Source organism: Streptomyces sp. NPDC043952, from assembly GCF_056435325.1.
Genome location: NZ_JBWKES010000013.1, coordinates 127914 through 185584, shown reverse-complemented (window position 1 = coordinate 185584; position 57671 = coordinate 127914). Strand labels below are relative to the sequence as shown.

At 73.7% G+C, this 57671-nt stretch carries 43 protein-coding genes and 1 pseudogene (2 of these 44 cut by a window edge); 20 read left to right on the top strand and 24 right to left on the bottom strand.

Features of this window, described 5'->3' with window-relative positions; translation table 11 throughout:
• The 3 genes from AC069R_RS17795 to AC069R_RS17785 all read left to right on the top strand — a co-directional run.
• A protein-coding gene (locus AC069R_RS17795; protein WP_478767711.1) for a purine-cytosine permease family protein crosses the window boundary here: on the top strand, positions 1-1446 show its 3' portion. The gene continues 69 nt to the left of window position 1, outside the view; only the last 1446 of its 1515 coding nucleotides appear in the window; its start codon lies beyond the left edge, outside the window; its stop codon occupies positions 1444-1446.
• Between the two features lie 141 nt (positions 1447-1587).
• The gene (locus AC069R_RS17790; protein ID WP_397987645.1) at positions 1588-1986 is read left to right on the top strand and encodes an SseB family protein; all 399 of its coding nucleotides are present in this window, start codon (positions 1588-1590) and stop codon (positions 1984-1986) included.
• An 80-nt stretch (positions 1987-2066) separates the two neighbouring features.
• Positions 2067-3164 (top strand): hypothetical protein, encoded by a 1098-nt coding sequence (locus AC069R_RS17785; protein WP_478767710.1) that lies wholly within the window; start codon positions 2067-2069, stop codon positions 3162-3164.
• Positions 3165-3201: 37 nt separating this feature from the next.
• Here the strand turns inward: AC069R_RS17785 and AC069R_RS17780 are convergent, their stop codons facing one another.
• Together AC069R_RS17780 and AC069R_RS17775 are read right to left on the bottom strand one after the other, a co-directional pair.
• Entirely contained in the window at positions 3202-3609 is a 408-nt protein-coding gene (locus AC069R_RS17780) for a MarR family winged helix-turn-helix transcriptional regulator (protein WP_478767709.1), read from the bottom strand.
• Between the two features lie 43 nt (positions 3610-3652).
• A complete protein-coding gene (locus AC069R_RS17775; protein ID WP_478767708.1) occupies positions 3653-4009 on the bottom strand; it encodes a VOC family protein in 357 nt (118 codons plus the stop codon).
• Positions 4010-4339: 330 nt separating this feature from the next.
• Between AC069R_RS17775 and crcB the strand changes: the two genes are divergently transcribed.
• The 9 genes from crcB to AC069R_RS17730 all read left to right on the top strand — a co-directional run bounded on the left by crcB (position 4340) and on the right by AC069R_RS17730 (position 13699).
• The gene (gene crcB / locus AC069R_RS17770; RefSeq protein WP_478767707.1) at positions 4340-4804 is read left to right on the top strand and encodes a fluoride efflux transporter CrcB; all 465 of its coding nucleotides are present in this window, start codon (positions 4340-4342) and stop codon (positions 4802-4804) included.
• Complete coding sequence (locus AC069R_RS17765; RefSeq protein ID WP_478767706.1) at positions 4801-5166, top strand: DUF190 domain-containing protein; 366 nt, start codon at positions 4801-4803, stop codon at positions 5164-5166. The genes crcB and AC069R_RS17765 overlap by 4 nt, the downstream gene beginning before the upstream one ends.
• 274 nt (positions 5167-5440) lie before the next feature.
• Positions 5441-6277, top strand: coding sequence for an undecaprenyl-diphosphate phosphatase (locus AC069R_RS17760; protein WP_478767705.1), 837 nt, complete (start codon positions 5441-5443; stop codon positions 6275-6277).
• 202 nt (positions 6278-6479) lie between these two features.
• Complete coding sequence (locus tag AC069R_RS17755) at positions 6480-7157, top strand: FadR/GntR family transcriptional regulator (RefSeq protein ID WP_478767729.1); 678 nt, start codon at positions 6480-6482, stop codon at positions 7155-7157.
• 230 nt (positions 7158-7387) lie between these two features.
• Positions 7388-8386 carry an asparaginase gene (locus AC069R_RS17750; RefSeq protein ID WP_478767704.1) on the top strand — a complete coding sequence of 333 codons (999 nt, stop codon included), beginning with the start codon at positions 7388-7390 and terminating at the stop codon, positions 8384-8386.
• A gap of 55 nt (positions 8387-8441) precedes the next feature.
• On the top strand, positions 8442-9848 hold the full coding sequence (gene aspA, locus AC069R_RS17745; protein WP_478767703.1) for an aspartate ammonia-lyase: 1407 nt from the start codon (positions 8442-8444) through the stop codon (positions 9846-9848).
• 63 nt (positions 9849-9911) lie between these two features.
• Positions 9912-10850 (top strand): glutaminase, encoded by a 939-nt coding sequence (locus AC069R_RS17740; RefSeq protein WP_478767702.1) that lies wholly within the window; start codon positions 9912-9914, stop codon positions 10848-10850.
• A 135-nt stretch (positions 10851-10985) separates the two neighbouring features.
• A complete protein-coding gene (gene mptB / locus AC069R_RS17735; protein ID WP_478767701.1) occupies positions 10986-12392 on the top strand; it encodes a polyprenol phosphomannose-dependent alpha 1,6 mannosyltransferase MptB in 1407 nt (468 codons plus the stop codon).
• A complete protein-coding gene (locus tag AC069R_RS17730; RefSeq protein ID WP_478767700.1) occupies positions 12389-13699 on the top strand; it encodes a glycosyltransferase 87 family protein in 1311 nt (436 codons plus the stop codon). The genes mptB and AC069R_RS17730 overlap by 4 nt, the downstream gene beginning before the upstream one ends.
• Before the next feature lie 128 nt (positions 13700-13827).
• Here AC069R_RS17730 and AC069R_RS17725 read toward each other — a convergent pair.
• From AC069R_RS17725 to AC069R_RS17715, 3 genes and pseudogenes are all read right to left on the bottom strand, one after another.
• Positions 13828-14697 (bottom strand): annotated as a pseudogene (locus AC069R_RS17725) (D-alanyl-D-alanine carboxypeptidase family protein); the annotation flags it as partial.
• A gap of 103 nt (positions 14698-14800) precedes the next feature.
• Positions 14801-15946, bottom strand: a complete 1146-nt coding sequence (rho, locus tag AC069R_RS17720) for a transcription termination factor Rho (protein WP_478767699.1) — start codon at positions 15944-15946, stop codon at positions 14801-14803.
• Between the two features lie 363 nt (positions 15947-16309).
• On the bottom strand, positions 16310-16705 hold the full coding sequence (locus tag AC069R_RS17715; protein WP_478767698.1) for a nuclear transport factor 2 family protein: 396 nt from the start codon (positions 16703-16705) through the stop codon (positions 16310-16312).
• Between the two features lie 74 nt (positions 16706-16779).
• On the opposite strand from AC069R_RS17715, the gene AC069R_RS17710 reads away from it, so the two are divergent.
• Positions 16780-17523, top strand: coding sequence for a class I SAM-dependent methyltransferase (locus AC069R_RS17710; RefSeq protein WP_478767728.1), 744 nt, complete (start codon positions 16780-16782; stop codon positions 17521-17523).
• 14 nt (positions 17524-17537) lie between these two features.
• Here AC069R_RS17710 and AC069R_RS17705 read toward each other — a convergent pair whose 3' ends face one another.
• From AC069R_RS17705 to AC069R_RS17685, 5 genes are all read right to left on the bottom strand, one after another.
• On the bottom strand, positions 17538-18740 hold the full coding sequence (locus tag AC069R_RS17705; protein WP_478767697.1) for a serine hydrolase domain-containing protein: 1203 nt from the start codon (positions 18738-18740) through the stop codon (positions 17538-17540).
• Between the two features lie 96 nt (positions 18741-18836).
• A complete protein-coding gene (locus tag AC069R_RS17700; protein WP_478767696.1) occupies positions 18837-19805 on the bottom strand; it encodes an acetylxylan esterase in 969 nt (322 codons plus the stop codon).
• Positions 19806-19884: 79 nt separating this feature from the next.
• Positions 19885-20538 (bottom strand): Rv1733c family protein, encoded by a 654-nt coding sequence (locus tag AC069R_RS17695; RefSeq protein ID WP_478767695.1) that lies wholly within the window; start codon positions 20536-20538, stop codon positions 19885-19887.
• Between the two features lie 111 nt (positions 20539-20649).
• On the bottom strand, positions 20650-21414 hold the full coding sequence (locus AC069R_RS17690) for a ferredoxin reductase (protein ID WP_478767694.1): 765 nt from the start codon (positions 21412-21414) through the stop codon (positions 20650-20652).
• Entirely contained in the window at positions 21407-22012 is a 606-nt protein-coding gene (locus AC069R_RS17685) for a sulfite oxidase-like oxidoreductase (RefSeq protein ID WP_478767693.1), read from the bottom strand. The genes AC069R_RS17690 and AC069R_RS17685 overlap by 8 nt, the downstream gene beginning before the upstream one ends.
• A gap of 235 nt (positions 22013-22247) precedes the next feature.
• Between AC069R_RS17685 and AC069R_RS17680 the strand changes: the two genes are divergently transcribed.
• Positions 22248-23033, top strand: a complete 786-nt coding sequence (locus AC069R_RS17680) for a GNAT family N-acetyltransferase (RefSeq protein ID WP_478767692.1) — start codon at positions 22248-22250, stop codon at positions 23031-23033.
• Positions 23034-23060: 27 nt separating this feature from the next.
• Here the strand turns inward: AC069R_RS17680 and AC069R_RS17675 are convergent, their stop codons facing one another.
• A complete protein-coding gene (locus tag AC069R_RS17675) occupies positions 23061-23459 on the bottom strand; it encodes a MarR family winged helix-turn-helix transcriptional regulator (protein WP_478767727.1) in 399 nt (132 codons plus the stop codon).
• A 309-nt stretch (positions 23460-23768) separates the two neighbouring features.
• Between AC069R_RS17675 and AC069R_RS17670 the strand changes: the two genes are divergently transcribed.
• Positions 23769-24563, top strand: coding sequence for a putative protein N(5)-glutamine methyltransferase (locus tag AC069R_RS17670; protein ID WP_478767691.1), 795 nt, complete (start codon positions 23769-23771; stop codon positions 24561-24563).
• Positions 24564-24628: 65 nt separating this feature from the next.
• On the opposite strand, the gene AC069R_RS17665 is transcribed toward AC069R_RS17670, so the two are convergent.
• Positions 24629-26704 (bottom strand): SpoIIE family protein phosphatase, encoded by a 2076-nt coding sequence (locus tag AC069R_RS17665; protein ID WP_478767690.1) that lies wholly within the window; start codon positions 26702-26704, stop codon positions 24629-24631.
• A 310-nt stretch (positions 26705-27014) separates the two neighbouring features.
• Here AC069R_RS17665 and AC069R_RS17660 point away from each other — a divergent pair, with 310 nt between their 5' ends.
• Positions 27015-27890, top strand: coding sequence for a hypothetical protein (locus tag AC069R_RS17660; RefSeq protein WP_478767689.1), 876 nt, complete (start codon positions 27015-27017; stop codon positions 27888-27890).
• A 112-nt stretch (positions 27891-28002) separates the two neighbouring features.
• Positions 28003-28377 (top strand): hypothetical protein, encoded by a 375-nt coding sequence (locus AC069R_RS17655; protein ID WP_478767688.1) that lies wholly within the window; start codon positions 28003-28005, stop codon positions 28375-28377.
• A 231-nt stretch (positions 28378-28608) separates the two neighbouring features.
• On the opposite strand, the gene AC069R_RS17650 is transcribed toward AC069R_RS17655, so the two are convergent.
• The 3 genes from AC069R_RS17650 to AC069R_RS17640 all read right to left on the bottom strand — a co-directional run bounded on the left by AC069R_RS17650 (position 28609) and on the right by AC069R_RS17640 (position 31989).
• Complete coding sequence (locus tag AC069R_RS17650) at positions 28609-29403, bottom strand: class I SAM-dependent methyltransferase (RefSeq protein ID WP_478767687.1); 795 nt, start codon at positions 29401-29403, stop codon at positions 28609-28611.
• Complete coding sequence (locus AC069R_RS17645) at positions 29400-31208, bottom strand: CoA transferase (protein WP_478767686.1); 1809 nt, start codon at positions 31206-31208, stop codon at positions 29400-29402. Before AC069R_RS17645 ends, AC069R_RS17650 begins: the two co-directional genes overlap by 4 nt.
• Before the next feature lie 121 nt (positions 31209-31329).
• A complete protein-coding gene (locus AC069R_RS17640) occupies positions 31330-31989 on the bottom strand; it encodes a hypothetical protein (protein ID WP_478767685.1) in 660 nt (219 codons plus the stop codon).
• A 410-nt stretch (positions 31990-32399) separates the two neighbouring features.
• Here AC069R_RS17640 and AC069R_RS17635 point away from each other — a divergent pair, with 410 nt between their 5' ends.
• Both AC069R_RS17635 and AC069R_RS17630 read left to right on the top strand, forming a co-directional pair.
• A complete protein-coding gene (locus tag AC069R_RS17635) occupies positions 32400-34415 on the top strand; it encodes an NADPH-dependent 2,4-dienoyl-CoA reductase (protein WP_478767684.1) in 2016 nt (671 codons plus the stop codon).
• A 31-nt stretch (positions 34416-34446) separates the two neighbouring features.
• On the top strand, positions 34447-35055 hold the full coding sequence (locus tag AC069R_RS17630) for a PadR family transcriptional regulator (protein WP_478767683.1): 609 nt from the start codon (positions 34447-34449) through the stop codon (positions 35053-35055).
• 7 nt (positions 35056-35062) lie between these two features.
• Here AC069R_RS17630 and AC069R_RS17625 read toward each other — a convergent pair whose 3' ends face one another.
• Both AC069R_RS17625 and AC069R_RS17620 read right to left on the bottom strand, forming a co-directional pair.
• Complete coding sequence (locus AC069R_RS17625; RefSeq protein WP_478767682.1) at positions 35063-35629, bottom strand: hypothetical protein; 567 nt, start codon at positions 35627-35629, stop codon at positions 35063-35065.
• A gap of 207 nt (positions 35630-35836) precedes the next feature.
• Entirely contained in the window at positions 35837-36814 is a 978-nt protein-coding gene (locus tag AC069R_RS17620) for a fibronectin type III domain-containing protein (RefSeq protein WP_478767681.1), read from the bottom strand.
• Between the two features lie 461 nt (positions 36815-37275).
• Here AC069R_RS17620 and AC069R_RS17615 point away from each other — a divergent pair, with 461 nt between their 5' ends.
• Positions 37276-38148, top strand: a complete 873-nt coding sequence (locus AC069R_RS17615) for a glycoside hydrolase family 75 protein (protein ID WP_478767726.1) — start codon at positions 37276-37278, stop codon at positions 38146-38148.
• Between the two features lie 28 nt (positions 38149-38176).
• Here AC069R_RS17615 and AC069R_RS17610 read toward each other — a convergent pair whose 3' ends face one another.
• From AC069R_RS17610 to AC069R_RS17580, 7 genes are all read right to left on the bottom strand, one after another.
• Complete coding sequence (locus AC069R_RS17610) at positions 38177-38584, bottom strand: PTS sugar transporter subunit IIA domain-containing protein (protein WP_478767680.1); 408 nt, start codon at positions 38582-38584, stop codon at positions 38177-38179.
• A gap of 1 nt (position 38585) precedes the next feature.
• Complete coding sequence (gene dhaL, locus AC069R_RS17605; RefSeq protein WP_478767679.1) at positions 38586-39185, bottom strand: dihydroxyacetone kinase subunit DhaL; 600 nt, start codon at positions 39183-39185, stop codon at positions 38586-38588.
• A 46-nt stretch (positions 39186-39231) separates the two neighbouring features.
• Positions 39232-40224 carry a dihydroxyacetone kinase subunit DhaK gene (gene dhaK, locus AC069R_RS17600; protein ID WP_478767678.1) on the bottom strand — a complete coding sequence of 331 codons (993 nt, stop codon included), beginning with the start codon at positions 40222-40224 and terminating at the stop codon, positions 39232-39234.
• 205 nt (positions 40225-40429) lie between these two features.
• Positions 40430-56149 (bottom strand): WXG100-like domain-containing protein, encoded by a 15720-nt coding sequence (locus tag AC069R_RS17595; protein ID WP_478767677.1) that lies wholly within the window; start codon positions 56147-56149, stop codon positions 40430-40432.
• Entirely contained in the window at positions 56146-56511 is a 366-nt protein-coding gene (locus AC069R_RS17590; RefSeq protein WP_478767676.1) for a WXG100 family type VII secretion target, read from the bottom strand. Before AC069R_RS17590 ends, AC069R_RS17595 begins: the two co-directional genes overlap by 4 nt.
• A gap of 48 nt (positions 56512-56559) precedes the next feature.
• Positions 56560-57000 (bottom strand): YbaB/EbfC family nucleoid-associated protein, encoded by a 441-nt coding sequence (locus AC069R_RS17585; protein ID WP_478767675.1) that lies wholly within the window; start codon positions 56998-57000, stop codon positions 56560-56562.
• A 187-nt stretch (positions 57001-57187) separates the two neighbouring features.
• Positions 57188-57671, bottom strand: the 3' portion of a protein-coding gene (locus tag AC069R_RS17580) for a hypothetical protein (RefSeq protein ID WP_478767674.1). The gene runs 2690 nt beyond the window's last position; only the last 484 of its 3174 coding nucleotides appear in the window; its start codon lies beyond the right edge, outside the window — the gene reads right to left on this strand; its stop codon occupies positions 57188-57190.

Sequence of the window (57671 nt, the reverse complement as noted above, 5' to 3'; positions counted from 1 at the left end):
ACGCACGGGCTCGACGTGATTGGGGACGCGGACCGCAGGGGCACCCCGCGCATGCTGTTCTGGCCCTGGTTCGGGGCGAACGTCTCCGTGCTCGGGCTCAGCTACGGCGCCTTCGCGTTCGGCTTCGGCATCTCCTTCTGGCAGGCGCTCGTCGCGGGCACCATCGGCATCGTCGTCTCGTTCCTGCTGTGCGGCTTCGTGTCGGTCGCCGGCAAGCGCGGCTCGGCGCCCACCATGGTGCTCAGCCGCGCCGCCTACGGGGTGCGCGGCAACCGGCTGCCGTCGGTGGTCTCCTGGATGCTCACCGTCGGCTGGGAGACCGCGCTCATCTCGCTCGCCACCCTGGCCACCGCGACCGTCTTCACCAGCCTCGGCTGGGGCGGCGGCACCGAGACCAAGGTGGTCGCCCTCATGGTGGTGGCCGCGCTGACCGTCGTCGCCGGTGTCATCGGCTTCGACCTGATCATGCGGCTCCAGGCCGTCATCACCGTGGTCACCGGCGTGCTGACCATCGTCTACGTCGGCCTCGTCGCCCACCAGGTCGACTGGGGTGCCGTCAAGGCGGTGCCGAGCGGCTCCGCGCAGCAGATGATCGGCGCACTGGTGTTCATGATGGCGGGCTTCGGGCTCGGCTGGATCAACGCCGCCGCCGACTACTCCCGCTATCTGCCGCGCGGCTCCTCCAGCCGGGGCGTGATCGGCTGGACCACCTTCGGCGGCTCCCTCGCCCCCGTGCTGCTCCTGGTCTTCGGCGTACTGCTGGCCGGGTCCTCACCGCAGCTGAGCCGGGCCATCGCCGACGACCCGATCGGCGCCCTGACCACGATCCTGCCCACCTGGTTCCTGGTGCCGTTCGCCGTGGTCGCCGTGCTCAGCCTGGTCGGCGGCGCCGTCCTCGACATCTACTCCTCCGGCCTCGCCCTGCTCTCCGCCGGACTGCGCGTGCCCCGCTATCTGGCCGCGCTGTGGGACGGCTGCCTGATGATCGCCGGGTCGGTCTACATCGTGTTCTTCGCCGGTGGCTTCCTCGGCCAGTTCATGGGCTTCCTCACCACGCTCGGCGTGCCCGTCGCCGCCTGGTCCGGCGTCATGCTGGCCGACCTCGCGCTGCGCCGCCGCGACTACGACGACGGCGACCTGTTCCGCCCGCACGGCCGCTACGGCGACGTCCCGCTGGTGCCCCCGCTGCTCACCCTCGCCGCCACGGCCGTCGGCTGGGGCCTGGTGACCAACACCGCCGCGCACTGGCTGGGCTGGCAGGGCTACCTCCTCGGGCCGCTCGGCCTCGGCGGCCGTACCGGCGCGTGGGCGTACGCCAACCTGGGCGTGGTGGTCGCCCTCGTCCTGTCCTTCCTCGGCACCCTGCTCCTCGGCCGGCGCCGGGTGCGCGCCCAGGAGGCCCTGGCCCCGAGCCCCGCACCGGGCGAGGAGGTGCTCAGGGCCTGAGCGGCACCCCGTCCCGCGCTGGTCCGTACCTCTTCCGGTTCGCACGCATGCCCCCGCTCCGCACCGGGTACGCGAGGCGGGAGCCCGACCGGGCAGTCCGTCCGGGCGGCCCGTACCACCACCGCTACCTGGGGATCTGCCATGGAGACACCCGCACACGACGCCCTTCCGACGCCGGCCCAGCAGGCGCTGGACGCCCTGGTCGCCAACGCCGAGGACCAGAGGGCCCTGGACACCCTCGCCCACAGCGACGTGCTCGTCCCCGTGCCGGACGACGCGATCGACGGCGAGGGCGCCGACGCCACGACGGTGGCCCTGCCCATCCTGGAACAGCCCGGCGGTGACCCGGTCGTCCCCGTGTTCACCACGGAGAACGAGATGGCCGAGCTGCTGCCCTTCGTCTCCCGCTACCGCCTCATCCCGCTGGGCGCGCTGGCCTCGCAGTGGCCCGACGAGGAGATCTCCCTGGCGATAGACGGCAGCTCGGAGCACGCGCTCACGCTGACGTCCCAGGGGGTGCGGACGCTGCTGGCCCGCTGAGGGCGGGCCCCCTGAGGGCCGGGGGGTGCGGGGAGCCGCGCAGGTGATCACCGCCCTCCCGCGGGCGTCAGAATACCCTCATGGAATACATCGCCGGCACGGCAGGCGCCCTGCTGCTCCTCGCCGTGCTGAGCAGCATCCTGCGCACCCTCGTCGTCCCGCGGGGCCTCTACTCCGCGCTGGTCTTCCGCCTGTGGTGGCTGCTGCGCAGAGTGCTGCGGCTGACCGCCCCCCGCGGCGACTACGAGGCCATCGACCGTGCCCAGACCTGGCTGGCCCCGCTCATGCTGATCGGCATGCTCGCCAGCTGGCTCGTCGGCGCCCTGTTCGGCTTCGGTCTGCTCCTGTACGCGCTGTCCCCGCTGGCGTGGACCACCGCGTTCCGGGAGGCCGGCTCCAGCCTGTTCACGCTGGGCTTCGCCAGCGGCGCCCGGTGGAAGCTGTCGGTCCTCGACTTCGTCGCGGCGGCCACCGGGCCGGTCCTGATCGCGCTCCAGATCGCCTACCTGCCCACGCTGTACGCCGCCTACAACCGCCGCGAGGTCGAGGTCACCCTCCTCCAGGCGCGGGCCGGCGAGCCCTCCTGGGGCCCGGAGATCCTGGCCCGGCAGTGGCTGGTCGACACCGAGACCGCGCTGCCCGAGCTGTACCGGGCCTGGGAGCGGCTGGCCTCGGACATGGGCGAAAGCCACTCCACCTACCCGGTCCTGCTGACGTTCCGCTCCCCGCGCCCGTACCGCAGCTGGCTGGTGGGGCTGGTCGCCGTGATGGACGCGGCGGCGCTCCAGCTCGCGCTGGACCCGAAGACCGCGCCGCCGGAGGCCCGCCTGGTGCTGCGGGCCGGGTTCAGCGCCCTGCGCGACATCGCCCGCGCGGTGCGCGCCCCCTTCGAGGGCGACCCCTCGCCCAGCGCGCCCATCCGGCTCACCTACGCCGAGTTCGACGCGGCCGTGGCGATGCTGGACTCGGCCGGCTTCCGCGCCGAGCGCACCCCCGAGGAGGCATGGCCCCACTTCCGCGGCTGGCGGGTCAACTACGAAGCCGTCGCCTATGAACTGTGCCGCCGCTGCGACGCCGTACCGGCCCTGTGGACCGGCCCCCGCGACTTCCCGACGACCCCGATCCCGCCGCGCCGCCCGGTGGACCGACGCCCGGACGACCCGCCGCCGGGCGTCTAGACCCGCCGCCGAGGGTCTATCCAAACGAGAGGCGGCCCTAGCGGTCCTGGTGGTCCCGCTCCGGCAACATCCGCTCCAGGACGGCCCGTTGCACCGGCAGCACCTCGGTGTGCAGGGCACGGCCCTTGGTGGTGAGGGCGACCCAGACGCCGCGGCGGTCCTCGGCGCACACCGAGCGCTCCACCAGGCCGTCCTTCTCCAGCCGGCCGATCAGCCGGGACAGGGCGCTCTGGCTGAGATGCACCCGCCCGACCAGGTTCTGCACCCGGCAGTGGTCGCCCTCGCGGGGTGACTCGGCGGCCAGGATGTCCAGCACCTCGAAGTCGCTGGCGCCCAGCCTGTAGGGGTGCAGTGCACGGTCCATCTCGCACATCGTGCGCGCGTGCACGGCGAGGATGTCCCGCCAGCGTTCCCCGAGCCGGGCATCGGCCGTTTTCACTGCCATACCGGCACCGTAGCACCGTTCCAGCCACTCGTTGAGTGTGCAACTACTGTTCGGTGGCGGGATCCTGGAGCAGGCCCACCATGTTGCCGTCGGCGTCCTTCACACTGGCCACGAGCCGTCCGCTGCCGACGTCCCGGACGTCCTGGACGATCTCCGCGCCCGCCGCCACCAGCGCCGCGAGCCGCTCCCGCAGATCGGTGACGTGCCAGAACGGCACCGGACCCGTCAGGCCCTGCGCGTGCCCGTTCGGGTCGAGGCCGATGTCCTGCCCGGCGGCCTTGAACCCGATGTAGTACGGCTCGTCCGCGTACGGCTCGACGCCCAGCAGCGCGCCGAACAGGGCCTTGGCCCGCTCCGGATCCTTGACGGGGTAGATGATCGTCTGCACACCGGCGGTCATGGAAACTCGCTCCTCACAGGGCAATGGATTCGGGGAGGCCCGGCGGGCCTCCGTCGGTGCAGCCACGCTAGGCCGGGGGACCCCGCCACGGCTTCTCCGATCCTGACCGCTTCGACGCCGAGCGGCAGCTCCGTGGCACCTCCGTGACGGCGAGCCCGCCGGCCCGCACGCCGGTGAGGCCGCATCCGCCGGGCCGTCCGCCAGGAGAAGAGTGGGTGAACGCTCCGCCGGACGGGCCCCGGTGCGGGCGGGGCGCCGCCGATCCGGCGGTAGTCTGGTGCCGGCCGTGATCACCCACCGGGGGCCGGCCGAGCAGGAGACGTAGGAACGATGACAACCCCCGAAGCCGGCACCCTCCGCGCCCGCCTCTCACCGCGCCGGCGAACGCAGTGGCACGCCCAGGGCCCCGTCGTCGCGGTGGTCGCCGTCGGCGGCGCCTTCGGCGCCTGCGCCCGCTACGGCCTCAGCCTCGCCTGGCCCGCCCCGCCCGGCGGCTTCCCCTGGGCGACCTTCTGCACCAACCTCATCGGCTGTGCCGTGATGGGCGTGTTCATGGTGTTCATCACCGAGGTGTGGGCCGCGCACCGCCTCGTCCGCCCCTTCTTCGGCACCGGCGTCCTCGGCGGCTTCACTACCTTCTCCACCTACGCGGTCGACATCCGCAGGCTGGTCGGGGCCGGTCGCCCCGGCACCGGCCTCGTCTATCTGGCGGCGACGCCCTGCGCGGCCCTCGCGGCGGTGTGGCTCGCCTCGGCCGCCGTCCGCCGGGTGCTGACCAGGAGGGAGCGGGCATGACCGCGCTCACCGGCCGCGCGCTGCGGCTGACCGTCTGCGTCGGCGAGGACGACACCCGGCACCACAAGCCCCTCTACAGCGAGATCGTGCACCGCGCACACGCCGCCGGGCTCGCGGGCGCCAGCGTCTTCCGGGGCATCGAGGGCTTCGGCGCCTCCTTTCGCATCCACACCTCCCGGCTGCTCTCGCTCGGCGAGGACCTGCCGGTCGCGGTGGTCGTCGTGGACACCGAGGAGCGGGTGCGGGCCTTCCTGCCCCAGCTGGCCGAACTGGTCCACGGGGGCCTGGTCACGCTGGAGCAGTGCGAGGTCGTACGGTACGCCGGCCGCGCACCCGCGCCGGAAGGTGAGGAACCGTTGTGAACCGGCCGCTCGTCGTGGCCGGCGCGGGCCGCTGACCACGCCCCCCGCGTCTTCTCCCACGAGACTCCTCCCGCGAGACCCTGCGGCTCACCCGTGTCGGCTCGGGCCTCTACGCTTCGGTGAGCGTCGTCGCCGGCGTGGCGGGCCGACCCGGCCGCGGCCTTCGCCGGGGTCCCGGCTCGCCGGCGCTCCGCAGGCCCGGCCGCTCGGCACCTCCGGCGCGGCAAGTACTGTCTACAACACTGTCGACCTACTCTCCTCAGAACTGGATCCCATGAGCGCCATCTCTGTCGGTCAGGCCGTCATCCTCGGAGTCGTCGAGGGGGTGACCGAGTTCCTTCCCGTGTCCTCCACCGGCCACCTCAAGATCGCCGAGGGGCTCATGGACATCCCCGTCGACGACAAGTCCGTCGTCGGTTTCTCCGCCGTCATCCAGGTCGGCGCCATCGCCGCCGTGCTCGTGTACTTCTTCAAGGACATCAAGCGGATCGTTTCCGCCTGGTTCCGCGGTCTGGTCAACCGCGAGGAGCGCTACCACCACGACTACAAGTTCGCCTGGTGGGTGATCGCCGCGACCATCCCGATCGTCCTGGTGGGCCTTGCCGCGAAGCCGCTGATCGACGGGCCGCTGGCCTCGCTGTGGGTGGTGGCCGGTTCGCTGATCGTCGGGTCCGGTGTGATGTGGTGCGCGGACCAGATGGGCCGCCACAAGCGCGGCGAGGACGACACGTCCTTCAAGGACGCGATGTGGGTGGGCTGCTCGCAGATCCTCGCCCTCCTCTTCCCCGGCTTCTCCCGCTCCGGCGCCACCATGTCCACCGCGCTCGTCCTGGACCTGGACCGCGTCGCCGCGACCCGCCTCTCCTTCTTCCTGGGCATCCCCGCGCTGACCGGCGCCGGCATCTACGAGCTGAAGGACGCCCTCGGCGCGGGCGTGGGCGCCGCCCCGCTGGCCGTCGGCACCCTCGTCTCGTTCGTCGTGGCCTACGCCTCGATCGCCTGGCTGCTGAAGTTCGTCGCCAAGCACTCCTTCAACGCCTTCGTGATCTACCGCGTCATCATCGGCGTCGGCCTGCTCGGCCTGCTCGGCACCGGTGTGCTCAACGCCTGAGCCGTGGCCTCCCGGCACCTCACGGGGTGCGGCGGCCCGAACGCGGGCGCCGCACCCCGTGCGCGTTCGGTACTGCGCGTTGGTGAAGCCCCCGGCACCGGACCGGCCCGCCTTGACAGAGCGGGCGGACAGCGCGCAGGATCGCCCCGTGAACCTGTCAGACAGCCAGACAGGTGGCGTGGGGCCGCGTCGCGTCAGCGCGATGGAGGCGGTCCTCGGCCACCTCCGCGGCGCCATCGAACGCGGCGACTACGCCATCGGCGACAAGCTGCCCTCCGAGGCCGAGCTGGGCCGCACCCTGGAGGTCTCCCGGCCCGTGCTGCGCGAGGCGCTGCGCGCGCTCCAGGCGATGGGCCTCACGGTCTCCCGGACCGGCAAGGGCACCTTCGTCGTCGCCAACGCCGTGGAGGACCCCACCTTCGGCGACTACGCGGCCAGCGACCTGCTGGAGGTCCGCCGGCACATCGAGATCCCGGTCGCCGGCTACGCGGCCCTGCGCCGCACCCCCGACCACCTGGACCGGCTGGCCCATCTGCTGGACCGCATGGAGCGGGAGACGGACACCACCGCGTGGGTGGCGATGGACACCCTCTTCCACCTCACCGTGGCCGAGGCCGCCCAGAACCCGGTCTTCCGCCGGGTCATCGAGGAGATCCGCGACGCCCTGGCCCGCCAGTCGGCCTTCCTCAACGAACTCGGCGGCCGGCGCGAGCAGTCCAACCGCGAGCACCGCGCGATCGTGGAGGCGCTTACCGACGGCTGCGAACAGGACGCCCTGGCGGCGATGAGCCACCACCTGGACCGCGTCGAACGCACCCTCACCGACATCGTGCGCCCCAGGAAGCCGGACCCGGCCGCGAGCGGCACGCCCGAGGCATGAGCGCCGCCCACCCCTGATCCCCGGCCACCCCCCCACCTCAGCCCCCATGCCAGGCGACACCGGCACCGGATGGCACCACCGTGCTCATCCGCCGCCGGACGCCACGGCACCGGGCGCGGTCCGTACGACGCCCACGCCCGCCCCGTGCGACCCGCACGCCCCCGCCCCCGACCGGCGTGCCGCCGCGTGACCCGCGGACCGGCCGCCCCGACCCCTTGACGCAGGAAGAAATGGACCTCAGCCTCCCCGCCGCCGCGCCCGTCGTGCGCGCACCCGGCCACGCCCCCGTCGCCCACCTCGTCCGCGGCGGCGTGGTCGAGGGCATCCACTACGGCTCCGTCGTCGTCCTCGGCGCCGACGGCACCGTCGACTTCCGGCTCGGCGACATCGAGGCCGCCTTCTACCCCCGTTCGGCCGTCAAGCCCCTCCAGGCCGTCGCCATGGTGCGGGCCGGGCTGCCGCTGGACGGCGCACTGCTGTCGCTGGCCGCCGCGAGCCATTCAGGCGAGGAGCGCCACCTCGACGGCACCCGGCGCATCCTGGAGCTGGGCGGCCTCGCCGAGGACGACCTGCGCAACGTCCCCGACCTGCCCTTCGACCCCGCCGTCCGCGACACCTGGATCCGCGCGGGCCGGACGCCCTCCCGGCTCGCCCAGAACTGCTCCGGCAAGCACGCGGCGATGCTGTGGACCGCGCGGCTCAACGACTGGTCCCTGCCCGACTACCTGGACCCCGCGCACCCCTTGCAGCAGGCGATCCGGGAGACCGTCGAGGACCTCACCGGGCAGCGGGTCGCGCACGTCAGCGTGGACGGCTGCGGCGCCCCCCTGTTCGCCATCTCCCTGCACGGGCTCGCCCGCGCGCTGTCCCGGATCGCCTCGGCGGCCCCCGGCACCGCGGAGGCGAAGGTCGCCGACGCGATGCGCGACCACGCCGAGATGGCGTCCGGCGCGCGCCGCGACGTCGCCGCGCTGATGCGGGCCGTGCCGGGGCTGCTCGCCAAGGACGGCTTCGAGGGCGTCCAGGTCGCCGCGCTGCCGGACGGGCGGGCGGTGGCCGTGAAGATAGCGGACGGCGCGGACCGCGCGCGGATACCGGTCGCGGCGCGGGCACTGGAGCGCGCCGGGGTGGACCCGGCGCTGCTGACCGGCTTCGCGGGGCAGGCGCTGCTCGGCGGTGGCGTCCCGGTGGGGGCCGTACGCGTGGTGGACGAGCTCGATCCCGCCTGAGTTCACCCCCCGCCGACGTTTCCCCTCCCGAAGCTGAGAAAGCAGAGCACCCCTCATGACCACCACCCGGCGCGAACACGACCTCCTCGGCGATCGGGACGTGCCCGCCGACGCCTACTGGGGCATCCACACCCTGCGGGCGACCGAGAACTTCCCCATCACCGGCATGCCGATCTCGGCGTACCCGCATCTGATCGACGCCCTGGCCGCCGTCAAGGAGGCCGCCGCGCTCGCCAACGAGGAACTCGGGCTGCTGGCACCCGAGAAGGCCCGCGCGATCGTCACCGCCTGCCAGGAGATCCGGCGGGGCGAGCTGCACGAGCAGTTCGTCGTGGACGTCATCCAGGGCGGGGCCGGCACCTCGACCAACATGAACGCCAACGAGGTCGTCGCCAACCGGGCGCTGGAACTGCTCGGCCACGCCAAGGGGGAGTACACGTGTGTACACCCCAACGAGGACGTCAACCTGAGCCAGTCGACCAATGACGTCTACCCGACCGCCGTCAAGATAGCGACGGTCTTCGCGGTCCGTGGACTGCTCAAGGCGATGGCGGTACTCCAGGACTCCTTCGCGGGGAAGTCCGTCGAGTTCCGTGACGTGCTCAAGATGGGCCGTACCCAGTTGCAGGACGCGGTGCCGATGACGCTCGGCCAGGAGTTCTCCGCGTTCGCCGTGATGATCGAGGAGGACCGCAGCCGTCTTGCCGAGGCCGTCGAGCTGATCCATGAGATCAACCTGGGCGCCACGGCGATCGGTACCGGAATCAATGCTCCGTCCGGGTACGCCGAGGCCGCCCGCCGGCAGCTGTCCGCGATCACCGGGCTGCCGCTGGTCACCGCCGCCAACCTGGTCGAGGCCACCCAGGACTGCGGGGCCTTCGTGCAGATGTCCGGGGTGCTCAAGCGGATCGCGGTCAAGCTCTCCAAGAGCTGCAACGACCTGCGGCTGCTGTCCTCCGGGCCGCGCGCCGGGCTCGGCGAGATCAACCTGCCGCCGGTGCAGGCCGGTTCGTCGATCATGCCGGGCAAAGTCAACCCGGTCATCCCCGAGGTCGTCAACCAGGTCGCCTTCGAGGTGATCGGCAATGATGTGGCCATCACCATGGCCGCCGAGGCCGGGCAGCTCCAGCTCAACGCCTTCGAGCCGATCATCCTGCACTCCCTGTCGGAGTCGATCACCCACCTGGAGCGGGCCTGCCTGACGCTGGCCGAGCGCTGCGTCGACGGCATCACCGCCAACACCGAGCGGCTGCGCGCGAGCGTGGAGAACTCCATCGGACTGGTCACCGCGCTCAACCCGCACATCGGCTACACGGCCGCCACCGAGATCGCCAAGGAGGCCCTCGCCACCGGCCGCGGGGTCGCCGAACTGGTCCTGGAGAAGGGCCTGCTGCCCGCCGGGACGCTGGCCGCTCTGCTGCGCCCCGAGATCGTCGCGGGCAGCGGGGCACCGGCCGCCTGACCTGCGCCGACGAGGGATTCCGGAGCAGGGGCGAGTGGGCTCCCGGCCCGGCACGGAGGCACAATGGTGATCATGACAACGACGTCGACCCCCACCTTCCTGCCGGTCCTGGAGCGCATAGCCGAGGAGCTGGAACACACGCCGGGCCGCGGCCGCGCCGCCGACTACATACCGGCGCTCGCCGCCTGCGACCCGCGCGCCTTCGGCATGGCCGTCGCCGAGCTGGACGGCACGGTGTACGGGGTGGGGGAGTGGCGGCAGCCGTTCTCCGCGCAGTCCATCACCAAGGTGTTCACGCTCGCCCTGGACCTCGCCCGCGAGGGCGACGAACTCTGGGAGCACGTCGGCCGCGAGCCCTCCGGTAACCCGTTCAACTCCCTGGTCCAGCTGGAGTACGAGGACGGCATCCCGCGCAACCCGTTCATCAACGCGGGCGCCCTCGTCGTCACCGACCGCCTCCAGACCCGTACCGGGGACGCGGCCGGGGAACTGCTCGACTTCCTGCGTGCCGAGAGCGGAAACCCCGCGCTGGACTTCGACCAGGAGGTCGCCGCCTCCGAGACCGCGCACGGCGACCGCAATGCCGCCCTCGCCCACTTCATGGCGTCCTACGGCAACATCGACAACGAGATCACGGTCCTGCTCGACCAGTACTTCCGCCAGTGCTCCATCGCCGCCTCCTGCGCCGACCTCGCCCTCGCCACCGGCTTCCTCGCCCGGCACGGCATCCGCGCCGACGGCAGCAGACTGCTCAGCCGCAGCCAGGCCAAGCAGGTCAACGCGGTGATGCTGACCTGCGGCACGTACGACGCCGCGGGCGACTTCGCCTACCGGGTCGGCCTGCCCGGCAAGAGCGGCGTCGGCGGCGGCATCATCGCCGTCGTACCGGGTCGCTGCACCCTGTGCGTGTGGAGCCCCGGCCTGGACGAACGCGGCAACTCCGTGGCCGGCGTGGCCGCCCTGGACCGCTTCACCACCCTGACCGGGCTGTCCGTCTTCTGAGCGCACCGGCCCCGCGCACCGCCAAACACCGTCCCACCGGACCCACCACGCCCCGGCCACACCTCGGCCCCCGTCCGGTCGGGCCCTCGTCGTCTCGCGGACATCCGGCGTTGACACGCTGAGCCAGTGTTGGCCATGGCATATCCCTTCGATCTGCGCCGCTGCCGGCTGCTCGGGCTGGCCGGCACCGCCTTCCTCGCGCTGGGCGGGGAGACGGCCGGTGCCCTGCCGGTCGCCGACCTCCCCGCACCCGCCTCGGCCCGCGAGGCCACCGGGCTGGTCGCGGTGTACTTCGGCGTCGTGCTGCTGACCGCCGCCTGGGTCCTCCTCGGCCGTCTGGTGCGCGGTCCCCGGCCGCCAGGACCGCGGGCCCTGCTGCTCGTGCTGGCCGTCTGGGCCGCCCCGCTGGTGCTCGCCCCGCCGCTGTTCAGCCGGGACGTCTACAGCTACCTCGCGCAAGGCGCCATGGCCGACGCGCACATGGACGTCTACACCCAGGGCCCCGCGGCCCTCGGCGGTCCGCTCGCCGACCAGGTGGCCCCCATGTGGCAGCACACCGGGGCGCCGTACGGCCCCGCGTTCCTGGGCCCCGCGGCCGTACTGTCCGGGCTCACCCGCGGGGAACTGCCCGCCGGGCTGATCAGCATGCGGCTGCTCGCGCTCCTCGGGGTGGCCCTGATGGCGTTCGCGCTGCCCCGGCTCGCCCGGCACAGCGGCGCCGACCCGGCCGCCGCGCTCTGGCTCGGCGCCCTGAACCCGCTGGTGCTGCTGCACCTGGTCGCGGGCGCCCACAACGACGCGCTGATGCTCGGCCTGCTCGGGCTCGGCCTGGTCGCCGCGCGGGGGCGCAGGCCCGTCGTGGGCGCCGTACTCGTCACCCTCGCCGCGCTGGTCAAGGCGCCCGCCGCGCTCGGCCTGCTCGCCGTGGTGGCCTTCCGGGTCCGCGCCGGGCGCCGCCCGCTGCCCGCCGCCCTGGCCACCGCCGGCGTCTGTGCCGCGACCACGGTCGCCGCCACCGTCACGGCGGGCACCGGCTACGGCTGGATCGGCGCCCTCGGCACCCCCGTCTCCCCGCAGAACTGGGCGCTGACCAGCCTGCTCGGCCGGGCCACCGGCGCCCTGCTCGACCGCCTCGGCAGCGGCCTGGCCCCGCTGGCCGTGCCCGGCTGGCAGCTGCTCGGCCTCCTCGCCACCGCCGTCGCGATCCTGCTCATCTGGCTGCGGCTGCGCCTCAGACCGGTGTACGCGCTCGGCCTGAGCCTGCTCGCCGTCGCCGTGTTCGGCCCGGCGATCCGCCCCTGGTACGTGCTGTGGGGCCTGTTCCTGATCGCCGCCGCCGCGCCCAGCACCTCGGTACGGCACCGGGTCGCCGCCCTCGCCGGGGTGCTCGCCCTCGCCGTCCTGCCCGGCGGCGGACCCGCCGACGCGGGCCAGGTGGTGCTCGCCGTCTGCGGCGGACTGCTCGGCGTGGTCGTCCTGTGGCAGGCCCACCAAGCGGTCCGGGCACCCATCACGGCCCCCGCCCAGGGGGGCGTCGCATGACGGGCCCGCGCACCGGGCGGGGCAGGCTGCTGCTGGTCCTCGCCCTCGCCGCCGCCGTGACCGCGTTCACCGCGACCGTGCCGCTGCTGCGCGGCTTCTTCGACCTGCGCGTCTACTACGGCACCGTGCACACCTGGGTGCACCACGGCGGCCTGATCTACGACTACCGGGTGCCGGGCACGCGGTACGGCTTCACCTATCCGCCGTTCGCCGCCGTCCTCATGCTGCCCCTGGCCCCGCTCGGCCGGAACGCCGCGATCGCCGCCTCCCTGGTGGTCAACACGGTCGGGCTCGGCGTCGTCCTGCTGGTGCTGGCCGGCGACCGCTGGCGGCGCCACGGCTGGTACCGCTGGTCGCTGGCCCTGTGCGCGCTCGCGCTGTTCGAACCCCTGCGGGACACCTTCAGCTTCGGCCAGGTCAACGTCGTCCTCCTGGCCCTCGTGCTCACCGACGCCCGGCTGCCGGCCGGCGGCCGGGGGCGCTGGGCGGGCGCCGGGATCGGGCTCGCGGCGGCCGTCAAGCTGACGCCGGCCCTGTTCATCGGGATGCTGCTGCTCGCCGGGCGCCGCCGGGCCGCCGCGCAGGCGACCGCCGTCGCCGCCGCCGCGACCGCGCTCGCCGCCCTGGTGGACCCCGCCGCCTCCCGGTTCTACTGGACGCGGGCGCTGTGGGACACCGGCCGGGTGGGCCGCCTGGACTACGTCTCCAACCAGTCGCTCCAGGGCGTGCTGGCCCGGCTCGGCGAGACCGGCCGCCCGCTGTGGGCACTCGCTGCGCTGGCCACGCTGTGCGTCTGGGCGTGGCGGACCCGCCGGGCCGCGCGGGCCGGTGACTGGAGAGCGGCCTTCGCCCTCACCGGGGCGGCCGCCTGCCTGGTCAGCCCGATCACCTGGGTGCACCACCTGGTGTGGCTGCTGCCCTCCTTCGCGGTCCTGCTGCGCGCCGGACACCGCCGGGTGGCGGGCGCGCTGTACGCGGTGCTGTGCACCAGCGTGGTCTGGCTCTGGGTCGACGACGCCTCGGGCCTCGACGGCTTCCTGGGCGGCAACCTCTACACCTGGATCACCCTGGGCCTGCTGCTCGGCCTGCCGGTCCGTCAGCCGCGCGGGGCCCTGCCCTTGCCCCGTGCCCGCAGCGCCAGTGCCATCGCGGCCGCGCCCAGCACGGCGAGTCCCGCCCCGACGGCGGTGCCCGACCAGTCGTCGTCGTCCGGCGCCCCGGACGTGGCCGCCGCCACCGGCGCGGCCGACGCGGTCGGCCGGGGCCTGGGGCGCAGTGCGTCCAGCGAGCCCACCGGATCCACCTGACCGGCCGCCGCGAAGCCCCAGTCGAGCAGCGCGCGCGCCTCCTCGTACACCTCGAACCCGTCGCCGGTCTGCGGGTTCATCACGGTCACCTCCAGCGTGCGCCCGCCCCGCCGGGCCGCGGCCACCAGGGTGTTGCCCGCGTTGGAGGTGTAGCCGTTCTTGACGCCGATCAGGCCCGGATAGGGCGCCACGCCGTCGGCGCCGGTGAGCAGCCGGTTGGTGTTCTCGATGGCGTACGGCGCCCCGTCGCCGGGGAACTCGGCCTGGGCGGTGGAGCAGTACCGGGCGAAGTCGGGATTGCGCAGCCCCTCGCGGCCGAAGACGGCGAGGTCGTAGGCGGAGGACACCTGGCCGGGCGTGTCGTAGCCGTCCGGGGAGAGCACATGGGTGTCCAGGGCGCCCAGGGCGCGGGCGTTGGTCTGCATCCGCTTGGCGGTGGTCCCCCAGCCGCCGTTCAGGGCGGCCAGCACGTGCACCGCGTCGTTGCCGGAGCTGAGGAAGACCCCCCGCCACAGGTCCGCCACCCGGTAGCTGTGTCCCTCCTCGACCCCGACCAGGCTGCTGCCCTCGGCGACGTCGGCCAGCTCCTGGTAGCGCACGGTGTGCTGCATCCCGCTGGGCAGTTTCGGCAGCACGGTGAGGGCGAACAGGGTCTTCAGGGTGCTGGCCGGCGGCAGCGGGCGGTGCGCCTCGCTCGCGGCCAGCACCTGCCCGCTGCCCGCGTCGGCGACCAGCCAGGACAGCGCGGAGACGTCCGGCAGACCGGGGGCGCCCCGGTGCGGGCGTACCTGCACGCCGGAGCGGTAGAGCAGGGCCGGGGCCGGGGTGGCCGCGCGGGGCGCGGGCGGCGCGGGCTCGCCGCTGCGGGGCAGCGCGGCGCTCCGGTGCCGCGCGGCGGCCGGTGCGGCGCCGGCCAGGGCCGGGGTGAACGCCAGCAGGCCCGCCACACACAGGGAACAGGCGGGGACGACCGCCCGATATCTGAATCTGGTGATCATATGATCAACGTACGAACGGGGGTGGTGTGCGCGCGTCGGCCGCGCCGTCCGGCCCAGCGGAGCAACCCGGATGCCAGCGGAGCAACCCGGATGCCGTACCCGGTCAGCCCGCGGGCAGCGTCGGCAGGACCTGCCGCAGGAAGGCCGCGTTGCCGGGGGTGCGCCGCATCCGCTCCAGCAGCGTCTCCAGGCCCGCAGGGGAGCCCTCGCGCGAGCGCAGGGCGCGGCGCAGCCGGTGGGCGGCGGCCAACTCGGCCGGAGTGAGCAGCAGTTCCTCGCGCCGGGTGCCGGAGCCGTCCAGGTCCACGGCGGGGAAGACGCGCCGTCCGGCCAGCTCCCGGTCGAGGCGCAGCTCCATGTTGCCCGTGCCCTTCAGCTCCTCGAAGAAGTAGCCGTCGGCGCGCGATCCGGTGTCGATCAGGGCGGTGGCCAGGATGGTGAGCGAGCCGCCCTCCTCGGCCTCGCGGGCGGCGCCGAAGAACCGCTTGGGGCCGATCAGCGCGCCCGCGTCGACACCGCCGCTGAGGGTACGGCCGCCCGCGCCGGAGGCGTTGTTGTGCGCCCGGCACAGCCGGGTCAGCGAGTCCAGCAGCAGTACGACGTCCTCGCCCGCCTCGACCAGCCGCTTGGCGCGTTCGACGACGAGTTCGGCGAGGGCGATGTGCTCCTTGGCGGTGCGGTCGAAGGTGGAGGCGTACACCTCGCCGTGCAGCGCCCGGCGCATCTCGGTGACCTCCTCGGGGCGCTCGTCCAGCAGCAGGACCATCAGCCGGCACTCGGGGTGGTTCCCGGCGACGGCCGCGGCCAGTTGCCTCAGCAGTACCGTCTTGCCGCTTTTCGGCGGGGCTACGATGAGGCCGCGCTGGCCCTTGCCGACCGGCGCGAACAGATCGGCGACCCGGCCGGCGAGGCCCGCGTCCGGGTGTTCCAGGCGCAGGCGCCGGCGCGGGTGCACCGGGGTGAGGTCACGGAAGGCGCGGCGGGCGGTGCCGCCGGGCGCGCGGCCCTCGACCCGTGCGACCTCGGTCAGCGCGCGCTGAGCGCCCCGGACGCCTTCGACCAGGTCGCCCTCGCGCAGCCCGTACCTGCGGACCAGCGCGGCCGGCACCTGCGGGTCGGCAGGGGTGGGGAGGAGGCCGGCGCGCCGCAGGTGCCCCTTTCCGTGCGCGTCGAGGTCGAGAACGCCGGTGACGAGCCGGGCGGCCGGAGCCTGGAGCTGGACCGGAGGGTATTCGAGTGTGGTGGTCATGGAGGGGTGTCCTTTCGCGGACGGAAAGCGGAGAAAGAGCGTGGGAGGGGGAACGGCCGCGAGCGGGAGGCGGATACGACCTGCCTCCGGGCGGCGGCGCCGACGACACCCCGGACACGACGGCGTAAGCCCTGGTCACGAGGTGGTGCGGAGAAGAAGCCCTGGGGCCGCGCGAACGGCTCGGCCGACGGGCTGGAGAGAAGACGGCGACATCGGTGCCGGTACGAGGGGCACGCACATGCGCTGTTCTGTTCGCACTATACCGGTGCGGTCGGTGGCGTCAACAGGTCCGGGTGCGGGGGTATTCCCGAGGAAGGGGGGCGGCCTCCTGGTGCGCCCTGGCGCGGGCCGCCCCCCCCGGTGTCACGAACGCGCCCGCGCCTCCTCGGCGATCTGTTCGAACCGGGCCCCCATCGCCTCGGAGAGGGCCCGCGCGCCCGACAGCGGGCGGACCATGACCATGAGGTCGTCGATCAGCCCCTCCTCGTCCACGTGCAGGAAGTCGCAGCCGGTCAGCTCGCGCTCGCCCACGCGGGCGGTGAACACCAGCGCGTGGTCGGGGGAGTCCGGGGAACCGAACGCGCGGACGTAGCGGAAGTCCTCGAAGACCTGCGAGACCGCGCGCAGGATCGCGGCGGTGACGGCCTTGCCCGTATACGGTGTGAAGACGACGGGACTGGTGAAGACGACGTCCTCGGCCAGCAGCGCCTCCACGGCGTCCAGGTCCCCGGCCTCGACTGCCGAACGGAACGCGTGCATCGGATCACCCCTGTAGGTTGGGTCGGTGCGGATGAAACTGATCAATGGGTACGAGAGTTGACGGGCTGACGGACATGTTCGGACCCGAAGGCCCCACGCTGCGCGAACTCGCCGTCCAGGCGCTGTCGTCCGTCGAGCACGGCTACGACCTGCTCGCGCCGAAGTTCGACCACACGCCCTTCCGCACCCCCGGCCGGGTGCTCGACGCCGTGGCGCGGGCGCTCGTCCCGCTGGGCCCGTTCGAGGACGGGCTCGACCTGTGCTGCGGCACCGGCGCCGGTACGCGGGTGCTGGCCGGGCTGTGCCGCCGCAGCGCCGTCGGCGTCGACTTCAGCGCGGGCATGCTGGACGTCGCCCGGCACCGGGCCGGCCGCGCGGGCGGGCCCGCGCTCGGCTGGGTGCGCGCCGACGCGCGGGCGCTGCCGTTCACCGCCGCCTTCGACCTCGTCGTCAGCTTCGGCGCGTTCGGCCACTTCCTGCCCCGCGAGCTGCCGGGCCTGTTCGCCCAGGTGCACGCGGCGCTGCGGCCCGGCGGCCGCTTCGCCTTCCCGCTGGGCGCCCCCGTCCCGGCGAACCACCGCGCGTTCTGGATGCTGCTCGGCTTCGACGCGGTGATGCGGGTGCGCAACGCCCTGTGGCGGCCGCCGTTCGTCATGTACTACCGGACCTTCCGACTGGGGCCCGTGCTCACGGAGTTGGCGCGTGCCGGGTTCACGACCGGGCTGCGGCCCCTGCCCGAGTTCGGGCGGCGCGCCGACGGCAGCCCGCGCGCCCGGCTGGTGATCGCCACCAAGGGCCTTACGGAGCAGGGGAGTTGATTCCGGTCCGCTGATCACAGGGCGCTGTACAGGGCGTCGATCAGGGCCATCTTCCGGGGGTCGTCCATGATGCGCGGGCCCATCCGGTTCATCACGTAGCCCAGCGACACCCCGGCCTCCGGATCGGCGAGCCCGCACGAACCGCCGAAGCCGTCATGGCCGAACGCCCGCGGATTGGGCCCGTACGCGCCCCGCGGCCCGCTCAGCCACAGGCCGAGCCCGGCCTCGCTCTCGCCCCCGAGCCCCGCGCCGAGCACCAGATCGACACAGGCGCCCTGCCCCTCGCGCGCCCGCTCGGCCGCCGCGGGCGTCAGGATCCGCCGCCCGCCGAAGGAGCCGCGCCCGGCGAAGACGCCGTACAGCGCCGCGACCGCCCGCGCGGTGCCGTGCCCGTTGGCCGCCGGGACCTGGGCCGCCCGCCACTCGGGCGAGTTCGCCTGCGCCGGACCGATCACCGGGTTGGCCATCGCCGCCAGCATGACCTGGGTCAGGTTCCCGAAGGCGGGTGCGGGTTCGCCGTCCGGGGCGGCCGGGGTACGGGTCAGTTCGGCGGCCCGCCCGTACTCCCTGACCGGCAGTCCCACGCCGAAGTCGATGCCGAGCGGCCCGGTCACCTCGCGCTCCAGGAAGGCCCCCGGCTTCAGCCCGGTGATCCGCCGGACGACCTCGCCGACCAGGAAGCCGTACGTCAGCGCGTGGTACCCGGACCGGGTGCCCGGCTCCCACCAGGGCTCCATGGCCGCGAGCCGCGCGGTGGTCAGCTCCCAGTCGTACAGGTCCCGCAGGCCCTGCGGCTCGCGCAGCCCGCACAGCCCCGCGCGGTGCGACAGCAGATGCCGCACCAGCACCTTCCCCTTGCCACCCGCCGCGAACTCGGGCCAGTACCGGGCCACCGGCGCGTCCAGGTCGAGCAGCCCCCGGTCGGCGAGCAGATGCGCGCACAGCGCCACCGGGCCCTTGGTGGTCGACCACACGTTCACCAGCGTGTCCCGCTCCCAGGTCCGGGTGCGGGCCGCGTCCGCCCAGCCGCCCCACAGGTCCACCACGGTCCGCCCGCCGAGGGTGACCGCCACCGCCGCACCCAGCTCGCACCGCGTACGGAAGTTCTTCTCGAACGCCTCGCGCACGGCCGTGAACCGGGGGTCGCAGAAGCCGTGGACACCCCCGGCGGCCTCCGGTGGCGGCGGGGACTGCCGGGTGTCGTGCGTGGCGGACATGGGCCCTCCGTGGTCGCGGGAAGGCCCGGCCCGTGTCGGCCCCGGACCGGGCACCCCGAACATACCGACCGGTCGGGGTTCGAGGAAGAGGCGGTCTCAGGCGTACGAGCGCAGCCAGCGCATCTTCACCGCGTCGCGGAAGGGCCCGCCGCCCTCGTGGTCGTTGAACTCGTACACCTCGATCGTCTTGTCCGGGTGCGCCCAGGAGTTGAACGCCGCGAACACCGTCGACGGCGGGCAGGTCTCGTCCTCCAGCCCCGTCGAGAACAGGGCCGGCATCCGGCCGCGGGCCGCGAAGTGCACCCCGTCGAAGTAGGAGAGGGTGCGCAGCACCCCCGGCGCCCGCCCCCGGTGGGTCTTCAGGAACAGGCCGACCTCGCGGTAGGGGTGGCGGTCGGTCAGCGTGATCGCGCGCGGGAAGTCGCACAGGAACGGCACGTCCGGCGCCACCGCGGCCAGGTCCGTCACCAGCGCGCCGACGGCGAGGGTGATGCCGCCGCCCTGGCTGTGGCCGAGCGCCACCGTGCGCGCCGCGTCGGCCAGCGGATGGGCGCGGGCCGCCTCGACCGCCCGCACCGCGTCCGTGAACACCCGCCGGTAGTAGTGGTTCTCGGGCGCGTCGATGCCACGGGTGAGGAAGCCGGGGTGGGCGGGCCCCGAGCCCACCGGGTCCGCGGTGCCGCCCCCGCCGCCCCAGCCGCTGCCCTGCCCTCGGGTGTCCATCACGAAGTGCGCCCGGCCCGTCGACGCCCACAGCAGATCCTCGTGCGCCAGCCCCCGCCCGCCGCCGTACCCGATGAACTGCACGACGAGCGGCAGGGGTTCGGTGGCGCCCGCGGGCAGCCGCAGCCAGCCCTTGACCGGGTGCCCGCCGAACCCCGCGAACGTCACGTCGTACACCTCGACCGTGGCCAGTCCGGACTCCACCGGCTCGAAACGGACGTCCAGTTCGTGTGCGCGTGCCTCGCTCAGGGTGGCGGCCCAGAAGGCGTCGAAGTCGTCGGGGGCGGCGGACTCGCCACGGTAGGCGCGGAGTTCGGACAGGGGCAGGTCGAACAGGGCCATCGGCCGCCGCCTTCGCCGGGAGAACGCGGAGCCCACCGTACGAGGACGGCGCCCCGGCCGGCCATGGCGGCGGGCTCGTTCACCTCCTCGGCTGGGTCCACCGCGGCCCGGTGCGGGCCCACTCCCGCTCCCACTCGGCGAGCCGGTGGCGCAGCGCGACCCGGCGGGCGACGGTGTGCCCGAGGAACACCAGGCCCCCGGCACAGGCCGCCGCGCACACCCCGACGGTCACCGCGTGCTGGAGGACCGCCGTGCCGGACGCCGGTGCGGTGACGACCCGGCCCCGCGAGTCGACCCACACGGAGACCGTCCCGCCCGCCGGGGTCCCGGCCGGCACCCGCGCCATGGCGGTCCTGGGTGTCCGGCCGGGCTCGGTCCAGCGGACCGCGGCGCGGTGCGGATGCCCGCGCCCGGCCCGGACGGCGGACGGGTCGCCGACCACCGTGGCCCGCACCTGATGGCGCGCGGCCCGCTGCGGCGCCGCGGCCGCCGCGCCCCGGTCCTGGGCGTACAGGCCCGCGGCCGCCCCGACCAGCGGCGCCACCACGAACAGCAGCACGGCGACGACCAGCGCCGCCCACGCCTCGACGACATCGCAGCGGCGCCGCAGCGGATTGCTCCGCCAGCGCCAGCCACGCACCCGCACCCGGTTCCGCATGTCCGCCTCCTCGCCGAAGCCGACCGGCCGCCCGCCCGCGCCGCCACCCGCTCCGGTGCGCGCACGAGCGTCCACACCCGTCTCGTACCCCGTACGGCGCACCCGGCCCACCCGGTGAACCGCGAGTTCAGGCCCACTTGAGGCACATTCGAGCCATATGTCCCGCGAACGTGTCGGCGGCGCGGCTCAGCCGAAGCGTTCGACGCGGATCCGGTCGGCCGGCTGACCGGCGCGCACCAGCAGCCGGGAGACGTGCTCGGCGAACCCGTTGGAGCCGCACACGTACGCCTCCCACCCGCCCGGCGGCCGCTCGGCCAGCAGCGGCGCCAGATGCGCGGCCGTCACCCGGCCCACCGGCACCCCCGCGGGGGCGCCGCGCGTGAACACCGGGGTGGTCTTCGCGCCCAGCTCGGCCGCGTAGATCAGCTCCTCGGGGCTGCGCGCCGACACCAGCATCCGCAGTGGCACGCGCAGGCCGCGCGCCCGGTGGTGCCGGACCATCGACATCAGCGGTACGACCCCGGAGCCGGCGCCGAGCAGCAGCGCGGGCCGGTCCCCCGGCCAGGCGAAGAAGCCGCTGAGCGGGCCGCGCACCTCGATCGTGTCACCGGGCCTGGCCACCGTGTGGAACCAGCCGGAGACCTCGCCGCCCGGCACCCGGTCCAGGGTCAGCTCGATGTGTCCGCTGTCGTCGGGCGCGGAGGCGATCGAGTAGTGGCGCTGCGCCGTGTAGCCGTCCTCGGCGGTCAGCCGCAGCATCAGGTGCTGGCCGGGCAGGTGCCCCGGCCAGGCGGGCACCGCGAGCCGGAAGGTGGCCGCGTGCGGGGTCTCGTGGCGGATCTCCGTCAGGGTGGCCGTCTGCCATGTCGACTCGGCCCGCTCGCTCACGGCGATCCGGCCGGGCACCGCGAACCGGGGCGCGCCGCCGGGCGTGGTCGTCGTCTCAGTCACCGGAGTACCGCTGCTCCTGCCAGGGGTTGCCGCGCGCGTGGTAGCCGTTGCTCTCCCAGAAGCCCGGCTCGTCGTGGTCGAGAAGCGTGATGCCCGCGATCCACTTGGCGCTCTTCCAGAAGTACAGGTGGGGCACCACCAGGCGCGCCGGGCCGCCGTGCTCGGCCGGCAGCGGCTCGCCGCCGTACTCCCAGACGATCCAGGCCCGGCCGCCGGTGAGGTCGGCCAGCGGCAGGTTCGCGGTGTAGCCGGTGTGGGAGCGGGCGAGCGCGTGGGTGGCGGCCGGGGCGGGCCGCACCACGTCGAGGAAGGCGTCGAGCGAGACCCCGCCGAACCGCACCCCGAACTTCGACCACCCGGTGACGCAGTGGATGTCGCCCTCGTACGCCGACGCGGGCAGCGCGTGCGCCGCGTCCCAGTCCCAGGTGTACGGCCGTTCGACCAGTCCGTCGATCCGGAAGGTCCAGTCGGCGGGTGCGAGGTCGGGGGTGACCTCGGCGGACAGGACCGGCCAGTCCTCGCGCGCGTCGTACTGGCCGGGCGGCAGCCCCGGATGGTGCTCGCGCGCGCGGCCCGTGAAGCCTCGCGTGACGTTCATGCTTCAACCGTACGCTGTCCCGGCGGGTGTTCCGTGCCTGGTCACCGGCCCGGTGCCCGGACGCGGGGCCCGATCGTTGCGGGCGTATGAACACTGCCGGGGTGCGGGAATACCGGCCGCGGGCCGCGCCTTGGCGATCGGTACCGGCCATGGCGCGCCGGTCACCGGCACGAGAGAAGCGAGGGATGAGAATGCGCAAGGCGTACGGCTCCGGCACGGTGATCGAGGTGGCCGCGTGAGCGTCGTCGGCCCCCGGCCCCACCCGGACGTCCCGCTCCCCGCGGACGCCCCGCCGGCCCCCTCCGATGTCCGGCACGTCCTCGACAACCCCGCCCACGCCTCCCTCACCGGCCCGCACGCCCACTTCGCCGAGCGGCGCGGCCGGGTGCTGCGCTACCCGGTCGACGTCTCACCGTGGCTGGCGCTGCCCGACGAACCGGAGGCGCGGGACTGGGCCGACCTCGCCGCGCTGGCCGGACCCGGCGCCGAGATCCCGCTGTTCGGCTACTGCGGACAGGTCCCCGCGGACTGGGAGATCACCTTTCACGTGGACGGCGTCCAGCTCGTGGACGACGGCCTGGCCGCGGCGCCGGACGCGGAGGCGGTCCGGCTCGGCCCGGCCGACGTGCCCGAGATGCTGGACCTGGTGGCGCGCACCAAGCCGGGGCCGTTCCTGCCGCGCACCGTCGAGATGGGCACCTACCTCGGCATCCGCCGCGAGGGCGCGCTGGTCGCGATGGCGGGGGAGCGGCTGCGTCCGCCGGGCTGGACCGAGATCAGCGCGGTGTGCACCGACGCCGGTGTGCGCGGACAGGGCCTGGCCGGCCGGCTGGTCCGTGCCGTCGCGCACGGCATCCGGGAGCGTGGCGACACGCCGTTTCTGCACACCGGCGCCAAGAACACCAACGCCATCCGGCTCTACGAGTCCCTCGGCTTCCGGCTGCGCCGGACCACGTCCTTCCTGGCGGCGCGGGTGCCGGAGCCGCTGGTGGACGGGCGGGCCGCGGTGCCGGTGGGGTGACCGCCGCCCGCCCCGCCGCGGGGGAGTTCAGTCGGTGCCGATGCCGCCGGCGCTCGCGTTGTAGCGCTCCAGATAGGCCGCGAAGCGCACCAGGTCGTCGTCGGCCCAGTCCGCGAGCCGTTCCTGGAAGGCGGCCCGGCGGCGCCGGGTGACCTGGGCGAGGATCTCCTGCCCGGCACCGGTCAGCTGGAGCACCTGGACCCGCTGGTCCGCCGGGTCCGGGCGGCGCTCGATCAGGCCCGCGCGCTCCAGCGCGGCCACCTGGCGGCTCACCGTGGACTTGTCCAGGGCGTAGTGCGCCGCGAGATCGGTGGCCCGGCAGCCGCCGCTCTCCTCCAGGTGGCCGAGCAGGGTGTACGACACCAGGGACAGCTCGGGGTGCATCCGGCCCGCCGAGGCGCGGGCCCGGCGGGCGAAGACCGTCATCTCGCGCTGGATCGCCTCGACGGCCGACTCGGCTGGGCGCACGGGACCTCCCTCCTGCGGTGCTTCCCGGTGCTCCGGATTCCGGTTGCAGAGTACAACTCGCGACGTCAGGGGGCCGAACCCGGCCGGGCCCGGTGGGGTATGGTGACCGTCCGGTCGCGCAGGTCCGCGGCCCCGAGTGCGAGGAGGTGGGACCCATATCCGCTGTGTCAGCCGGGGTGCTCCCCCCTCGTGACGGCGCGGTGCACCGGCAGCGGTGACCGCGGGAGCGCCCTGTGGTCTCGCGCTCCCGAAAGGCATCCGTCATCCATGCCCCCTCGCTCCTCTCATCCCTCCCTTTCCCCCGCGGCCGTCGTCCGCGCGCTGCGTGCCGCCGGGTGCGTGTTCGCCGAGGACGAGGCCGAGTTGATACTCGGCACCGCCCGTGACGCCGCCGAACTCGCCGCCATGGTGGACCGGCGCACCGCCGGGCTGCCGCTCGAACACGTCCTCGGCTGGGCCCACTTCCACGGGCTGCGCATCGCCGTCGAGCCCGGCGTGTTCGTGCCCCGCCGCCGTACCGAGTTCCTGGTGGACCAGGCGCTGGCCGAAGTACCGGACGCGTCCGTCGTGGTGGACCTGTGCTGCGGCTCCGGCGCGCTCGGCGCGGCCCTCGCCGCCGCGCTGGACGGGGCGCGGGTGCACGCCGCCGACATCGACCCGGCCGCCGTCCGCTGCGCGAGCCGCAACCTCGCCCCCCACGGCGGCCACGCCCACCGGGGCGACCTCTACGACGCCCTGCCCACCGCCCTGCGCGGCCGGGTCGATCTCCTGACGGCCAACGTGCCCTACGTCCCCACCCCCGACCTCCCGCTGCTCCCCGCCGAGGCCCGCGACCACGAGCCGCCCACCGCCCTCGACGGCGGCCCCGACGGCCTCGCCGTCCTGCGCCGCGTCGCCGCCGGGGCCCCCGGCTGGCTCGCCCCCGGCGGCCGGCTGCTGTCCGAGACCAGCGAACGCCAGGCCCCCGCCGCGCTCGCCGCCTTCACCGAGGCGGGCCTGAGCGCACGCGTGGCGGTCTCGGGGGAGTGGTCGGCGCATGTGGTCATCGGGGAACGGGGCTGACGCCGGGAACACCGCGGCCTCGTACGGGACTTACCCCCCGGACACCACAGCCTCCTGATTGGCCATCAGCACTCCTTCGCCCGTGCGATGAGCAGCGCCACGTCGTCGTGGTTGTCCGGATGGTGGAGCGTGCGCAGGAGGTGGTCGCAGGTCTCCTCCAGCGGCCGGGTGGGGTCGGTCAGCAGGGACAGCATGACGTCCAGGCGTTCGTCCAGGGTGTGGTGGCGGGTCTCCACCAGGCCGTCGGTGTAGAGGACCAGTTCGTCGCCGGGGGCGAAGTCCACGGTGACGGTGGAGAAGGAGACACCGCCGACGCCGAGCGGGACGCCGGTGGGCAGGTCGAGGAGTTCCGGGGGGTGGCCGGGGCGGACGCGGGCCGGGGGCAGATGCCCGGCGTTGGCGATGCGGCACTGCCGCAGCCGCGGGTCGTGGACGGCGTAGACGCAGGTCGCGATGGAGTGGTCCAGGGCCGAGGTGGTCTTGTCCAGGTGCGCCAGAAGCACCGCGGGGTCCAGGCCGAGCGCGGTGAGCGTGGCGGTCGCGGTGCGCAGCCGGCCCATCGTCGCCGCCGCCCCGATCCCGCTGCCCATGACATCGCCGACCACCAGCGCGGTCCGCCCGCCCTCCAGCGGGATGACGTCGAACCAGTCCCCGCCGACCTCGCTGGTGGCACCCGCCGGCTGGTAGCGCGAGGCCACCTGGAGCCCGGTGGTCACCGGCGGCTCGCTCGGCAGCAGGCTGCGCTGGAGGGTGAGCGCGGTGTTGCGGGCGTTCTGGTACCAGCGGGCGTTGTCGATCTGCACCGCCGCGCGTGCCGCCAGCTCCCGCGCGAGCAGCACGTCGTCCGCGTCGAACGGCCGCGTGTTGACGGTCCGTTTGAGGTCGAGCGCGCCCAGCACCTCGCCGCGCGCGATGAGCGGCACCGCGAGGTACGAGTGCAGCCCCGCCCGCCCCAGCAGCACGGCCGCCTCCGGGGAGCGGGCGATGCGCGGCAGGTCCTCGTCCTTCACCCGCGGCACCAGCACCGCCTCGCCCGTGCGCACGCACTCGGTGACCAGCCGGTCCGGCGCGTACCGGGCGATCTCGCCGGGCGTGTCCGCGGCCCGTACGGCGTCCGAGCCGTCCTCCGGGCGCAGCGCCAGGGCCCGGAGCACCGCCGGGTCCGCCGGGCCGAGGGTGCTGGGCCGGCCCTCCACCACCGCCTCCAGCAGGTCCACGGCGGCCACATCGGCCAGCTCGGGCACCGCGACCTCGGCCAACTCCCAGGTCGTACGGTCCAGTTCGAGGGTCGTACCGATCCGCTTCCCGGCGTCGGCGATCACCGCGAGCCGGCGCCGCGCCACCTCCGCCTCCACGGCGGCCCGGTGCTGCTCGGTGATGTCGGCCACCGAGCACGCCACGCCCAGCACATGGCCCGCCGCGTCGTCCAGCCGGTACAGCGAGACCGCCCAGGTGTGGTCCGCGTCCGGGTCGGCGGGCGTACGGCCGACGAGGGTGTGGTCGATCAGCGGCGCGCCCGTCTCCAGCACCCGGCGGGCGCCGGCCTCCATGCCGGCGACGTCCAGTCCGGGCAGCACCTCGGCCATGCGGTGACCCAGATGCTCGGCGGCCGGCCGCCCGTTGATCCGCTCCAGGGCGGGGTTGACCGACACGAACCGCAGCTCCGTGTCGAGCACGGCGAGACCGGCCGGGGACTGCTTCACCATCCGCTCGGACAGCGCCACGTCCTGTTCGAGGCGCCGCACGGTCGAGCGGTCGGCGGCGAGACCGAGGGCGTACACCTCGCCGCGGGCGTCCAGCAGCCGCATGTTGCGGAACTCCACCAGACGGGTGGTGCCGTCCTTGTGCCGGATCGGAAAGCCGCCGGCCCAGCTCTGCCCGGTGGCCATGACGTCGGCGAAGAGTTTGCCGACCAGTTGCATGTGCCGCTCGTTCACCATCAGCCGGGCGGCGTGCTGGCCGAGCGCCTCCGCCGCCGTGTAGCCGAACAGTTCCTCGGCCTGGGGGCTCCACAGCACGATCCGGCCCTCGGTGTCCAGGACCACCGAGGCCACCGCGAGCACGTCGAGGAGGCCGCCCGGCGGCACGGGACCGCGGGCCGGCTCGCCGCCCTCCGTCGCCGCAGCCCCGGCTGCACTCATGCCACGCACCGCCTTCGCCCGTCCGGACGGCACGCCGTCCCCCGTGCCGGTTCCCCACGTCCTGTCGCGCTCACATCCGACTCTCCGCCGCCGTCGCCGTCAACCTCCACCATCTCTCAACCCGGCGGCGGGCGTCCGCCCGAGCGACGCCGGCCGGGGCACCGGGACCGCTCGCGGGACCGTACCGCGCGGCCGGGGGCGCCGGGAGAGTTCATGCCCATGTTGCTGCATTGGCCTGTACATGACCGATCGCGCCACGCCAGACTGTGCGCCGTTCGAGTGTCCCCACCGCCCGTTCGAGGAGATGGTCATGCCCGCGTCCGCCCGGTTACGCCGCAATGGAGCCCTCGCCGCGCTCGTCGCCCTCGCCGCCGCCCTGTCCCTCGCCGTGCCGTCGTCCGCCGCCGCGGCCGGCACCTGGAACGAGACCGGCTCGGACCGCGCCGACCCGCTGACCGAGAGCCAGGGGCTGGCCTCGATCGAGGTCCCGGCGGGCAGCCCCAACCGCTACACCGGCATCGGCACCATCCCGCTGAGCGACTCCCTGCGGGGCTGGAACCACGTCGGCGATCCCGACGCGTCGTACGAGGGCTACTACGTCGAGCCCTACCAGGAGGACTCCGGCGGGGCGAAGATGTACCGCGTGCAGGCGCCCGACGGCTCCTGGTCGGAGTACGTGCACCAGCTCAGCCCCGGCGAGGCGCTGAACAACTCCTGGGATGCGATCACGCCCGACGGGCAGTGGATGCTGTCCGGCGAGTGGGGCACGATGAACCGGCTGCTGGTCTTCCCGACGCCGGGCGAGAACCGCGGCACCTCGCCCTCGGCGAACCTCCCGCTGGCCGCCACGGTGCACCTGGACCACGCCGTCAGCGATGTGCAGGGCTGCGACTTCTCCGGCCCCACCACCCTGCTCTGCTCCTCCGACGACTCCGACGGGAGCCTGTTCGGCATCACCAAGCCGCTGCTCCAGATCGACCTGTCGGCCCCGCCGGACGGCTCCGCGGACGTCACCGGCCATGTCACGGCCCTGCGCCAGTTGCCGCTGCGCAGCGCGTGCTCCGGCACCTTCGAGGTGGAGGGCATCGACTACGACCGGCGCAGCGGCACCCTGCGGGTGATCGTGGTCTCGCCGGGCGTCTGCGTGCTCACCGACAGCAAGACGTACAAGTTCACCCTCGGCTGATCCCGCGCAGCGCGTGCGGGTGACGGGGGGCGGTGTTTTGCTGGGCGGGGGGATGGACGCGGTGCGGCGGGGTACTCCGGGCAGCGCAGCGCGGCCAGGAAAGGAGCGATCAATGGCGCACGAGGACCAGTCGCATCCGGAAACCGTCATGGTGGAGATCAGCGGATGCTCCAAGGACGACGCGCGTCTCGTCTTCGAGGCGCTCAATACGTGCTTCGCGTCCGACCGGGGCGAGGACGAGGTGCCCCAGCAGCTCCACGAGACCCGCCCGATGGTGTGGCTCGGCAGTTACGAGGTCGCGGACACCGAGCGCAAGGGCTGTCCGCCGGTCCACCTCCGCTCGTCCGTCCAGGCGGACGTCCAGGGCGGCTACTGGGCCGTGGACCGCTTCCGCCACACCCTGGACTCCATGTTCACCGTCGAGGAGACCAGCGCGGCCTCCGGCGACCAGGAGCGCGATCTGCACCTGCGCCTGGAAAGCCGCTGACCCGAGGCGCCACCGCCACGACGACACGACACCGCTACGACGACGCCCCGACCGGTCCCGCACCGGCCGGGGCGTACTGCGCCAGGCCGGCAGGCCATCGGCGAGGCCGTCCTGCAAGGAACCGTGCTCCGTAGCCGTCACCGCCTCCTTCGCTCCCCGGGCCGGTGCCCATGGCAGGTGGCGAGCAGGTGACACCTCGGCCAGGAGTGGGGAGCCATCCGGGTCCGGCCCCTACCGCAGGGGGGTGATGACGGCCTCCAGGTAGGCGTGCCGGATGCGGACCCCCGGCCCGTCCGGAAAGGTGCGGTTGCCGAAGGCGCGCAGGAGCCCCGTACGCAGCGCGGTCGCCGTGCCGGAGGCGTCGGCGGGGTCCGGTGCCGCAGGGCCGAAGCAGCGCAGGAACGTCTCGCTCCAGGCTTCACAGGACGTGCTGCGCAGATCGAGGTGGCGGGCGGCGGTGGTCACGCGTGCGGTGGGAAAGAGCGACCGCAGCTTCCCCGCCGTGCCCCAGGTGCCGACCGCCCGCGTCAGGTCGGGGCTTGCGGGGAGGTGGCGGTGAAGGACGGCGAACACCTCGTCGATGACACTGCCGGGAGACCAGTTGGCGAGGGCGATGCGGCCGCTGGGGCGGCAGACCCGGACCAGCTCGCAGGCGGTGGCGCCCGCGTCCGGCGCGAACATGGCCCCGTAGGCGGACAGGACGGCGTCGAAGGACCGGTCGGGGAAGGGGAGGCGCTGCGCGTCGCCCACGCACACCTCGATGGGGAGGTGCTCGGTGGTGGAGCGGTGGCGCGCCAGGGCCACCATCTGCGGGTCGAGATCGACGGCGGTCACCGCGCAGCCGCGCCTCGCCGCCGCCAGCGCCGCGTTTCCGGTGGCGCAGGCGACGTCGAGGACCCGCTCGCCGGCGCGCGGCCCGGCCGCGGCGCACAGCGCCTCGCTGATGGGCTGCAGGCGGGCGGCGAGGGTCTGGTACCGCTCGGCGGCCCAGTCGGTGGTGCCCGGCGCGGAGGGAAGGGATGTCATGAGAACTCCCACGGAGGGGTGACGTGGACGCCGCCGTCGTACATCAGAAGGCTCGCGAGGGCGGGGTCGGTGAGGATGTCGTGGATCGAGCGAACCCGGCCGCACGGGGCGCCTGAGGCGTTGAGGGTTTTCTCCCAGTTCGCCGCCGAGTCCCCGGCGAGGGCGCGTACGAACGCCTGCCGGTCGGCGTCCGGTGGCAGACCGAGGGCGGACCGGGCCCGAGGGGTGTCGACCAGGGCGAGATGCCCCTCCCCGGTGGGCAGCGGGTGAAAGAGGGGCCCGGCTGGTGGGCGCTTCGCCCCGTTCAGCAGGAGCCGGGCGGCGGACAGCAGCGAGGTCTCCACGGCGGTGGGCACACCGGTCGTCTCGCGGAGCAGCAGGGCGGCCAGGACCGCCTCGGCACACACCAGTCCGCCCAGCGTGTCCAGCAGCGTCGCCACGCTGCAGGCCGGTGGCTCGTCGTCGGGGCGCTGGGCATAAGCGAGCCCGGAGTGGGCCTGCGCGGACCAGTCGCTGGCGACCGGGGGCAGAAGGGGACCCCGGAAGGGGGCCCAGCCGGAGGCATGGGCGCAGACCAGCCGAGGGTGGGTGCGCCAGAGGGTCTCCGGTTCCAGGCCCAGGCGTTCGGCCCGGCCGACGGGCCAGTTGTGCAGGAAGACATCGGCCGTGTCGAGCAGTTCGCGCAGCGCGCCGCGCCCCGCGGGTGTGGTGACGTCCAGGCGGACGGGGTGCTTGCCCCGGTGCAGCGCGCCAAAGCCCGCGAAACACCCGTCGACCACCGGCTCGATTCCCCGCGCGGGGTCGCCGTCGGGCATCTCGACCAGCACGACGCGGGCTCCGAGCATGGCCAGGACCCGGCCCGCGTAGGGGCCTTGGAGGAACCGGGTGCATTCCACCACGGTCAGTCCGGACAGCGGCAGGTCGTAGGGGAGGGACGTCCGGGCCGGTTCCCGTACGGCTGCGGGGCCGGTCCGGCTCGTCCAGGGGCGCGCGCAGGGCCGGTAGCGGTCCGGTGGCTGCAACTCGACCAGGGCCACCTCGCACGCGTGGGCGGCGTCCCGCAGTTCGGCGAGCGAGTGGGCCGTGACCGCCCGGTGCAACGCCTCCGGCATCGTGCACCGGGCCGTCCACTGGCGGGCCGCGTGCTCGCGCCACGCCCGGCCGATCGCGACGCCGTCCGCGCCCAGCCGCTGCCACAGCGCTCCCCAGCGGTGGGCGCGGAAGGTCTCGATCTCCACCCAGCGCCCGTCGCGGGTGCGGAAGGGCGGCGGTAGCCCCGCGTCGGGGCGGGGCGGCAGAGCCGAGCGGTCCGCGCCGTCCGGGTGACCGGTGTGCTCCGGGGGATGCGTGCCGATCGCGCGGGGTGCGTAGGTGCCGGGGGCGGCCCCGGCGATCGCGAGGTAGTGCCCCAGCGTGAGCAGCAGCGCCGCGGTCGGGTCCACGCGGACGCGCTCCGTGTTCAGACCACGGGTGCGGGCGAACAGACCGGCGAGCACTCCCTGGCCGGTCACCACGGCGCGCACGACGGCGGTGTGATCCAGACCGAGCCTGCGCGGGCCCTCGCCCTCGCGCAGCCCGTACAGGTGCATCAGCCCGCACGCGGCCTGGGCGGTCTCCTCGTGGGACGCACCGGGCACGCTGTCGCTGATCGCTTTGCCGGTGTGCGGGGCTCCGGCGGGCTCGACGGTGAGCGGTCCCGCACCGCCGGGGGCGGAGGCGAGCCGCCAGCAGCCCGTCGCTGTCGGGCGGGGGTTGAAGCCGAGTTCGAGGATGTGGTGTTCGGCTTTCGGGCCGAGACCGGACACCCGCATAATCGCATCGCCTTTCCGCGCAGGGGGTCGGGTGGTCTGGTGGATCGGGGGGCGCCGGCGGGGCCGGGGGACCGGCTCACGCGGGCGCCTCCCACCGGTTGGCGCGGGCCCCGGACTACCGCTCGGGGCCGGCCGGTTCGATCTCGTCAGCGCCGTGGGCCCGGCAGACCCCCAGGGGCTCGCAGGCCACGACGTACCAGGGAGCCGGGTAGGGGTCCTCGGGGGCCAGGCAGACGACAACGTGCGTCACCGTCCCGGCGTGGGGCTCACCGAGAAGGGCCACGGTCGTGCCCGGTGGCAGCGCCAGCCGCGCGACGCGGGCGAGGGACACCGGGCAGCGCACCGGTCCCTCGGCCTGTGCCAGGACGTGTTGTGCCAGTGGGTCGTAGTGGTCGAGGCCGGCCCGCCGCAGCACCAGGGCGTGGGCGAGTACGGCGGTCTCCGGAGGCGGGAGGCCGCCACCGCCGCGCTTCCACTGGGCGAACAGTGTCCGCTCGACGCGCTCCCTGCTCCAGATGCCGGCCCGGCTGTCTTCGCGGACGGCTGGAGGGAGAGCCGGAAGGGCGGGTGCGGAGCGGAAGCGGTCCGCCGTCTGGCGAGTGCTCCGGGAGACGCGGCCCCGTGCCTTAGGCGCGGGGGAGGAGACCGGTGTGGCGGGGGCCGCGCCGTCATGTCGGCGGCTCGTGTGCCGCCCGTCCCGCGTCCGCTGCCCGAGTGGGGCGTCCGGGGCCACCGCGCCGCGCGGCCACCGACAACACTCGCTGTCCGAACTCACCTGTTTCGACCTCCTGGTGACAGGACCTGACGGGTCCTCGTCGGGGATGCGCCGTCGCCCGAGGCGGCAGCTCGTGCCGGGGGAGGCGCGGAAGAAGCGCGGGGTCCGACCAGTGCACCAACGCGGGGCCGGGCCGGAAAGGAGGCGGAGCCGTGAACATTGTTGAAACAGGCCCGATGTTGCACGCCCGGCTGAACGGCGCGGCGGGGCGTGCTCGGCGCCCGGTGCCGGGGCCCGCGCGGCTCCGGCACCGGGCGCCCCGTCCGGCCGGGCCGTTGCACGGGGCTGGCCACCCGTCCTGGAGGCGCGGGCGGCAGTGGTGCCGGGCACATGTTCTGCAACTTGTTGCACAAAAGGGTTCGCGTGCTCTACAACAAGAGGCGAACGCATCTGCGCACGGAGGGCCTGACATGAGCCGTTACCCCCACTTGCTGACCCCGCTGGACCTGGGGTTCACCACGTTGCCCAACCGGGTGCTCATGGGGTCCATGCACGTGGGCCTGGAGGAGGCCGAGCGGGGGTTCGAGCGGATGGCGGCCTTCTACGCCGCCCGTGCGCGCGGCGGCGTCGGGCTCATCGTCACCGGGGGCATCGCGCCGAACGAGGAGGGCCGGTCCTTCGAGGGCGGGGCCATGCTCACCACCGAGGCGGAGGCCGAGCGGCACCGGATCGTCACCGAGGCCGTGCACGGCGCGGGCGGCCGTATCGCGATGCAGATCCTGCACTTCGGGCGGTACGCCTACCACCGCGGCCTCGTCGCCCCGAGCCCCGTCCAGGCGCCGATCAACCCCTTCGTGCCCCGCGAGCTGTCCGACGCCGACGTCGAGCGGACCGTCGAGGACTATGTGCGCGCTGCCCGCCTCGCCCGGCACGCCGGATACGACGGCGTCGAGATCATGGGCTCCGAGGGCTACCTGATCAACGAGTTCATCGCCGCCCGCACCAACCACCGCACCGACCGCTGGGGCGGCTCCTACGAGAACCGGATGCGCTTCCCGGTCGAGATCGTGCGCCGGGTCCGCGAGGCCGTCGGCGCGGACTTCATCATCGTCTACCGGCTGTCCATGCTGGACCTCGTCCCCGGCGGCTCCTCGCACGCCGAGGTGGTCACCCTCGCCAGGGCCGTCGAGGCCGCGGGCGCCACGATCATCAACACCGGCATCGGCTGGCACGAGGCCCGCATCCCCACCATCGCCACCTCCGTGCCGCGCGGCGCCTACACCTGGGTCACCAAGAAGCTGATGGGCGAGGTGGCGATCCCGCTGGTGACCACCAACCGCATCAACACCCCCGAACTGGCCGAGGAGTTGCTGGCCGGCGGCTACGCCGACATGGTCTCCATGGCCCGGCCCATGCTCGCCGACCCCGACTTCGTCGCCAAGGCCGCCGCCGGCACCCCCGAGGCCATCAACACCTGCATCGGCTGCAACCAGGCGTGCCTGGACCACACCTTCGGCGGCAAGCTCACCTCCTGCCTGGTCAACCCGCGCGCCTGCCACGAGACCGAGCTGGTGCTCGCCCCGACCCGCACGAAGAAGCGCGTCGCCGTGGTCGGCGCCGGACCCGCCGGCCTCGCCTGCGCCGCCGGCGCCGCCGAACGCGGCCACCAGGTCACCCTGTTCGACGCCGCGAGCGAAATCGGCGGACAGCTCAACGTCGCCCGCAAGGTCCCCGGCAAGCAGGAGTTCGACGAGACGCTGCGCTACTTCCGCCACCAGCTCGACGCCCACGGGGTCGACGTACGGCTCGGCATCCGGGTGAGCGCCGCGGACCTGGCCGGCTATGACGAGGTGGTCGTCGCCACCGGCGTCACCCCCCGCACCCCCGACATCCCCGGCGTCGACCACCCCCGCGTGCTCGGCTACCTGGACGTGCTGCGCGACGGCGCCCCCGTGGGCGAGCGCGTCGCCGTCCTGGGCGCCGGCGGCATCGGCTTCGACGTCGCCGAGTTCCTCACCGACGCCGGCGACAAGGCGAGCGAGGATCCGCGGACCTACTTCCGCAACTGGGGTGTCGACATGGAGTACACCGCGCCCGGCGGCCTCACCGAGCCGAGCCGCCCACGCCCGCCCCGCCAGGTGCACCTGCTCCAGCGCAAGACCACCAAGGTCGGCGCCGGGCTCGGCAAGACCACCGGCTGGATCCACCGCACCGAGCTGAAGCACCGCGGCGTCACCATGGTTCCGGGCGTGCGCTACGACCGCATCGACGACGCGGGACTGCACATCACCGTCGGCGGGGAGAGCACGGTGCTGGAGGTCGACACCGTCGTCCTGTGCACCGGTCAGGAGCCGCGCCGCGACCTGTACGACGCGCTGGTCGCCGCCGGGCGCAGCGCCCATCTGATCGGCGGCGCGGACGTGGCGGCCGAGCTGGACGCCAAGCGTGCCATCAAGCAGGGCACCGAGGTGGCGGCGGCGCTGTAGGACCCGTACCGGGCGTCCCTAGGATGGGCCCATGTCACTCCCGCACGCGATCCTCACCGCCCTGCTGGAAAAGCCGTCGTCGGGGCTGGAGCTGACGCGCCGGTTCGACAAGTCGATCGGCTACTTCTGGTCCGCGACGCACCAGCAGATCTACCGCGAGCTGGGGAAGCTGGAGGGCGAGGGGCTCATCCGGGCGCTGCCGGCCGCGCAGCCCTCCCGCGGGCAGAAGAAGAGTTACGAGGTCCTGCCCGCGGGCCGCGCCGAGCTGGCCCGCTGGGCCGCCGCCGGCCAGGACCCCAAGCCGCCGCGGGACCCGCTGCTGCTGCGGCTGCGCGCCGCCGCGGTGGTCGGCACGGCCGGCATCGAGGCGGATCTGCGCCGCCATCTGGCGTCGCATGAGCGGCAGTTGGCCGAGTACGAGGAGATCGAGCGGCGCGACTTCCCGCCGGACCGGGACGCCCCCGAGGACCGGCTGCGGCACCTGGTGCTGCGGGCGGGCATCGACCTGGAGACCTTCTGGACCCGGTGGCTCGCCCACGCCCTCGCGGAGCTGGCGCGACTGCCGGAATCCGGGTTGCCGGAAGCCGAGCCGCCCGCGGCCGGGCCGGGCGGGTCCGCCCCCCGTTCCGCAGAAGGCTGAGCCGCCCTCAGCGCCGGTACGGCTTCGTACGGCGGCGCAGATACCAGCCGGCCGTGACGACTCCCGCGCTCACCAGCGCCGCGCCGGCCCCGAGCGTCAGCGGGCCGTAGTCGCGGGCGGCGCCGCCGAGTCCGCCGTTCACCCCCCGGTTCGGCGCCGGCCGGGTCGTCGTCGTGGTCGTCCCCGGCCTGGAGGTCGCCGCGAGCGTCGGCGCGGACCCGGCGGACACGATCACCGACTGGCTGCCCGCCGTGCTGCCGCTGGAGCAGACCACCACCACGGTGTACGTCCCCGGACTCACCTTGGACCAGGCCGCGGACTGGCTGATCGTGGTGCCCGACAGCGCCACCTGCCGGCCCTGCGCGAAGTTCGCCTGGCTGCTGGTGAGCAGGGCCGCGGTGCCCCAGCTGCCGTTGATCTGGGTGCACGCGCTGGTGACCACGGAGACGCTGGATCCCGTGGTGCTGACGGAGATGCCGGAGACCGCGGCCGAGGGCGCCGCGAGCGCGGCCGGGAGCACGGCGGCGGCCGCCAGGGTCGGAGCGAAGCGGAGCACGGATATGGAGTTGCGCATCGGGGCCTCCGGCGGCACGGCCGGCGGTACGTCCCATGCGCCGCCCTGGGTCGGGGAACATCCGTGCTGCCTGGTCAGCAGCCAACGCGGCCCCGGCGGCCCGCGCACCCGGACGGCACCCGGCCGGGTGACGGAAACCCACACCCGGAGCAGGGCGGGCCCCCGCCGGGATGCGCCGGGCGGCGACCTGTGGCCGGGGCGCGCGGCTCAGCGGCCCGTGGTCACCGTGCGCTGTGCCGACCAGCCGCCCCAGGTGCCGTCCGGCAGCCGGGCCCGCAGCCGCACCCGGTGCTCCTCCCCGGTGGTGCGGCCCAGGTAGAAGCTGTAGCGCGCCCGGCCGCGCGGCGGGGTGCCGCCCCACTCCAGCGAGGTGGTCGTGGTGCCGTCCAGCAGGATCGAGTACTCGGTGATCACCCCGCCGGCGTCCGGTGGGTCCCAGGCCAGGTCCAGGTAGTAGGCGCCGGCCGTGCGATGGGTGGCGGCGGTGAAACCGGTCGGCGCGGTGGCCCGGCCGTCGTCGGTGCCCGGCGTGGTCAGCCGCACCGGCGCGCTGGCGGGGGAGAGGTTGTCGGCCGCGTCCCGCGCCCGCACCGTGAACACGTACCGGGTGCCGGGCCGCAGCCCGGTGACCACCGTCGAGGTCTGTGCCCCGCCGACGCTGTGGATCCGCACCCCGCCCTGCGCGATGTCGTACGACACCACGCCCCGGTCGTCCCGTGAGGCGCCCCAGGCGAGCTGGACCTCGCGGCTGCCGACGGTGTGCCCGGTGGGCGTGCCGGGGCGGGTCGGCGCCGTATGGTCGGCCGCGATCCGGGCGGGGGTGCGGGCCCGTACCGTCCGGCTCGGCGGTCCGAGGCGCCCCGCCTTGTCGCGGGCGCGCACGGTGAAGGCGTAACCGGTGGACGGGCTGAGCCCGATGACGTCCACCATGCGCTCGGTGCCCGGCACGTCGGCCGCCCTGGTGCCGCCCCGGTAGACCTCGTAGGAGCGGATGCCGGGGCTGTCGTCGGGCACCGCGTTCCACATGACGTGCACGGTGGTGGCGCTGCCCGCCTGGGCGGTGACCCCGGTCGGGGCGCCCGGCATCCGGCCCTCGTCGCCGCTGTCGGCCCGGCTCGGGGCGCAGGACGCGAGGAGCAGCAGGGCTCCGGCGACCAGCACGAGAGGAAGGGGAACGCGTCGCACGGTTCTGCCTCCACAGCTGTTCGGCATTCGATGATCGGTTCGGCACCGACGGCCCCGGCAATGGTTCGGACCAATATGGCCCGGCCGGTGCGCCCAGGACAAGGGGCCGTTGCGCCGCGCACGCGGAAGGTACGTATGCTGAATCCCCCTACGGCTGAACTCCGTGTGAGGACAGGGGAGTTCATGCCGGTGGCGCGGAGACGCTGTCGTCGCCGAACCCGCGCCCGCGCGGGTGGCCGGAGGGCCCGGACCGGGGTCGGTCGGGCCCCCGGCCCCTGTTGTCAGGTGAACACACTCCCGTTTATGCGCTTTGTGCACCAAATGCCGAAATTATTCCCTCACGGGTTGTCAGAAGCGTGCTCCATCCGGCCGCTTCGGGGTGGCCCCGGCGGGCGGGCATCCGGGCCGCGGATCACAGTGGCCTCGACATGTCCCCGAGGAGAGGGTTCCTCATCGTGCGTGTGCGTGTCCCGACGTTGACACTGGCCGCGGCCGGCGTCGCCCTGATCGCCCCCGCCACGCTGCCCGGCGCCGCCGCGGCCCTTCCGCCCGAGGCCCGGAGCACGGCCCATGGCGAGGACGCCACCGCCGCTCCGGGTGCCGGACAGCGCCCCGGACCGGCGCCGATCGCCAGCAGAGACGTTCCTGCCGCCGTGCGACCCGAGCGGGGCGCCACCGCCCCCAGCCGGGGCCGGGCCACCGTCACCCCGCCCCGCACGCGGGGCCGGACCGCCCAGGACCGCGCCGAGGGCGCCGTGACCGCCGCCGATCTGCTGGCCAAGGTCGGCACCTGCGCCGAGATCTCCCACGGCCGCTACCGCACCGACGCGGACAGCCCCGCGACCGTGCCCGTCTGCGGCGCCTCGGGCGCGGTCTTCTGGAAGGCCGACCTCGACATCGACTGCGACGGCCAGACGACGGCCCACTGCAACGGCCAGGCCGACCCGCTGTACTCGCCCGGCACCGCCTACGTGCAGTCCGACGGACGGCCGCTGAACGCGGAGACCCTGCCCTACATCGTCGTACCGGCCGCGAGCAGCCGCTGGAGCCCCGCCGGGAGCGGGGTGCGGGGCGGTTCCGTCGCCGCCGTCGTCTACCGGGACCGGGTGCAGTACGCGGTCGTCGGCGACACCGGCCCCAGCGACCTCATCGGCGAGGCCTCCTACGCCACCGCGCGGGGCCTCGGCATCCCCGCCGGACCCAGCGACGGCGGGGTGCCCTCCGGGGTCACCTACATCGTCTTCAAGGACTCCAAGGTGGACCCCATCGAGGACCACCAGGCGGCGGTGACCACGGGGGAGCGGCTGGCCCGGCAGTTCGTGACCGACAACTGACCAGCCGCACCGGCCCGCTGACGAGCCGTCACACCTTGCGGTAGTCGTACGCCTCCGTCGCCGCCGCCACCACCGCGGCCAGGTCGGCGCCCGTGGCCGCCGTCACCACCGCGGCCACCGCCCCCTCCAGGAACGGGGCGTCCACCAGCCGGGTGTCCTCGGGCAGTTCGTCCTCGGCGAGCAGCGCCTTCACCGTCAGTACGGCGCTGCCGAGGTCGGTGAGGACCGCGACCCCGGCGCCCCGGTCCACCGAGGCGGCCGCGGCGGAGATCAGCTCGGCACTGGTGCCGAGCCCGCCGCCCTCCGTACCGCCCGCCGGGGCCACCGGCACCGAGGCGGCGCCGCCCGCGAGCCCCTTGGCCAGCGCGGCGACCGAGGCGGCCACCTCCGCGCTGTGCGACACCAGCACGATCCCGACCAGCTTCTCCTCGCTCACGTCAGCCCTCCGCCGTCTCGGCCAGCGCGGCCATCAGCAGCGCCGACGACGTCGCCCCCGGATCCTGGTGCCCGATGCTGCGCTCGCCCAGGTAACTCGCCCGGCCCTTGCGGGCCAGCAGCGGCACGGTCTCCTCCGCGCCCCGCTCGGCGGCGGTCCGGGCGGCGGCGAAACCCTCGCCGAGCGCGTCCATGGCCGGCAGCAGGGCATCGACCATGGTCTTGTCGCCCGCCGCCGCCCCGCCGAGCTTCATCACCCCCTGCACCCCCGCCCGCAGCGCCTCGGCCAACTGCTCCTCGGTGACCTCCGGGGCCTCCCCGAGCGCCTTGCCGGTCCGGCGCAGCAAGGTGCCGTACAGCGGCCCCGAGGCGCCGCCGACCGTCGAGATCAACACGCGCCCGGCGAGCATCAGCACGGCGCCCGGCGTGCCCGGCGTCTCCTTGTCCAGCTCCGCCTGCACGGCCGTGAACCCGCGCCGCATGTTGCTGCCGTGATCGGCGTCCCCGATGGCCGCGTCGAGGGCGGTGAGCCGTTCCGCCTCGCGGTCGACGGACGCGGCGGTCGCCGTCATCCAACGGCGGAAGAAGTCGGCGTCGAGCACTGGACCTCCCAAGCGTAGTAAGGGCGTTGAGACCTGTACCGCCGTATCACATCCCCCAGCGCAATGCCGGGGTGCGCACCGGCGCGTCCCACAACCCGAGCAGCTCCTCGTCGGCCTGGCACAGCGTCACCGAGGCGCCCGCCATGTCCAGGGAGGTGACGTAGTTGCCGACCAGGGTGCGCACCACCGCGACCCCGCGCTCGGCCAGCACCCGCTGCACCTCCGCGTTGAAGCCGTACAGCTCCAGCAGCGGGGTGGCACCCATGCCGTTGACCAGCACGAGCACCGGGTTATGCGGGGGCATGTCGTCCAGGATCGCGTGCACCGCGAAGTCGGCGATCTCCCCGGAGGTCATCATCGGCCGCCGCTCCCGCCCCGGCTCGCCATGGATGCCGATGCCCAACTCCAGCTCGCCGTCCGGGAGATCGAAGGTGGGGCTGCCCTTCGCCGGGGTGGTGACGGCGCTCAGCGCCACACCGAAGCTGCGGGAGTTCTCGTTCACCCGCCGGGCGATCGCCTCCACCTGCTCCAGCGGCCGGCCCTCGGCCGCGGCGGCGCCCGCGATCTTCTCCACGAACAGCGTCGCCCCGGTGCCGCGCCGGCCGGCCGTGAAGAGGCTGTCGGTGACCGCCACGTCGTCGTTCACCAGCACCTTGGCGACCTGTATGCCCTCGTCCTCGGCCAGCTCCGCCGCCATGTCGAAGTTGAGCACGTCGCCGGTGTAGTTCTTCACGACGAACAGCACCCCGGCGCCGCTGTCCACGGCGGCCGCCGCGCGCACCATCTGGTCCGGCACCGGCGAGGTGAACACCTCACCCGGACAGGCGGCGGACAGCATGCCGGGACCGACGAACCCGCCGTGCAGCGGCTCGTGCCCCGACCCGCCGCCGGAGACCAGGGCGACCTGACCCTGCACCGGGGCGTCCCGACGGATGATCACCCGGTGCTCCACGTCCACCGTCAGATCCGGATACGCGGCGGCCATCCCGCGCAGCGCGTCCGCCACGACGGTCTCCGGCACGTTGATCAACATCTTCATGCCCGTCTCCCAGAAAGCTCGGCAGCTGGTCCCGGACCGGCGTTCGCCCTGCTCAGGCCGGGTGGGACCGGTTAGGTGGTCGGAGCCTTGCACCTCAGTATCGGCCTTGTGGCCGGGAAGGTCATGTGCGCTGCCGCATTCTGCCCGGCCGCGCACCGCCCGAACCCGCCCCGGTGGGGCGCGTCGTGGCGCCGGCCGGGCGCGCTCACCGTGCGTCACCCGCCCCCGGCCGGGGCAGCTCGACCACGATGAACGCCTGCCGGCGCGCGGCCGCCGCGTCCGCTTCCGCGGGTGCCCCGAGGGGCGGTGCGTTGCCCTCGGAACGGGTGGTGACCTCGATGTCCGCCAGGCGCGTGACGGCCTCCCCACCGGCCTGGAGCCGCGCCAGGTGGACGGCGAGCGCCGAGCGGAACACCTCCGCCACCCCGTCCGCGCGCGCCTGCCCCCGCCGCAGCGCCTCACCGAAGTGCGGGAGGCCGCCGCGCATCCCGTTGGCGTGGCCGACCACCACGACCCGCGGCGGCGGGAAGCCCGCACGCGTGTTCGCCACCGAGGCCCACGCCACCTCGGCGGCCAGCCGGTGCACGGTCTCCCGCTGCGCGCCGGTCAGCTCCGCCGAGCCGTCCGCGAACCCGACCCCGCCGATGGTGAGGCGTTCGCTGCGGTACGACGCCGGGGGCGGGGCGGCGGGCTGGGGAGCCGGGGCGGGTGCGGGCTCCGGTGCCGTCGAACGGTGGTCTTCCGGGGGCTGTGCCGTCGGCCGGGGTGCCTGGTGCGCTCGGGGTGCTCGGGGTGCTCGGGGTGCCGCCTCGGCGGGGGCCGGGGCGGACCGGCGCGGGGTCGTGGTGGTGCCGGTGGGGGTGTCCTCCGGGTGGGGGTCGTGCACCGCGACCGTCGTACGGCGGCCCTGTGCCCGGTCGCCGCCCGGCGTGGCGCGCTCGGTGGTGACCTCGACCGGGAAGTCGGCCGCGGTCAGCCGCCGCTGCGAGCTGCCGTGCTGGTAGTTGATGAGATACCAGTCGAGCCGGTCCCGCAGCTCCCCGTGCACGGCCTCGGCCCGCTGCCGCGCGGCCTCGGGCAGCACCCCGCCGAGCGTGGGGCGGCGGGCGTTGCCGCGCCCGGTCACGGTGATCCGGGGCAGCGGCAGACCGTTGTGGTGGTTCCACAGCCCGGTGCGGGTCGCCAGCTCGGCCACGTAGTTGAGCTTGCGGCCCTCGTCCCGGCTGAGCTGCCGGGAGCCCTCGCGGAACTCGATGTCCACCCGAGGCAGCCGGTGGCCGTGCACGATGACCGAGGTCAGCGGGTTGGCCTCGGCCGACGGATCGGAGGTCAGCAGGTCCGCGCTGACCTCGTGCATGGTCTCGCCGGGCCGCTGGGAGAACATCCGGAAGTGCCACAGGTCGCTGCCCTTGGTCAGCTCGGCCGCCTGCTTCATCCGCGCCTCGGCCACCTTGACCGCCTTGTCGTACGCGGTGTCGGCCGCCGCGCGCTCGGGGCTGCCCTCGGCGGTCGTGTCGCGGGCCTCCCGCGCGTCCACCGCCTTGGCGAGTGCGTCCGCGAGGGCCAGATGCCGCTCCAGCCGCTTGACCCGCGCCTCGTCCGCCGTGTCCGCGCGGGCGCCGTCCAGCTCGTCGGCGATGGCCTCGTGCAGCCGGTGGAAGCCGTCCGGGGTGGCCTGGCGGAGGTTGTGCGCCACGGCCGACTTCACGATGGCGGCGACATGGGCGCGGCGGGCGAAGTTCTCCAGGGTGATCTGGTGCCCGCCGTCCTCGCTGGCCAGCACGACGGCGGCGAAGTGGTAGCCGAAGTGGCTGCTCGCCGGCTCGCTCGGCTTGGCGTAGTTGTGCGCCAGGCTGGGCAGGCCGTCCTCGTCGAGGGCGTTGATCGAATGGACGAGATACGCCTCGCCGACCTTCGCCCAGGCGTGCTCGTTGATGCCGATCTCGCGCGCGGCGGCCGACAGGTTGTCGCGGCGCGGATTGTCCAGCGGGTCGTAACTCAGCGCGCTGCCGTACGACTTGCCCGGCGTGGGGCCGTCGCTCTCGGCGATGAACCGGTCGTCCCGGCGCACCTGCCGCGCCGCCCACGAGGGATCCAGCGTGCCGGGCTTCTGGCCGTCGGCCACCAGGCTGAGGGACTCGGCGAGGTGGTGGATGCCGGTGACCTCGGTGCGGCCCAGCGCGTTGATCGGCGCCTTGGCGAGGCCGGTGCCGTCGGGGCTCCGGAAGATCACGTGCGAGGCGGCGACGTTGCCCGAGACCATCTGGGCGAAGTCCCGGCAGATCTCCTCCTCCGACTTTCCGGACCGGGTGAGGAACCGCGGGGTGACACGCACCAGTTCGCGGTGCCCGCCCTGGCCGTCCCCCACCCGCAGCCTCATCTCTCCGGGCTCCAGCCGCACCAGGCTGCCCGCGAGGGCCAGTTGGTGGTTGGCCGACTCGATCGCCTTCGGGGAGGCGAACACCTGCTGTCCGTAACCGCCCTGACGGTGCGCCAGGGAGAGATCCCCGGAGACGTGGAGCGGCGGATGGTCGCTCACCAGGGTCTGCCGACGCCCCTGCGTCGGCACGATCAGCCGCGGTAGGTGACCGGAGTCGTCCGGGCCGTAGGCGAAGCCGGTCTGCCGCATGCCGGTCGGCTCCTCGAACAGCACCGTGCCGGGCTCGGCGCCGGTCACCTCGTAGTCGCTGGTCGTCAGCGGGCGGGCGCGCAGCCGGTCCAGCAGGTTCGCCGGGGCCGGCGGCGAGGCGTGGCCGCCGGGGTGCGGGAGCAGCTTGGCCGCGTAGTCGGGGCCGCCCGGATCGTGCTCCGGGTCGGGGGAGTCGAAGTCGAACAGGTCCAGCGGTCCGCGCGCACCGCCCAGGTGCAGCGACCAGCCGCCGTCGCCGCCGCTCAGGTCGAGGCGTTCGGTGCCGGTGCGCCAGTCGAGCGTGGGGCGCACCTCGGCGTCGGTCGACCACACCGCCGTCCCGGCCCGGTCCGCCACCAGTTGCGCGAGGCCCTGGTCCTGCGCGTGCGGCACCAGCAGCAGGATGTCCTGGCCGGGGTCGCGCAGCGGGTCGCGGGCGACGAGCTCGGCGAACTCCGCCGGGCCGGACACCCGGACCGTACGGCCGTCCACCAGCAGCGACAGGCCGTCCCGCGGTGTGCCCAGGGCGGTGACCACGTACGGCCGGCGCCACGGCGCCGGGTGCTCGGTCGCCGCCCCGTCCGGCCCGGACACCGTGTAGCTCGACAGGTCCGGCGGCACCGCCCGCGTCCCCGTCCAGTCGCGGCCGGTGGTCTGCCCGGAGGCGTCCACCAGCGCGGTGTGGTGGTCCAGGGCGCCGTGCTCGGTGGCCAGGTAGTGCGCGCCGAGCGCGGCGGCGTCACGGGTCGACTCGGGTCCGGCGTGCGCGGTGAGGGCCAGCAGATACCGGTAGTCGTCCGCGCTCGGCGGGCCCTCCAGATGGAGCACCTGTTCGGCCAGCAGCTCCAGATGCGGCCGGTGCTCCGCGTCCGGCACGGGGTGCGCCAGGTCCAGCGACTGGAGGGTGAGCAGGGCGTCGTGGGCACGGTCGTACGACTGCGGGTCGAGCGTCTCGCCGTACAGCCCGTCCAGCCACGCGTACTCCAGCCGGCGCTCCTGCGTGTACTCCTGGAGGATGTCCGACCAGTCCGGCTCGTCCTCGTCGCCGTGCTCCACCGGGCCCTCGGACCGCGGCATCCGCGGGTCCTGGGACAGCTGCTCCCCGGCGGAGTCCGCGTCGGGGTCGGTCACCGGGTCCACCCACACATGCCGCCGGGTCACCGGCTCGGCGGCGTCACGGGCCTGCTGCCAGCGCGGGTCCCGCTCCGGGGGGACGGTGTGCGACGGCTCCCCGCCGGTGTGCGCGACGGACTCGGGTACGTCGCCGACGAGCGCCCCGAGCAGCTGGAGGTGGCGGCCGCGCAGCCCGCCCTGGGCGAGGCCGTGCGGCGCCGGCTGGTGGAAGTCGCCCAGCAGACTGCCCGCCACCTGTGCCCGGCCCGGCCCCCCGGTGTCCTCGCGGTACTCGTCGCGCAGCCCGAGCTGATGGCCCAACTCGTGGGCATACGCGACCGGTTCGGCGTCCGGCCACCAGGTGCGCTGATCCATCGGACGCTCCCGGCCCGCGAGATCGACCACCAGATGGGGGTCGGCGTCCACGGGGACGCGCTCCACCGTCACATGCAGCACACTGCCGTTGGGCAGGCGGTGACCGGGGCGGTTGTAGAACTCCTCGGTGCCCCGCACGAGTTGGTGCCAGGCGGTGTCCGGGTCGTGGCCCGAGCCGTCCCGGAAGGCGATCCGCACGGTGAGATCGGTGACGGGGGTGTCGCCGACCCGGAAGGCACGGGCGTCGAAGGCGGAGCGGACCACGAAGCGCAGGGCGCGGTTCAGGGGGCGGCGCGGAATGGTGCTCGCCGGGGCCTCGGGGGCCTTCGGTGCCTTGGGCGCGACCTCGTCGGTGCGCGGTGGCTTGGCCTCCGGCGGTGCGGTGGCGGTCGTCGGGTGCGCCGGGGTGCGGCTCGCGTCGTAGTGGTTGCGGCCGTTGTAGTAGACGTCGACCGTGTGGTTGCCGTTCTGCGGTCCGACCGTGCGCAGATGGGCCGTGCCGTCGCCGGTCGACTGGAAGGTGCGCAGGCGGATGCCGAGGGTGTGGGCGACGAGTGCGGGGAACATCTCGCCCTCGTCGGTGTTCCAGGCGTCGTTGCCCGGCACCCAGTTCCGCACGGCCCGGATCAGCGCCTGGTGTTCGGCCGGGGTGAGCGGCTGGTGCAGCGCGGTGTCCACGACGGCGCCCACCAGGCGGTCGTGGCTGTCCACGTAGTCGAGGCTGAGCGGGCCGGAGCGGCCGGTGACGTACGCGAACTGGGCGCGCGGGGCGAGGGCGTCGTCGCGCAGCCTCCAGCGGCCCTGCGCGTCCGTCGTCTCGGGCACCTCGGCGGCCGCACGGTCGGCCGCGTCCCGCTGGGTGAGCCCGTGGGGCGGGCCCATCAGCTCCTGGGCGCGCGTGTCGACGTAGAGGGTGCGCAGTGCCTGCGGGCTGAGCCAGTCGGGCGAGGTGAGGTGGTCGACGCCGGCGTCGTGCAGGCGCTGCCGCAACTGCTCGAAGGATTCGCTCCGGAGCGTCTGCCGCAGCTGGTTCTCCTGGCCCCGGCGGTACAACTCCGTGACGTCGAACGGCAGATCCTCCGGACGGGAGGACCGCACCCGGTCCAGCACCATCTGGTGCAGGTTGCGGGCGGCCCGGCCCAGCGGGCTGTCGGCGCCGACCCGGCCGTGCTGGGTGCGGAGCTGGTGTACGACGGCTCCGTGCTGGGCGCGCGCGTGCTCGGTCGTGCCCCCGTGCAGGGCGCTCGGCCAGTGCTCGGGCGGGGTGCTCGCGAGGGCGGAGTACAGCAGGCAGCGGCCGTCACCGGGGACGGGGACGCGGGGCTGGGGCGGGGTGTCGGGGGTGTGGTCCTCGGCGGCCTCGTGTGACGCGGCCGGCTTGTGGGTTTCGAGGGGCTTGTGGTTCTCGGCCGGCTCGTGGTTCTCGGTCGGTTGGTGCGTGGCGTCCTGCTGCTCGGCCTTCTCGGGCGTCTTCGCCGGCTTCGTGTCCGTGGTCGTGGACGTCGGCGCGGTGGTACTCGTACTCGTATTCGTGCTGGTGTCTTCGGTCTTCTTCGCCGTCCAGTAGTAGACGTGCCCGTCCGTGTGCGCCGTGTTCCCGTACGTGCCGTTCTCGTCGTACTTCTGTGTGCTCAGCCGCACCGGCTGGCGCATCAGCACCTGGGGGCCCTTGAGCGTGGCCTTGCCCGGCTCGGTGGCGGTCGTGCCGTGGGGGAGGGCCGGGGGTGGGAGGGTGCGGGTCGGGACGCCGGGGGCGCGGGTGACCGGGGAGCCGCTCTCGAAGGTCTGGTCGCGGTCCAGCTTCAGGGCGTTGGTGGGCATCGGCACGACGACGCTCGGGTTCTTGGTGGTCACGGGCACGGCCAGCGGCGTCAGGCTCGCGTTGAGGCCGTTGCTCGCGCTCGTGGCTGACTCGTGCTCGGTGGCCACGGTGATCTCGTCGCTGCCGTCGTCCCGGACGGAGATCTCCTCCGCGTCCCCGGTCGGCTCCAGCCGGACCTGGAGGCCAGTCCTGCCGTCGCTGCCGAGCGGCACCGTGCGGTAGCCGTTCGCGGGGTCCTTGAGCTGGTGGAAGACGGTGGGCAGGGTGCCCGCGCCCAGCGCCCGGCGCAGCGAGACCTGCTGTTCCAGCGGCAGGCGCTGCTCGCCGACCAGGGGATGGTCGGCGTCCAGACGGGGATCGGACACGAAGGAGCCGAGCAGCTTGGTCGCCGCCTCGGGCGTCATCGTCCCGGCCCAGTGCCCGATCGTGGTGGCGGCGGAGCCCAGGCCCCGGGAAATGGCCGCGCCCGTCTTGCCCAGCACCCCGTCGCCCCAGGGCCGGGGCGTGGTCAGCACCGTCCGCGCCTGGTCGTACAGACCGGCGTGGTTGTCGAAGCCCACCAGGTCGTGGGCGGAGTCCAGGGACGCCTGCCAGCGCTCCCGGTCCGCCGTGGAGACGAGGGGCCGCATCTCGACGGTGCCACCGCCGTCGAGCACCTGCGGCTGCGCTTCCAGCGGTGGCTGCTGCGTCTGCTGGTCGTGCTGCGTCTGCGGTTTCTGCCGTTCGGCGGTGGTCTGTTCGGCGGTCTTCGTCAGGGACTTGGGCACGTCGACGTGGACCCGCCAGTCCGGTTCCACGGGGCGCGGTTTGACGAGGTTGACGAAGCGGCCGTACTCGGTGCGCCGGGTCACGGTGACCTCGAAGCGCATACGGTTGCCGAACCGCACCGTGTCGCCGAACTTCGACGTCTTGTGCTCGACCTTGGTGGTGACCCCGGTCTCGGCGCTCTTGCTCCGGCTGCCCTCCGCGCCCCCGGACGGCGCCCAAGCCACGTTGCCGAGACCGGACTTGTTCTCCTCGGCCTTGACGGCGGCGGCGTCCTCGCCGGGCTTGGGCTTGACGACCGGGGCGTAGGAGATACGGAAGTTGCCGTCGGCGCCCAGCGACCAGTTGTGCCCCGCGCTGCCCTTGACGGTCTCGGCGAGGCCGACCTTGCGGGTGGTGTCCCCGGTGGAGTGGTCGCCCTCGTCGGCCCACTCGTCGCGCGGTACGCCCCGCACCAGGACCTCGGTGATCACGCGCTGGGTGCGGGACTCGTGCACGTGGTAGTCGAGGATGCCCCGGCCCACCAGGTCCTCGTAGTTGGCCGACAGGTTCTCCGGCGAGAAGGTGTCGGCGAACGGCAGCGCGCTCTCGGGTACGTCGGACACCTGGTCGAGGCCGCGGATCTGCCGGTCGATCTCGCCGAGGATCTCGTCGGAGCGCGGGATCTCGGCGGTGGCCCCGCCCAGCAACCCCTGCGAGAGCAGCGGGGCTTGGCGGGTGCCGGTGGTGTCCGGTGCCTTCGCGGGGTCGTCGCCGAGGTGCCGTACGTCGTCGTCGGAGAGCAGGACCAGCACCCGGTGCCTGCTGGGCTGCGGGTCCCCGAGGGTGGTGTTCCCCTTGGCGTCGGTGACCCGGCCCTGGACGGTGACGTCGGCGTCGGCCTCGTACAGGTGCCAGGTCCCCTTGTACGCGGCCTTGCGCGAAGTCGTCATCTTCTGCTTGACGTTCTCGCCGCTGTTCACGCCGGCGCCGCCCTTGCCCTTGAAGCCGCCGCGCACCTGGAGGGCGGCGTCGGGGCTGTCCTTGGACGGGAAACGGGCGGCGTCGAAGCCGAGACCGGCCTTGAACCCGCGGGTGTTCTTGTCCGCGACCGCCGTGGACACGCTGGACTTGGTCTCGATCTCCAGCTTGCCCTCGCCGGGCAGCGTCTCGCGGAAGCGGAACGCGCTCAGCCTCGTCCGCGTCGAGAGCCCGACGGTGTCGCGGTTGCGGCCCGAACCGACCTGCTCGTCACCGCTGTTGGCCCAGCCGCCGTGCGAGGCGGAGACCAGGGACCGCAGATGGTCCTCGTCGGTGAGCCCGTCCAGGGCGTCCTTCAGCTCGGGCACACGGGTGTCCGTCGAGCCCCCGGCCTTCTTCTGGAAGGCGCTGGTCAGGGACTGCCGCGCGGTGTTCCGGAAGTCATCGGAGGCGGTGACATGGCGGATCGCGTGGCGCTGCGGCAGCACCTCCGCCTTCGGAATGGTGGTCGGCGGCGGGTTCTCGGTGGCCGGCTCCCGCGTGCGCGCGACCTCGACGGTGAGCCGGCCGTCGGGCCGTACCTGCTTGATGTGCTGCATGTGCGGGGACGGCGCGACCGTGGACAGGTGCGTGGTCGGCTGCTCGGGGTCTTCCACGCCGAGCATGACGTGGTACGTCACCGGGTGGGCGTAGGTGTCGGTGTCGGCCTCCAGGGAGAACTGCCGTTTCACCTCGGTCTCGGCGCCCATGGTGATCCCGTGCGAGGGGTTGTGGGCGGTGATGTCGAGGCTGCCGATGGTGAAACCGCGGGTCACGTCCGGATGGTCGAGTGAACTGCGCACGTTCCCGGCGAGGTTGACGACGTGCTTGGTGCTGCGGGTGACGGACTTGTCGGCCCCGGTGGTCCGGGTCTGCACGGCCTTCGTGGTCGACTTCCCGGAGCCCTGGTGGTCGCCCTTGCCGGGCTCGGCCTTGATGAGGATCTCGTGCGTGGTGCCCGAACGCCCCGGCAGGTGAGGGCTCTTGAGGGTGATCCGGTAGGTGCCGTCCAGCAGCTTCGACCCGGCGCCGCGCAGCCGGGAGGGCGCGAGCTGCTGTCGCAGCGCGCGCAGGTTCTCCCACGCCTCGGGCGTGACGCGCGGATGCGTCCCGGTGCCCGTGCCGGGGCGGATCGCCGCCGGGGGCGGCAGCACACCCGGATGGTTTTGGTGCATCTCCCGCACGATGTGGTCCTCCAGCTCCGTCGAGCCGGGGACGTCGAGGATCGTGGTGCGCGGGGCGGCGACCGGGTCGGTGAGCCGGGCGGGCTCCAGCTGCGGACGGCCGCCGGTCGTGACCTGCGGCAGCTCGTGCGGGACGGCGCGCAGCACCTCGCCGTGCTGCGGATCGATGGTGAGGACCACATCGCCGGGCGCGGGCGCCGGCTGCCGCTCGGACGGCGGCGGGCTGTGGTCGCCGATCTTCGTGGCGGTGGTGGAGTGCAGGCCGTCGGGCCCCGGCCGGAAGTGGTGCCGGATGAGCTGGACCCGCAGCCGTACCCCCGTGGCCACCAGGTCGGCCTTGCCGGCGTGCTCGTGGCTGGACTCGGTGCCGATGGCGTTCTTGCCCTTGACGCCGTGGGCGAGGTTGCTGGAACCGGTGTAACCGGCCGTGCCGGTCAGCCAGGTGGACTCCTTGCCGCCGTCCGTGGCCTTCCACACCTCGCCGGTGGCGCCGCCGCTGAGCCCCAGGGACCAGGAGCTGTTCTCGGTACGGCTCTGACCGTGTTCGCCCGTCGACTTCGCACCCAGCGTCGTCTTGTCGTCCACGGTGTGCAGGGCCTGGGAGTCGTCCGGTTCGACCGTCAGCAGCAGATGGGCCTTGCCGCCGTCGCTCAAGGTCAGCGGCTTGGACAGCAGGCCGGGGCCCGAGGCGTGCTCGAACTCGTTGACGACGTTGGACGGTTGGAAGAAGTCCTCGATGTCCTGGTGCGCGGTGCCGTCGGGGCGCGCCTCGCGCGGCAGCGCCCGGTAGACGGCGTCGCGGGCGGTGTCGAGGCCGGTGATCGACACCGGGTGCCCGGAGGCGGGGCGGTTGGCGCGGTTCCTGGCCTGGTCGGAGTCCCAGCCCTGCCAGGTGCGCGGGCGGTCCTTGTCCAGCTCCAGCGGTCGGGGCACATCGGCACGGACCTGCCCCTTGATCTCGTCGTCCGCGCCGGGGGCGTGCAGCGGGGTGCCCTGGTGGTCGGTGACCTTCACCTGGTAGGTGAAGTCGGAGGTGTAGCTGTCGGTCTTGCCGGTGAAGGCGAACTGGTTCGCCGTCTGGGTGGCGGACTTGACCGTGGTCTCGCGGCCGTGGGTGGCGCCGCCCAGTTTGCCGGATGGCGTGATGAGGGCGGACAGCTGGGGGTTGACGGGCCGTACGACGGTCGGCCCGAACTCAAGCCCCGCCTCGGAGGAGGTCATCTCCGTCTTGCGCGGGTCTCTCTCGTGCGTCGACTCCACGGGCACGTCGAAGCCGTCGCCGTCGTTGTCCTTCGCCGCGTCCTTCGTCGGGTCCAGCTGCCAGGCGGAGGCGGTCGCCTTGACCTCGACCTCGTACGGCTTGCCGTCCACGTGCACGGTGAACCGCCAGCCGCCGTTGACCATCTGCCCGTGCTGCTTGCGGAAGTTGGCGGGGTCGAGGGCCGCGTCCAGACGCTGGGTGACGGAGGTGTCCCCGGCGTGGCCGCCGAGCAGGGTCTCCACGCGGGCGCGTACGGCGTCCGGGCCCGGATCCTCGGTGATCTTCTTCCCGGCGAGCCCCTGGACGTGCCGTCCGTCGAGGACGGGGTCGGGCTGCTTCTCCTGCGGCTTCGGCTTCTCCTGCGGCTTTTGGGTCCAGGTGAGTTCGGCGTTCTCCTGACCCGGGCGGAAACGGAGCAACGGCTCGCCGTCCGGGCCGTGATGGGCGCCGACGATCTTGTCGAAGACGGACTTGCTGAACGGGGAGGGCGGGTCCCAGAACATATGGGCGCCGTGCATGACGGCGATGTCCTTCGCCCGCATCTCCTTGATCAGCGCCTCGTGCTCCTCCGGCGGGATGCGGGTGCCGCCCGGCGTGGAGATGTCGAACAGGTCGTGGTCGCCGGTGATGGGCCGCCTCGTACCGTCCTCGCCGACACCGTGCACCACGCCGTCGACCACGACGAACTTGTTCTTCTTGGCCAACAGCTCCATCTTCGCCGCGAGTTCGCGGTATTCGGTGGAGCGCTGGTTGTAGCGGGAGAGGACCTTGTCCCAGTCCCCGTCGGGAACGGTCGCCTTGTCGGGCGTCCTGGGCTTGAAGTAGCCGACGAGTCCGATGTTCTTCGGGTCGGCGCCGAGGTGGACGTCCGCCTCGCTGATCGTCTTCGCCTTGATGTCCTGCGGTTTGGCCATGGCTCCGGCGTCGAGCCACTTCGGTGCGGTGGGGTTGGTGGGGCGGACGTCGATGACGAGGTTCTTCTCGCGGGCGATCTGCCGGAAGCCCTTGAAGTTCTTCTCCGGAATGCCGTAAGTGTGCCGCGCCGTGTACGAGTTGACCTCACCGCTCTTGAGCGGCTTGGTCCACGTCAGTTCGGCGTGCTTGTTCTCGGGCCGGAACCGCAGCAGCGGCTCGCCGCCGGGGCCCTGGTGCGAGCCGACGATCTTGTCGAAGACGGTCTTGCTGAAGGGGGAGGGCGGGTCCCAGAACATATGGGCGCCGTGCATGACGGCGATGTCCTTGGCCTGCATCTCCTTGACGAGTTCGTCGTGCTGGGGATGCGGGATGCGGGTGCCGCCCGGCGTGGAGATGTCGAACAGGTCGTGGTCGCCGGTGATGGGCCGCTGCTTGCCCTCGCCGTCGATGCCGTAGACCACACCGTCCTTGACGGCGAACTTGTGCTCCGCCTCGTACACCGCCATCTTCGCCGCGAGTTCGCGGTATTCGGTGGAGCGCTGGTTGTAGCGGGAGAGGACCTTGTCCCAGTCCCCGTCGGGAACGGTCGCCTTGTCGGGCGTCCTGGGCTTGAAGTAGCCGACGAGTCCGATGTTCTTCGGGTCGGCGCCGAGGTGGACGTCCGCCTCGTTGATGGTCTTCGCCTTGATGGCCTGGGGCTTGGCCATGGCTCCGGCGTCGAGCCACTTCGGTGCGGTGGGGTTGGTGGGGCGGACGTCGATGACGAGGTTCTTCTCGCGGGCGATCTGCCGGAAGCCCTTGAAGTTCTTCTCCGGCATGCCGTACGTCTCCCGCGCCGTGTGCGCGTCGACCTCGCCCGGCTTGGGCTCGGGCTGCCGGGTCGGGTCGGACACCGGGTCCACCCAGGCGTGCTGCCGGGGCACCGCCGGCGCCGCCGAGCGCGCCCGCTGCCAGGCCGAACCGTCCCCCGTGTCCTCGTGCCGGGGGCGCTGCCCCCCGCCCTGCCGTGCGAGCAGGTCGTCATGGCCCGTCGTCAGCGCGCCCAGGAGCTGGAGATGGCGGTCGCGCAGCCCGCCGTGCGGCAGACCCTCGTGCTCCGGCGCCTGGTGGACGTCGCCCGGCAGACTGCCGGTGATGTGCGGGCGCTGCGGCGCGGTCTCGTCGGCGTACTCGTCCCGCAGCCCCAACTGGTGGGAGATCTCGTGCGCGTACTCGACCGGGCGGGCCCCCGGCGCCCAGCTGCGCTGGTCCATGTCGTGGCCCGCGCCCACCAGGTCGACGGTCAGATGCGGCTCGTCGCCGGGACCGACGCGCTCCAGGGTGACGTGCAGACGGTCGCCGTTGGGCAGCCTGTACCGGGGCTCGTTGAAGTACCGCTCGACGCCCTCCTGCGCCCGGCGCCAGGTGTCCTCCGCGTCGTGCGCGCCCGAGCCGTCGTCCCGCAGCGCCACCCGCACGGTGAGATCGGTGTACGGCGTCTCGCCCACGGTGAACCGCCGCTGGTCGAAGCCGGACCGCACCACATAGCGCGGGGTGCGGTCCAGCCGCATCCGGGGCGGCGGCCCCGCGGGAGCGCTGGCGCCGGCCGCCTGGCGCAGGCCGTCCAGGTCCTCGGTGCCGGGGACGGGGTGCCGGGAGGGGTGGGTCGGGTCCTCGTCCTCGTGCGACAGGTCCTTCTGGGCCTGGAGCTGCTGGTCTTCCCGCTGTTGTCGATGGGGTTGCTGAGGGGGCTGTGGTTGCTGCGGCTCGGTGGCGGGTTTCGTGTGCTGGTCGGTGGCGTCGGAGACGGGGGTGTGGGTCGCGGGGACCTTGAGGGCGTCATCGGACGCGGGTGTGGTGTCCGCTACGGCCTTCGGGTGCTGGTCGGTCCCGGTGGTGATGCGGTCCAGGTGGCCGGGGGACTCGGGGGTGACGGCCGGCCGGGTCAGCTCCTGCCGCAGCGTGCTGGTGCGCTCGTCGTACGTCAGGTGGGAGGACAACTCCGTCCGTATGTCCTCGATCCGGCGGGACGTGTCCTCGGGGGCGCCCTCGCGGAGGCCGAGCAGCTGCTCGGTGTGCCGCTCCCGCAACTGCTTCATCCGGTCGCCGAGTTCGCGTACCCGGTCCTGGCGGTCCAGCTCGCGCCCGCGCAGATGCTGGTCGAGCTTGTCGAGGGCTTCCCTGGCCTCGGGCTCGGTCCGCGCCTCCTGGGCCCGGCGGCGCAACTCGGCGGCGCGGGGATCGTCCTCGCCGTCGTGCAGGGCGTCGAGACGCTCGCGCAATTCACGCTCGGAGGGGCGGTCGTGGGTGTCCGACTTCAGCCGGTCCAGGCGCTGTTGGAGCTGCCGGTCCGCGCGGTACTCGTGCAGGTCGTGCAGCGCCCGGCTTGCGTCCTCCGGGGTGGCGGCCTGGTCGACCCGCTCGCGCAGCTCGCGTTCGTGCTCGTCCGCGCCGTCGTCGAGGGCGTCCAGGCGGCGGCGGAGATCGGCGTCGCTGCCCGGCGTCGGGGGCCGGTCGGGCGCCGGCTCGTCCGACTTCAGGTGGTCCAGGCGCTGTTGGAGCCGCTGTTCCTCGCGATGCTGCTCCAGCTCGTGCAGGGCCTGATTAGCCTCGTCCGGGGTACGGGCGTTGTCGAGGCGTTCGTGGAGCGCCGTGGTCTCGGGGTCCGAGGTGGACCGCAACTGGACGAGCCGGTCGTGCAGTTCGGCGTCCTGGCGCGTCGTGTCCAGCTGGGCGCGCAGCCGGTCGGCGGTGGGCTGGTCGGTGGTCAGGGCGAGGCGCTGCCGCAGGTCCTCCACGTCCTGGTGGAAGGGTCGCGGGGTGTCGTTCCCGGTCAGCGACTCGGCGGGGACGTGGTGCTCGACGTACGACGAGTACTCGTTGAGCCTGCTGTCCAGTAGCTCCGAGTCGCCGGAGCGGTGGGCCTGTTCGACCGCGTCGACCTTGCTCTGCCACTCCTGCCTGGAGCCGGTGAAGTTCGTCAGCCGGTCGAAGCCACCCTGCGCGTGCGCGTGGAAGGCGTCATAGCGCTGCTGGGTGGTACGCGTCTCGACATGGGCCCGGAACGCCGACAAGTGCTCCCCGGCCCGCTGCCAGTCACCGGACGCGACGGCCTTGTCCACGGCACGGGTGTACGCCGTGCGGTCGGCCTCGGACATTCCGGCTCCCCGCGCGGCGCGGTCCAGGTCCGACACGCGCTGCCGGATGCCGGCGTCGGGTGCGACGGGCCGGGCCGTCGGGGGCGCCGGCGCCTGGTGCAGCGGGTTCGGGTCGTGGGTGGGCACCACGACGGAGTCCAGCTGGTGCAGCTGCTCGGTGACGCGCGGATCGGGGGTGGCGGACTCGGCGGTGTCGAGGTGCGGGGTCGTACCGGGCTCGTGCTGGGGGACGTCCGGGAAGGAGGGGGTGTGCTCGGTCGTGGGGGACTGGTGCGGTTCGGTGATGGGGGCGGACTGGTGCGGTTCGGTGGTGGTGGGGGACTGGTTCGGCCCGCCGGTGGTGGGGGACTCGTGCTGGCCGCCGACGGTGGGGGATTCGTGCTGCCCGCCGGTCGTCGGTGCCTGGTTCTGCCCGGTGGGCTGCTGGGCGCGGGGTGCGCGGGGGGCGACCTCGTCCGTGCCGTAGTCCGTCGCGGGGGTGTGGCGGGAGTCCGTCGTGGAGGTGCGGGGCGACGAGGTGGACTCGGTGGCGACGTGGGGCGACGAAGTGGACTCGGTGACGACGTGGGGTGTCGTGGCCGTCTTCTGGGCGCCGCCGGTGACCGGGCCCCCGGAGTCGGTGACCGTGGCGTGCGGGGCGGCGGTCTGCGGGGCGGCGGTGTGCGCCGTGGCGTCGCCGCTCTCGTCGCCGGTACGACCGCCACCCGTGCCGAGCGTCTTGACGGAACCGGTGCCGCCCCCGGTGCCCGCGCCCTTGTCGCCCAGCCCCGAGCCGGACCCCGAACCCAGCCCCTTGGTCTCGAAGTCCTCCGCGCCCGGCAGCTGCGGGCCGTCGCCCTCGCCGTCGAAGGAGAGCTTCGGGAGGTGCAGGTCGGGCTCGGACGGCAGATGGATGTCGGGCGTGTGCACCTCGGTGTGCTCGCCCCCGCCGAACCTCCGCTTGCCCCCGCCGCCGCCCATCGCGCCGATGATGCCCGAGGTCAGCGCGGAGCCCATGTCGTTCTCGCCGCCGAAGATCTGGGACATCACCTCGGTGGTGACGATGCTGGACGCACCGCCGATGACACCCTTGCCGATCAGCGAGGACGCGAACTTCGGCGCGAAGGCCGAGCCCGCACCGGAGAACAGCCCGCCGATGGCACCGCCGATCGCGCCGCCCTCCAGGGCCTGGAGCGTGGCGGCGGTGTCCCACTTGGTGCGGTCGCCCTTGAGGAACTGGATCCCCTGGATCACCGCGTCCATGCCCACCATGAACCCGACACCGGTGGCGATGGAGATCAGCAGCCGCTTCAGCAGCATCTTGACGATCACCCGCACGCCGGTGACCAGGGCCGGGATCGCCTCCGGGGCCCAGAAGGCGAGTTCGGCGATCTCGACCGCCAGCCACACCAGCTGGGCGATGATCATGTACTTGGCGTACTCGACCTGCAACCCCGTGTTCCGGCCCAGCTCGCCCAACTGCCCGGCCGCCTCGGCCATATCGGGGATGTTGGTCTTCAACTGCTGGGTGAAGGCCGTGAACTCGTCGGCGACCTGGCCGCCGACGCTGTGCAGCACACCGCTGGTCGCCGGGTCTATCTCCCGGCAGATGGCGGTCAGTTGGCGCGCGGCGTCGTCCCACGCCGCGCCGAGGCTGCGCAGTTTGTCCTCGTCGCCCTTGGGCCAGTCCTGTCCGACGGCCAGCTTGGCGACCCAGCCCAGTTCCGGGGGCAGTTCGATGCTCATGACTTGCTGTTCTTCACCCGTGTCTCGGCGGGCTGGGCCTCGGTGGTGTGCAACCGCCGGGTCGCCTCGATGTTCTGGTCCTCCATGCGTTCCAAATTGACGGCCATCGTCTTGATGCCGTCGTGCATGCTGTCGACCAGGTCACCCATCTGCCCGGTGCTGTCGATGATCTGCTTGCGGGGCGTGGCGTACTGCTCGTAGAACTGCCGCCCGGTCGCGTCGTCGCCCCAGCACTCGCCCAGCTCGGACAGCCGCCCCTCCAGGCTGGTGCCGATGTCCCGGAACCGCGCCGCCAGTTGCTGCACATACGGCAGCTGGTTGCGCAGCCCGTCGGTGTCGACGTAGAACTCGCTGTCAGCCATGCGTTCCTCCCTGGTTCCCGTGGTCGTGGCGGGGCGCGGTGCCCGGCGTCACCGGCCGTCACCGCGGCGGGCGTCCGGCCGCCCCTCGGCGAGGTACTCGCGCACCTGGTCGGGCATGGCGGGTTCCTCCGCGAGCAGTTCGGTGGCGTCGACCCTGCCCTCGATGAGGTCGGTGATCCGCACCCCGGCCGGCAGCCCGTGCGAGCCGACCTCCGCGACGGCCTCCAGTGCGTTGGCGCGGGCCTGGCGGATGGTCGACAGCAGCGCCTCGGAGAGTTCCTTCGGCGCCATCCGGTGGTAGGCGCCGGTGGGGAACTCGATCGCGGTGACCTCGCCCTGCGCGGTGACGGTCGCCTTGACGGTCTGCCGGGGCGCGGTCGCCGTGCCGGTCACCTCGTTGATCCGGCGCCGCGTCTCTACGGCCTCCGTGCGCTGCTTGTGGTAGAGCGCCAGCAGGTCTTCTATCTCCTGGTCGTAGGGGCTGCTCATCCGAGTCTCCTTGCGTCGTGCGCTGGTGCGGCGGCGGGGCGGCGCCGGGCGGCGGGCGGTCGCCGAGTGGCAGACGCCTGCCGAGTGGCAGACGTCCGCAGAGCGGCAGCCGGTCGCAGGGACGCAGCCGGTCGCCGGGTGGCGGGTGCGTGCCTGGTGGCCGGTGGCCGCCGGGTGGCGGGTGCGGTCACAGCACCGCTCCGGAGCCGTCGGAGGCCGCCGAGCCCCAGGTGTCGCCGTCCTGGACCAACAGGTCGGCGATGCCGCGGGACGGCTGCGCCGGTTCCTCATCGGTCTCCGGATCAGCCAACGCCGGGTCCTGCGGCGGCAGTTCGGCGGTGAGTTCCGAGGGGTCGCCGGCGAACGAGCGCAGCGGGACGGCCGGGATGACCATCTCGCCGGGGCCGGTGGGCCCGGACCGGTTGGGGCGCCAGGTGGACAGCCGGGGCCCGTCGGCCTCCTCCGCCGTGGCACCGGCCGCGCCGGACCAGGTGCTCGCGTCCTCCGTCGCATAGCCGGGCGCCGGCACCTCCTCCTCGTCCTCGGTCGGCACGGACCACAGCAGCGGCACGAACGACGCTCCCGCGCTGTCCCACGCCGCCGTGTCCTCCGCCTCGGAACCCTCGGCGGGCGCCAACGCCACTTGATCGTCGGGAAGTTCCGGATCCTCC

Coding starts and splice junctions, on each gene's coding strand:
- AC069R_RS17785 (WP_478767710.1), top strand. CDS start 2,067: ATGGAATACATCGCCGGCACGGCAGGCGCCCTGCTGCTCCTCGCCGTG.
- AC069R_RS17660 (WP_478767689.1), top strand. CDS start 27,015: ATGCCCGCGTCCGCCCGGTTACGCCGCAATGGAGCCCTCGCCGCGCTC.
- AC069R_RS17790 (WP_397987645.1), top strand. CDS start 1,588: ATGGAGACACCCGCACACGACGCCCTTCCGACGCCGGCCCAGCAGGCG.
- AC069R_RS17750 (WP_478767704.1), top strand. CDS start 7,388: ATGGACCTCAGCCTCCCCGCCGCCGCGCCCGTCGTGCGCGCACCCGGC.
- mptB (WP_478767701.1), top strand. CDS start 10,986: ATGGCATATCCCTTCGATCTGCGCCGCTGCCGGCTGCTCGGGCTGGCC.
- AC069R_RS17740 (WP_478767702.1), top strand. CDS start 9,912: ATGGTGATCATGACAACGACGTCGACCCCCACCTTCCTGCCGGTCCTG.
- rho (WP_478767699.1), bottom strand. CDS start 15,946: ATGACCACCACACTCGAATACCCTCCGGTCCAGCTCCAGGCTCCGGCC.
- AC069R_RS17650 (WP_478767687.1), bottom strand. CDS start 29,403: ATGACATCCCTTCCCTCCGCGCCGGGCACCACCGACTGGGCCGCCGAG.
- AC069R_RS17670 (WP_478767691.1), top strand. CDS start 23,769: ATGCCCCCTCGCTCCTCTCATCCCTCCCTTTCCCCCGCGGCCGTCGTC.
- AC069R_RS17630 (WP_478767683.1), top strand. CDS start 34,447: ATGTCACTCCCGCACGCGATCCTCACCGCCCTGCTGGAAAAGCCGTCG.
- AC069R_RS17705 (WP_478767697.1), bottom strand. CDS start 18,740: ATGTCCGCCACGCACGACACCCGGCAGTCCCCGCCGCCACCGGAGGCC.
- AC069R_RS17765 (WP_478767706.1), top strand. CDS start 4,801: ATGACCGCGCTCACCGGCCGCGCGCTGCGGCTGACCGTCTGCGTCGGC.
- AC069R_RS17715 (WP_478767698.1), bottom strand. CDS start 16,705: ATGCACGCGTTCCGTTCGGCAGTCGAGGCCGGGGACCTGGACGCCGTG.
- AC069R_RS17675 (WP_478767727.1), bottom strand. CDS start 23,459: ATGACGGTCTTCGCCCGCCGGGCCCGCGCCTCGGCGGGCCGGATGCAC.
- aspA (WP_478767703.1), top strand. CDS start 8,442: ATGACCACCACCCGGCGCGAACACGACCTCCTCGGCGATCGGGACGTG.
- AC069R_RS17655 (WP_478767688.1), top strand. CDS start 28,003: ATGGCGCACGAGGACCAGTCGCATCCGGAAACCGTCATGGTGGAGATC.
- AC069R_RS17700 (WP_478767696.1), bottom strand. CDS start 19,805: ATGGCCCTGTTCGACCTGCCCCTGTCCGAACTCCGCGCCTACCGTGGC.
- dhaK (WP_478767678.1), bottom strand. CDS start 40,224: ATGAAGATGTTGATCAACGTGCCGGAGACCGTCGTGGCGGACGCGCTG.
- AC069R_RS17710 (WP_478767728.1), top strand. CDS start 16,780: ATGTTCGGACCCGAAGGCCCCACGCTGCGCGAACTCGCCGTCCAGGCG.
- AC069R_RS17775 (WP_478767708.1), bottom strand. CDS start 4,009: ATGACCGCCGGTGTGCAGACGATCATCTACCCCGTCAAGGATCCGGAG.
- AC069R_RS17685 (WP_478767693.1), bottom strand. CDS start 22,012: ATGAACGTCACGCGAGGCTTCACGGGCCGCGCGCGCGAGCACCATCCG.
- AC069R_RS17730 (WP_478767700.1), top strand. CDS start 12,389: ATGACGGGCCCGCGCACCGGGCGGGGCAGGCTGCTGCTGGTCCTCGCC.
- AC069R_RS17590 (WP_478767676.1), bottom strand. CDS start 56,511: ATGGCTGACAGCGAGTTCTACGTCGACACCGACGGGCTGCGCAACCAG.
- AC069R_RS17625 (WP_478767682.1), bottom strand. CDS start 35,629: ATGCGCAACTCCATATCCGTGCTCCGCTTCGCTCCGACCCTGGCGGCC.
- AC069R_RS17595 (WP_478767677.1), bottom strand. CDS start 56,149: ATGAGCATCGAACTGCCCCCGGAACTGGGCTGGGTCGCCAAGCTGGCC.
- AC069R_RS17780 (WP_478767709.1), bottom strand. CDS start 3,609: ATGGCAGTGAAAACGGCCGATGCCCGGCTCGGGGAACGCTGGCGGGAC.
- AC069R_RS17760 (WP_478767705.1), top strand. CDS start 5,441: ATGAGCGCCATCTCTGTCGGTCAGGCCGTCATCCTCGGAGTCGTCGAG.
- AC069R_RS17755 (WP_478767729.1), top strand. CDS start 6,480: ATGGAGGCGGTCCTCGGCCACCTCCGCGGCGCCATCGAACGCGGCGAC.
- AC069R_RS17635 (WP_478767684.1), top strand. CDS start 32,400: ATGAGCCGTTACCCCCACTTGCTGACCCCGCTGGACCTGGGGTTCACC.
- crcB (WP_478767707.1), top strand. CDS start 4,340: ATGACAACCCCCGAAGCCGGCACCCTCCGCGCCCGCCTCTCACCGCGC.
- AC069R_RS17665 (WP_478767690.1), bottom strand. CDS start 26,704: ATGAGTGCAGCCGGGGCTGCGGCGACGGAGGGCGGCGAGCCGGCCCGC.
- AC069R_RS17585 (WP_478767675.1), bottom strand. CDS start 57,000: ATGAGCAGCCCCTACGACCAGGAGATAGAAGACCTGCTGGCGCTCTAC.